This is a genomic window from Streptomyces sp. A1136 (assembly GCF_004795055.1).
Taxonomy (GTDB): Bacteria; Actinomycetota; Actinomycetes; order Streptomycetales; family Streptomycetaceae; genus Streptomyces.
Window position 1 is genome coordinate 56,862 of sequence record NZ_SSBJ01000013.1, and the last position, 55,985, is coordinate 112,846.

The window sequence follows — 55,985 nt, forward strand, 5'->3', positions numbered from 1 at the left end:
AAGGCCGTCAACGGCGTCAACTACAGCGTGTCCTCCGGCGAGACGCTGGCCGTGCTCGGCGAGTCCGGCTCCGGCAAGTCCGTGACCGCGCAGGCGATCATGGGCATCCTCGACTCGCCCCCCGGGCGGGTCTCCAAGGGAGAGATCCTCTTCCACGGCCAGGACATCCTCCAGCTTCCGGAGAGCGAGCGGCGCAAGCTGCGCGGCCCGAAGATGGCGATGATCTTCCAGGACGCGCTGTCGGCGCTGAACCCGGTCTTCTCCGTCGGCAACCAGCTGGGCGAGATGTTCCGCGTCCACCAGGGCATGTCGAAGAAGGACGCCAAGGCCAAGTCCATCGAGCTGATGGAACGGGTGAAGATCCCGGCTGCCCGCAGCCGCGTCAACGACTACCCGCACCAGTTCTCGGGCGGCATGCGCCAGCGCATCATGATCGCCATGGCGCTCGCCCTGGAGCCGGACCTGATCATCGCGGACGAGCCCACCACGGCGCTCGACGTGACGGTCCAGGCCCAGGTCATGGACCTGCTGGCGGACCTGCAGCGCGAGTACAACATGGGTCTGATCCTGATCACCCACGACCTCGGCGTCGTCGCCGACGTGGCGGACAAGATCGCCGTGATGTACGCGGGCCGCATCGTCGAGCAGGCTCCGATCCACGAGCTGTACAAGCGCCCCGCGCACCCGTACACCCGCGGGCTGCTGGACTCGATCCCGCGCCTGGACCAGAAGGGCCAGGAGCTCTACGCGATCAAGGGTCTGCCGCCCAACCTGCTGAAGACCCCCTCCGGCTGCGCCTTCAACCCGCGCTGCCCGAAGGCGCAGGACATCTGCCGCACCGAGGTCCCGGCCCTGCTGCCGGTGACCGAGCGGGACGGCACCGAACTGGTCGGTCGCGGCAGCGCCTGCCACTTCCGGGAGGAGCAGCTCCATGGCTGAGTTGGACAAGAAGGATGACGCCGTGGACGCGACCCCCGGTATCAGCGAGGTCGACGTCGTCGACGCGGCGAGCGAGACGGCGGCCCTGGCCGCCATCGAGGCGCCCGTCGACCGGGGCGAGCCGATCCTCCAGGTGCGCAACCTGGTCAAGCACTTCCCGCTGACCCAGGGCATCCTTTTCAAGAAGCAGATCGGCGCCGTCCGCGCGGTCGACGGGGTCTCCTTCGACCTGCACCAGGGCGAGACCCTCGGCATCGTCGGCGAGTCGGGTTGCGGCAAGTCGACCGTCGCCAAGCTGCTGATGCTGCTGGAGACGGCGACGTCCGGCGAGGTGTTCTACAAGGGCACGGACATCACCAAGCTGTCGGGCAAGGCCCTCAAGGCCGTCCGCCGCAACATCCAGATGGTGTTCCAGGACCCGTACACCTCGCTGAACCCGCGCATGACGGTCGGCGACATCATCGGGGAGCCGTACGAGATCCACCCCGAGGTGGCCCCGAAGGGCGACCGGCGGCGCAAGGTCCAGGAGCTCCTGGACGTCGTGGGTCTGAACCCGGAGTACATCAACCGGTACCCGCACCAGTTCTCCGGCGGCCAGCGCCAGCGCATCGGCATCGCCCGCGGACTGGCGCTCAACCCGGAGATCATCATCTGCGACGAGCCGGTCTCGGCGCTCGACGTGTCGGTGCAGGCGCAGGTCATCAACCTGATGGCGAAGCTGCAGGACGAGTTCAACCTCTCCTACATCTTCATCGCGCACGACCTGTCGATCGTCCGGCACATCTCGGACCGCGTCGGCGTCATGTACCTGGGCAAGATGGCCGAGATCGGCACCGACACCCAGATCTACGACCACCCGACGCATCCGTACACGCAGGCGCTGCTGTCGGCCGTCCCGGTCCCCGACCCGGAGGCCCGCGAGGGTCGCGAGCGGATCATCCTGACCGGTGACGTCCCGTCCCCGGCCAACCCGCCGTCGGGCTGCCGCTTCCGCACCCGCTGCTGGAAGGCCGAGGACAAGTGCGCCACCGAGGAGCCGCTGCTGGCGATCCCGGAGCGCTTCAAGACGGTGAACACCCCGGCCGCGCACGAGTCGGCCTGTCACTTCGCGGAGGAGAAGGCCGTCCTGGCCGTCTGATCCCGCGAGGCGTACCTTCCGCACGGCGCGCCCGGCACCGGATTCCTCCGGCGCCGGGCGCGCCGTGCGTGTAGGGCACCCTCGCCACCGGCTCCGGCAAGCAAGGCGGTTGCGGCCGTGTCGGGCCGCCGCCGAGAGTGTCCGGATGACCGACACGCTGACCGTCCGCCCCGCCGGGCCGGGGGACGCCGCCGACATCTGCGCGCTGCTCAACGCCGTCGACGTGGTCGAGATCGGCAGACCGGAGACGGATCTCGGCAGTGTGGAGGCCGACCTCCACCACCCGGGGACGAACCTCGCCACCGACTCCTGGCTCGCCTTCCTGGGCGGCCGGCTCGTCGCCTACGCGCTGGCCTGGGCCGACTCCGGGCCGGGCAGGGTCGACTGCGACCACTACGTCCTGCCCGGCCATACCGCGGCGGCCCTGCGGTTGCTGGAGCTGACGGAGATCCGGGCCCGCCGGATGGCGGGCCCCCACCGGGACGCCGTCCTGCGGCTCCAGCTCAACGCGCGGCCCACCCTCCACCCGGGGGTCCTCGCCCGGCGCGGCTACCGCACCGTCCGCCACCACCAGGTCATGACCCGCCCGCTGCGCCCCGGTGCGGGAGCCGGCCCCGTCGACCCGGCGCCGCGACCCCCGGCCGGACTCACCCTGCGCCATTGCGGCAAGGACGAGGCCGACCGGCGGCGGGCGCACGCCCTGGTCGAGGAGACCTTCGCGGCGCACTTCGGGCACGTGGAGCGCGCGTACGAGCCCTGGCTGGACCACCTCGGCGCCCGGGACCTCGACTGGGACCTGGCCTGGATCGCCACCCTGCCCGCGCTGGGCGACGTGGCCGTACTCCTCACCCGCGACGACCGCACCGCCATGGGCTGGATCAGCCACATCGGCGTACGCGAGGACGTGCGCGGACGGGGCATCGGCGGGTTCCTGCTGCGCCACGGCTTCGCCGTCTACGCCGGGCTCGGCCGGACCACCGTGGGACTCGGCGTCGACACCGCCAATGAGACCGGCGCGTTGGCGCTCTACCGGGCGCACGGAATGAGGCCCCACTACGCCCTGGACACCTGGGAGCTCCGTTTGCACCCACAGGGGTGACGCGCGCGTATCGCCCGGGTGCAATCGGTCCAACCATGAGTGCGGAAGGTCCCGACCGGGGTGAGATTGGGGCCTACGTGAGTTTTGGGACCTAGGAGGCACTCGATGCGCGGAGCCACCCACGCCAAGTGGACCGCATGTGCGGCGGTCGTCGTCCTCGTGGCGACGGCTTGCGGCGGCGGAAGCGACAGCGGCGGGGGTGGCGGGGAAGCGGGCATCGTCAGTTCCTCCTGGGGTGACCCCCAGAACCCGCTGGAGCCGGCCAACACCAACGAGGTGCAGGGCGGCAAGGTGCTCGACATGCTCTTCCGGGGCCTGAAACGGTACGACCCGAAGACGGGCGAGGCCGTCAACATGCTCGCGGAGAAGATCGACACGACCGACAGCCAGCACTTCACGATCACCTTGAAGGACGGCTGGACGTTCAGCAACGGCGAGCCCGTCACCGCCCAGTCCTTCGTGGACGCGTGGAACTACGCGGCGGACGTGACCCACAAGCAGAACAACGCGCCCTTCTTCGCCGACATCGTCGGATACGCCGACCTGCACCCGGCCTCGGGCGAACCGAAGGCGAAGACGATGTCGGGGCTCGTCGTCAAGGACGCGAAGACCTTCACCGTCGCCTTGAAGGCGAAGTTCTCCACCTGGCCCCAGACCCTCGGCTACCAGGCCTTCTCCCCGCTGCCCAAGGCCTTCTTCACCGACCACGCCGGCTGGCTGAACAAACCCGTCGGCAACGGCCCGTACACGGTGGACTCGTACACCAAGGGCACCGGCATGAAGCTGCGCAAGTGGGACGGCTACCCGGGTACGGACAAGGCCCAGAACGGCGGCGTGGACCTCAAGGTCTACACCGACAACAACACCGCCTACACGGACCTGATCTCCGGCAACCTCGACCTCGTCGACGACGTGCCCGCGCAGCAGCTCAAGAACGTCAAGAACGACCTCGGCGACCGCTACATCAACCAGCCGGCCCTCATCATCCAGACCCTCACCTTCCCCCTGTACGACGCGAACTGGGGCAAGGCGGGGATGGAGAAGGTCCGTCAGGGCATCTCCCGCGCCATCAACCGCGACGAGATCACCAAGCAGATCTTCCGCGAGACCCGCACCCCGGCCAAGGACTGGACCTCCCCGGCCCTCGGCGCCAAGGGCGGCTTCAAGGACATCTGCGGCGAGCTGTGCACCTACGACCCGGCGGCCGCCAAGAAGCTCATCCAGGACGCCGGCGGTATTCCCGGCGGCAAGTTCACGCTGACCTCCAACGTCGACACCGGCTCGCACCGCGAGTGGATGGACGCCGTCTGCAACAGCGTCAACAACGTCATCGGCGAAGGACCGGTCTGCACCGTCAACCCGGTCGGCACCTTCGCGGACTTCCGCAACCAGCAGAGCGCCTACAAGCTGACCGGTCCCTTCCGCTCCGGCTGGCAGGCCGACTACCCGCTGATCCAGAACTTCCTCCAGCCGCTCTACTTCACCGGCGCCTCCTCGAACTACGGCAAGTTCAGCAACCCGGACTTCGACAAGCTCGTGGACGAGGCCAACCAGGAGAGCGACACCGCCGCGGCGATCGGGAAGTTCCAGGACGCCGAGAAGATCCTCGCCGAGCAGATGCCGTCCATCCCGCTCTGGTACCAGAACGGCAGCGCCGGGCACTCGGAGCGGATCTCCGACGTCACGCTCAACCAGTTCAGCGTCCCCGTGTACAACGAGATCAAGGTCAGCTGACCCGCCTTCGGATCGATCCTGGAGCAGTCCATGGGACGTTATGTGATCCGGCGGCTGCTCCAGATGATCCCGGTGTTCATCGGCAGCACGTTCCTGATCTTCTTCATGGTGTACGCGCTCGGCGACCCCGTCGCCGCCCTCTTCGGCGACAAGGCGCCCGACCCGGCCACCGCCGCGCGCATCCGCAAGGACCTCTACCTCGACCAGCCCCTGTGGAAGCAGTACCTCCACTACATGGGGCAGATCTTCCAGGGCGACTTCGGCACCGCCTTCAACGGCCAGAGCGTCACCGATCTGATGGCCACGGCCTTCCCCGTCACCCTGCGGCTGACCGTCGTCGCCATCGTCATCGAGATCGTCGTCGGGATCACACTGGGCGTGGTCAGCGGGCTGCGCCGGGGCAAGTCCGTCGACACCAGCCTGCTGGTGCTCACGCTGATCGTGATCTCCGTGCCCACCTTCGTGACGGGCTACCTCCTCCAGTACCTCTTCGGCGTCGAATGGGGCTGGGTCCGGCCCACCGTCTCCCCGGACGCCCCCTTCGGCGAGTTGATCCTGCCCGGCATCGTCCTCGCGCTCGTCTCCCTCGCCTACGTCACCCGCCTCTCGCGCACCTCCATCGCCGAGAACGTCAAGGCCGACTACGTCCGCACGGCCACCGCCAAGGGCCTGCCGCGCCGGCGCGTCATCACCCGGCACCTGTTGCGCAACTCGCTGATCCCCGTCGTCACCTTCATCGGCACGGACATCGGCGCCCTGATGGGCGGCGCCATCGTCACCGAGCGGATCTTCAACATCCACGGGGTCGGCTACCAGCTCTACCAGGGCATCCTGCGCAACAACTCCCCGACGGTGGTCGGCTTCGTGACGATCCTCGTCATCGTCTTCCTGATGGCCAACCTGATCGTCGACCTGCTCTACGCCGTCCTGGACCCGAGGATCCGTTATGCCTGAGCGCGGCCGGCCCGCCTACGACCCACTGGAACCAGGAGAGGGGGAGGCCATCGCACCCACCGGCCAGGGCGGCCCCATGGACCTCGCGCTGGACGAGGCGGAGAGCCTGGAGAAGACACTGGGCGACGACCCGACAGGCCCGGCCGAGAAGGCCCGTTCCCTGTGGTCCGACGCCTGGCACCAGCTGCGCCGCAACCCCGTCTTCATCGTCTCCTCGCTCCTCATCCTCTTCCTCGTCGTCATCGCGATCTGGCCGCAGCTCATCGCGAGCGGCGACCCGCTGCACTGCGACCTGTCCAAGTCGCAGCAGGGCTCCTCCCCGGGACACCCCTTCGGCTACGACACCCAGGGCTGCGACGTGTACACGCGCACCGTCTACGGGGCCCGTGCCTCCATCACCGTCGGTGTCTGCGCCACCCTCGGCGCCGCCCTGCTCGGTTCGGCGCTCGGCGGGACGGCCGGGTTCTTCGGCGGCTGGGGCGACGCGACGCTCTCCCGGACCGCCGACATCTTCTTCGGTATCCCGGTCGTCCTCGGCGGACTGGTCTTCCTGTCCGTCGTCACCAGCACCACCGTGTGGCCGGTCGTCGGATTCATCGTGCTGCTCGGCTGGCCCCAGATCGCCCGCATCGCGCGCGGATCGGTGATCACCGCCAAGCAGAACGACTACGTCCAGGCCGCCCGGGCCCTCGGCGCCGGCAACACGCGGATGCTGCTGCGACACGTCGCGCCCAACGCCGTGGCACCCGTCATCGTCGTCGCCACCATCGCCCTGGGCACCTACATCGCCCTGGAGGCCACCCTGTCGTTCCTCGGGGTGGGTCTGCGCCCGCCGACCGTCTCCTGGGGCATCGACATCTCCAACGCCGCCTCGCAGATCCGCAACGCCCCCCACATGTTGCTGTACCCGGCCGGAGCGCTCAGCGTGACCGTCCTGGTCTTCATCATGCTCGGCGACGCGGTGCGCGACGCCCTCGATCCCAAGCTGCGCTGAGGAGCCCGTACCCATGCTGCTCGAAGTGCGCGACCTGCACGTGGAGTTCACGACCCGCGACGGGGTGGCCAAGGCGGTCAACGGCGTCGACTACTGCGTGGACTCGGGCGAGACCCTCGCCGTGCTCGGCGAGTCCGGCTCGGGCAAATCGGTGACCGCGCAGGCCGTGATGGGAATCCTCGACGTGCCGCCGGGCCGGATCGCGGGCGGCGAGATCCTGTTCAAGGGCCGGGACCTGCTGAAGATGCGGGAGGAGGAGCGCCGCAGGATCCGCGGGGCCGAGATGGCCATGATCTTCCAGGACGCCCTGTCCTCCCTGAACCCCGTACTGAGCGTCGGCGCCCAGCTCGGTGAGATGTACGAGGTCCACCGCGGCATGTCCCGCAAGGCGGCCAGGGCCAAGGCGGTCGAGCTGATGGACCGGGTGAGGATCCCGGCGGCCAAACAGCGGGTGGGGGACTACCCGCACCAGTTCTCGGGCGGCATGCGCCAACGCATCATGATCGCCATGGCGCTGGCGCTGGAGCCCGCGCTGATCATCGCGGACGAGCCCACCACCGCCCTGGACGTCACCGTCCAGGCTCAGGTCATGGACCTGCTGGCGGAGCTCCGGCGTGAACTGGACATGGGGCTGATCCTGATCACCCACGACCTCGGCGTGGTCGCCGACGTCGCCGACAAGATCGCCGTCATGTACGCCGGCCGGATCGTCGAGGCGGCCCCCGTGCACGAGATCTACGCCGCGCCCGCCCACCCGTACACCCGGGGCCTGTTGGACTCCATCCCGCGCCTGGACCAGAAGGGTCAGGAGCTCTACGCGATCAAGGGGCTCCCGCCCAACCTGCTGCGCATTCCGCCGGGCTGCGCGTTCAACCCGCGCTGCCCGATGGCGCAGCCCGTCTGCCGCACCGACGTGCCCCCGCTGTACGAGGTGACCGAGTCGCCCGTGCCGCGCACCTCGGCCTGTCACTTCTGGAAGGAATGCCTGCATGCCTGAGCCGATCCTGGAGGTGAAGGACCTGGTCAAGCACTACCCGATGACCCAGGGCATCCTCTTCAAGCGGCAGATCGGCGCGGTCAGGGCGGTGGACGGCGTCTCCTTCGACCTCGGGGCCGGCGAGACCCTCGGCATCGTCGGGGAGTCGGGCTGCGGCAAGTCGACCGTCGCCAAGATGCTGGTCAACCTGGAACGCCCGACCGCCGGGACGATCTCGTACAAGGGCGAGGACATCACCAGGCTCTCGGCCCGCGCCCTCAAGGCGGTCCGCCGCAACATCCAGATGGTGTTCCAGGACCCGTACACCTCGCTGAACCCGCGCATGACGGTCGGCGACATCATTGGGGAGCCGTACGAGATCCACCCCGAGGTGGCCCCGAAGGGCGACCGGCGGCGCAAGGTCCGGGAACTCCTCGACGTGGTCGGCTTGAACCCGGAGTACATCAACCGGTACCCGCACCAGTTCTCCGGCGGCCAGCGCCAGCGCATCGGCATCGCCCGCGGGCTGGCCCTGCGGCCGGAGGTCATCGTCGCGGACGAGCCGGTCTCCGCGCTGGACGTGTCGGTGCAGGCGCAGGTCATCAACCTGATGGCGAAGCTGCAGGACGAGTTCAACCTCTCCTATATCTTCATCGCGCACGACCTGTCGATCGTCCGGCACATCTCGGACCGGGTCGGCGTGATGTACCTGGGTCGCATCGTCGAGGTCGGTACCGACACCGAGATCTACGAGCACCCCACCCACCCCTACACCCAGGCGCTGCTTTCGGCCGTGCCCGTGCCCGATCCGCGTGCCCGGGCGCTGCGGGAGCGGATCATCCTGACCGGTGACGTCCCGTCCCCGGCCAACCCGCCGTCGGGCTGCCGCTTCCGCACCCGCTGCTGGAAGGCGCAGGAGCGGTGCGCGGTGGAGGTACCGCCGCTCGCCGTACCGCAGTGGTTCCCGTCCGGGCCGAGGGCGCATCCGTCGGCCTGTCACTTCGCGGCCGAGAAACAGGTGGTGCCGCTCACGGCCCCGCCGCCGAGTCCGCCGCCGGCCGTGCCGCCGACGGGGCTGACGAAGGAGGCGCGGCCCCCGGGGGATGGGTGATTTCCGGCCACCCCGGCGCATGCGTCCGAATATCTTTACGGTCCCCGCAACTCCGTTTACTTCGCGGCAACTTGACCGTATCTGCCCCGAGATATCGGCCGGGCAGGCTGTTCCGTGTGCGGCCGTGCGGGTGCCCACGGCCGGTCGGGTGGGCGTACGACCTCCCCGGCCGGCCTTCCCGTGCCCCTCCACGTGCGCGGCGTGCGCCCCTTGTGCTGCCGGAATTCGATCGATGCGCTGGTACGGATAGTTATGATCCGTAGCGCACGGTGGGTATGACTTCGCCGAGCACGAGTACGCGTACCGATGTCCGCTCGACGTGGAGGTGAAACGCCGTGGCACTCTCGATCTCGGCCGTGGTGCTGCTGGCGATCGTCGTCTTCCTGCTGGTGCGGAAGTCGGGGCTGAAGGCGGGACACGCCTTCGTCTGTGTACTCCTCGGCTTCTACCTGGCGAGTTCGACCATCGCGCCCACCCTCAGCCAACTGACGTCGAACGTGGCGAGCATGATCAGTGGCCTCAAGCTGTAGAGCGGGCCGTCGCGGTGGCGGCCGAGACCCCGGCGTCGTCGGCGCCACCGTGACGAAGCTGCCCGGGGCCGGCTCGTAGGCTGACCCCATGAACGGTCTTCCCGCCCGTCGTCTGCTCCTCGTGCACGCGCACCCGGACGACGAGTCGATCAACAATGGCGTCACCATGGCCAAGTACGCGGCCGAGGGCGCCCACGTCGCGTTGGTGACCTGCACGCTCGGCGAGGAGGGCGAGGTCATCCCGCCCGCCCTCGCCCACCTGGCACCCGATCGGGACGACACGCTCGGCCCGTACCGCGTGGGCGAGCTCGCCGCCGCGATGAAGGAACTGGGGGTCACCGACCACCGCTTCCTCGGCGGCCCCGGTCGCTTCCGGGACTCCGGGATGATGGGCGCGGAGCAGAACCACCGGCCCGGCGCCTTCTGGGCCGCCGATGTCGACGAGGCCGCCGCGCACCTCGTGGAGGTCATCCGGGAGCTCCGGCCGCAGGTGCTGGTCACCTACGACCCCGACGGCGGATACGGCCACCCCGACCACATCCAGGCACACCGGGTCGCCACCCGGGCCGTCGAACTCGCGGCGGAACCCTCGTACCGCCGTGACCTGGGCGAACCGCACGAAGTTCGCAAGGTCTACTGGAACCGGGTGCCGCGATCCGTGGTCGACGAGGGCTTCGCGCGGCTGCGTGCGGCGGGTACGGCCGTGCCCTTCCCGGGAGTCGCGACCGAGCGGGACGTGCCGGGCGTCGTGCCGGACGAGCGGATCACCGCCGAGATCGGCGACGAGGACGGCCGGGACGCCTTCGCGCGGGCCAAGGCCGCCGCGATGCGGGCGCACGCCACGCAGGTCGCCGTGGACGGCCCCTTCTTCGCGCTGTCGAACGACCTGGCCCAGCCCCTCTTCGTCCGCGAGTACTACGAACTCGTCGCCGGGGAGCCGGGCGCCCCGGCGGGCGAGCGGGAGCGCGACCTGTTCGCGGGGGTGTCGGCATGACCGGGACCCTGAACCCCGCGCGTATCGCCGCCCTCCTGGGGCTGCTCGTCGCCGGGGCGGTGACGGGCGCCGCCGGCTGGCTCGTGGTCGACCTCTGGTTCCCCGGCGGACTGCTGCTGGCGCTCCTCGCCCTCCTCGGGGTCTTCCTCGCCGGCCGGCTCGTGACCGGGAACGGCACCGGGGTGGGCGCCGGGGCGGCCGGCTGGTTCCTGGCGTACGTGATGCTCAGCTTGCCGCGCCCCGAAGGGGACTTCCTGCTCGGTTCGTCCGGAATCGGCCTGTACGTCTACCTTTTGGGCGGGGTGGCCGTCGCTGTGATCTGCGCCACGATGAAGGGGGCCCCGGACCGACCGGATTCGGCCGCGCGGCCCCGGCGCTGATGTGCTGTCGGACTCGGCCCCACTCCGATCGGCGACGGGTTGAGGGGGTTTGACGGTCCGTGCGAGGGTGGCCTGCGGGAAGCAAAGAGGAATCCCTGATTCCCGACGGACAGTTGCGCGCGCACGGCGGCCAGTATGGTGGACGGGCCGCCGAGCTGCCCGCGCAAGGTTGACGGGCGGCGGAGCCAACCGGGAGAACCTGCCTTGAGTCGTGAAACTGACAGTTCGTCCCCCGGGCCCCAAGGGCACGGTGGAGCCGCCCGCCCGTCGGGCACGCCGCCGTATGGAACCGGCCGGCATCCGTCCACGACTGTGCCACCCGGACCTGGCGCGGCGACCGCCACGGAGGAGAACCCTGTGACTTCGAAGCCGTCCACGCCCGACTCCGACGGGCCGAAGACCGAGACCACCCTGACGACCCGGATCCGGATCAACATCCCGGGTTCCCGGCCGATCCCGCCCGTCGTCGTGCGCAAGCCGGTGAAGGACGCCGAGGAGTCCGCCGAGTCGGGGCCCGGCGCACCCGAGGAGGCGGCCGGACAGGGCCCCGCGCCGTCCGGCGGTCCGCAGTCCGGGGGCGCCCGACAGGGACCGCCCGCGCCGCTGCCCACGAGGAACCCCGCCGCCTCCCAGGCGGGCCGCGGGCAGTCCCAGGGCGGCTCGGACGAGACGACCGGCAACTGGTTCGCGCCGCGCAAGGCCCCGGCCACCCCGCCGGCGGGTGTGCGGACCGAGCCCGGTCCGCGGCCGGGGGGCGCGAGCTACGGATCGGCTCCGGGCGTCGGCCCGGCCGGCCCCGACTCGTCCCGGGGGCCCGCCGGGCCCGCCCCGACGGGCCCCGGTGCGCCCGCCGGGCCCCGTACCGCCGGTGCGCCCGGCCCGCAGGCTCCCGCGGCCCGTTACGGCGCCGACCGGGGGGTCCCGGCCGGCCCGCCCGCGCCGGGGGGTCCCGGCGCGGGACCGTCCCGGGGCTACCCGGAGTTCGACGGCCCCGAGTACGGCAACGGCCCCTCCACCGAGGCGTTCCCCGCGTACACCGACCCCGCCGGGCCGCCCCCGCCGAACGGGCCCACCGGTGGCCCCGCGCTGGGTACCGCCCCCGTACGCGCCGATGACGCTCCGCGCTGGCCCGGCCCGGAGGCCCCGCCGGTCGGCGGTCCGGGTCCGCGGCCCGGTGGCCCGCGGCCCGGTGGTCCCGGTCCGCTGCCCGGTGACCCGTTCCCCGGTGGTCCGGGTCCGCTGCCGGGTGACCCGTTCCCCGGTGGGCCGTCCGCGGGTGGCCCGCTGCCCGGGCCGGTCGTGCCGACGGCGGCCCCGCAGTCGCCGAAGCAGACCCGGCCGGCCCCCAAGGCGCCCGCCAAGAAGCGCTCGAAGCTCGTCATGCTCGGCGGTGGCCTCATCGCCCTGCTCGGCGTGGCGTACGGCGCCGGGCTGCTCCTGAACCACTCCGACGTACCCAAGGGCACCACCGTCCTCGGCCTGGACATCAGCGGCAGCCGCGACGAGGCCGTCACCAAGCTCCAGGACATCTTCGGCACCCGCGCCGCCGCCCCGCTCCGGTTCACCGTCGGCGGCAAGCAGGTCGAGCTGAAGCCCGACAAGGCCGGGCTGACGCTCGACAGCCAGAGCACCGTCCGCAACGCCGCGGGCAGTGACTACAACCCCGTCAGCGTCATCGGCTCCCTCCTCGGCCGGGAGCGCGCCGCCGAGGCGGTGATGCCCGTGGACGAGGAGAAGCTGCGGGTCGCGCTCCAGGAAATGGCGGGCAGCGCGGGTACGGCGACCGAGGGCACGATCAAGTTCGACACGGGCAAGGCCGTCGCCGTGCCCGGCAAGGCCGGCACCAGCCTGGACGTGGACGGCTCGATCGACCCCGTGATCAAGGCCTTCCGCAACGCGGTCGCCACCGGGAAGCCCACCCCCGTCGAACTGCCCACCGCCAACCGGGAACCGGTCGTCAACGAGGCGGAACTCAACCGTGCGATGAAGGAGTTCGCGGAGCCCGCGATGTCCGGCATCGCCACCGTCAAGGCGGGCAACAAGTCCATCGCGTTCGGCGCCAAGACGCTGCCCAAGATCCTCAGCATGCAGCCCGTCAACGGCCACCTCGTCGAGAAGTACGACCTGGAGGCGCTGAAGGCCGCCTACAGCGACACCTTCGACGGCGTCCTGATCACCCGGGGCACCGGCGCCAAGACCGCCGTCACGCCGCAGGACGTCGCGGGGGCCCTCAACAAGGCCCTGCGCGGCAAGACGGCCACCGAGCGGACCGTGGTCATCGACACCAACGTCGGCTGACCGAGCCGCCGTGGAAGACCGGTGGTCGAGCCCCTGTCGGTCCTCTCCCGCGAGAGGTCCGACAGGGGCTTCGGCGTTGCCCCGACGCGGTGTCACGTCCACCGCATGACAACAGTCATGCGGCAGTCACGACGCGAGACACTGACGCGGACCCCCGGGGGCGGGCGAATCTTGAGCCATGAAGACGACGACCGCGACGCAGACAGCCGCCGCCACAGACTCCGGAGCCGCCACCGGTTCCGGAGCCGCCACCGGTTCCGTGGTGAGCTTCCAGAACGTGACCAAGAGCTACGGCGCCGTCCGTGCGGTCGACGGTCTCTCCCTCGACCTCCACCCGGGCGAAACCGTCGCGCTCCTCGGACCCAACGGCGCCGGGAAGTCCTCCACCCTCGACCTGTTGCTCGGACTGCGCCCCGCCGACTCCGGGTCCGTCCGACTCTTCGGCACGACGCCGCGCGAGGCCATAGCCGCCGGCCGGGTCGGGGCCATGCTCCAGACCGGCGGACTGATGGAGGAGGTGACCGTACGCGAGATAGTCGCCCTCACCTGCGCGCTGCACCCCCGCCCGTACCCGGTGGACGAGGTGCTCAGCCGCGCCGGGATCTCCGACATCGCCGGCCGGCTCGTCAACAAGCTCTCCGGGGGCCAGGAGCAGCGCGTGCGCTTCGCGCTCGCCACCGCTGGGGACAACGAGCTGATCGTGCTGGACGAACCGACGACCGGCATGGACGTCACCTCCCGCCAGGCCTTCTGGGCCACGATGCGGGAGCAGGCCGCCCGCGGCCGGACCGTCCTCTTCGCCACGCACTACCTGGAGGAGGCGGACGCGATAGCCGACCGCGTCCTGGTCCTGAGCAAGGGCCGGCTCCTCGCCGACGGCACCGCCGCCGAGATCAAGGCGAAGGCCGGCGCCCGCCGGATCGCCTTCGACCTCAACGACGAGCAGGTCGACGAGCAGGCGCTGCGCGCCCTCCCGCACCTGACCGCCTACGAGCGGCACGGGGACACCGTGAAGCTCCAGTCGCGGGACGCCGACGCGACCGTGCACGCCGTCTACGCCCTGGGGCTCTACCCCCGGAACCTGGAAGTCGCCGGGCTGGGCCTGGAGCAGGCTTTCATCGCCCTCACCGAGGCCGAGGAGGCCAACGCATCATGACCACCGGAACGCTCAAGCTCGTCAAGCTCGAAATCAGCCGCGCCCTGCGCAACAAGAAGTACCTGTTCTTCACCGTCCTCTATCCGGCCGCGCTCTTCCTGATGCTCGGCGGAACCCTGGACGGCACGACCAAGGTCATGGGTACGGAACTGACCATGCCCGCCTTCTACATGGTCGCCATGGCCTCCTTCGGCGCCCTGACGGCCGTCCTCATGGGCAACAGCGAGCGGATAGCCAAGGAGCGGGAGTCGGGCTGGGTGCGTCAGCTGCGCCTGACCGCCCTGCCGGGCCGCGGCTACGTCCTCGCCAAGACCGCCAGCGCCGGCGTGCTGTCGCTGCCCGCCATCCTCGTCGTCTTCGCGGTGGCCGCCCTCGCCAAGGGCGTCCGGTTCGACGCCTGGCAGTGGCTCGCCCTGACGGGCTCGATCTGGGCCGGCAGCCTCGTCTTCGCCGCCCTCGGCGTCGCCCTCGGCTACCTGGCCACCGGCGACACCGTCCGCCCCATCACCATGCTGTTCTACTTCGGACTCTCCATCCTCGGCGGTCTGTGGATGCCCACGGCGAACTTCCCGCAGTGGCTGCGGAACATCTGCGAGTGGCTGCCGACCCACGCCTACGCGGGCCTCGGCCAGGCGATAGAGCTGGGTGGCGCGCCCCACATGAAGGACGTGGCGATCCTCGCGGTCTACTTCGTACTGTTCACCGGTGCCGCCGCCTGGCTGTACCGCAAGGACTCTCTGAAGGCGTGACGACGCAAGTGACCACCGCGACCAGGACAGTGAACGACAGCCTGACGGGAGTACCCGGCGGGCCGAGGGTGGGCATGCGGCCCGAGACCCGGCGCCACAAGATCGTGAAGTCGATGTGGATCAGCCTGTGGCTGTTCTACCTCAGCGCCCCCGTCACGGACCTGGTCGGCGGCGGACACAGTACGCAGGCCCGCGTGCTCGGCGGTCTGGGCCTCGCGGTCTTCGTCGCCTGGTACCTGGTCCTGGTGTTCCGCACCGCCCGGGACAGCGGGGTGCGCTGGCTGCTGATCTCGATCGCGGCGCTCTCCGCCCAGGCCACCGTCCTCTCCCTGAGCCTGGGCCGCGAATGGCTCGTCCTCTTCGTCTACGTCTCCATCTCCTCCGGCGCCTCGTTGCCGGGGGAGATCTCCCGCTGGACGGTGCCGGGCGCGACCGCGCTGCTGACGGTGACGGCCATGGCGGTGCCGGGCGGGGACGCCTACCTGGCGGGCCTGCTGATCCCGGCGGTGATGGGCGGCTTCGCGATGGTCGGCATCCGCGCGATGATCCGTACCACCGTGGAACTGCGCGAGGCGCGGGCGACGGTGGCGCAGCTCGCGGCCAACGAGGAACGACTGCGGATGGCCCGGGACCTGCACGACCTGCTCGGGCACTCGCTGTCCCTGATCACGCTCAAGAGCGAGCTGGCGGGTCGAATGCTGCCGGACCGCCCGGAACTCGCCGCCCAGCAGGTGGCGGACATCGAGCAGGTCAGCCGGCAGGCGCTGGTCGACGTACGGGAGGCGGTCAGCGGCTACCGGCGCCCGACCCTGCCGGGTGAACTGGCCGGCGCGCGCACGGCCCTGACCGCGGCGGGCGTGGTCGCCGACCTGCCCTCGGAGGTCCCGGAGGACCTTCCGCAGGACATCGAGTCGGCGCTGGCCTGGTCGCTGCGCGAGGCGGTGACGAACGCCGTGCGGCACAGTGGCGCCAAACGCTGCACGGTCACCCTGGCTTCCCGGCAGACCCTGGGCGGCCATGTCGTCGAACTGGTCGTCTTCGACGACGGCGCGGGCGGCGCCGCCCCCCACGGGAACGGCCTCACCGGCCTGACCGAGCGGCTTCAGGCGGTGGGCGGCACCCTGGAGGCCGGCCCGGTGGGCAGGACGGGCTTCCGGTTGCTGGCCCGCGTCCCCCTAGGATCGACCTCATGACGCCACGGCCCATCCGGATCCTCCTCGCCGAGGACCAGTCCATGGTCCGGGAAGCCCTCGCCGCGCTGCTCGGTCTGGAGCCGGACATCGAGGTGCTGGCCCAAGTGGCCCGCGGGGACGAGGTCCTGACGGCGGCCCGCGCCCACGATGTGAATGTGGCGCTGCTCGACATCGAGATGCCGGGCATGACGGGAATCGAGGCGGCCGCGGCCCTGCGGGACGCCCTGCCGGATCTGCGGATCGTCATCCTGACCACCTTCGGCCGACCCGGCTATCTCCGCGGGGCGATGGAGGCGGGGGCGTCGGCGTTCCTCGTGAAGGACGCCCCGGCCGCCCAACTGGCCGAAGCGGTGCGCAAGGTCCTCACGGGGGAGCGCGTCATCGACCCGACGCTGGCGGCGGCTGCCCTGGCCGAGGGGGCGAACCCGCTGACCGACCGGGAACGCGAGGTGCTGCGCGCGGCGGAGTTCGGCGCGACCAACGCCGAACTCGCGACGCGACTGCACCTGTCCCAGGGCACGGTCCGCAACTACCTCTCGACGGCCATCCAAAAACTGGCCGCCCGCAACCGCGCCGAAGCCGTCCGGGTGGCCCGCGAAAAGGGCTGGCTTTAGCACCGTCGGCGTAACCCGCCTCGCCGGCCGATCCGGCGGCGGGTTACGGCCTCGCCGGCCGATCCGGCGGCGGGGGGTCAGTTCAGGAGGGCGCGAGCCGAGAAGGCCTCCGCACGGACACGGGCCGCCGCAGCCGTGTCCACCGCGTCGACCACCTCCGCGTACGCCTCCAGCTCCGCCGCGCCCGTCACGAACTGCCCCCGCTCCACCAGCACCCGCGCCCGCTCGTACCGCAGCGACGCCGGGTGCGAGGGCAGCAGCAGCGACAGGTCCAGCGCCCACAGCGCGACCCCCGACTGTTCCGGCCGGGTGGCGGCCCATGCCCGGATGTTGTTCAGGATGCGCAGCACGATGTCCAGCGTCCGGGCCGGCGTCCGCGGCCCGGACGCCTGCTCCGCCGTACCCGTCCCGAGCGAGGCGCCCCCCGCGAAGGGGTCCACCACGACCCCTTCCGCCGGGTCCCCGAAGCCCACCACGAAGTGCCCCGGCAGCCCCAGCCCGTACACCGGCGCACCCGCGCGCCGGGCCACCTCCAGCCAGACGACGGAAAGCAGGATCGGCAGGCCCCGCCGGCGCCGCAGCACCTCGTGCAGCAGCGAGGAGGAGAGCCGGTCGTAGTCCGCCGGGGTCCCGTGGAAACCGAGCCGGCCGCCCAGCAGCTCCGTCACCGCCGAGGCCCACGCCGCCCCGCCGCGCAGCCCGTACGGCAGCAACCCCGCCAGCCGGTCCAACTCGATCTGCACCCAGTCGATGACCCGCTCGTCCAGCTCCGGATCGGCCTCCGCCGACAGCAGCAGGCACAGCAGCGCCAGGTCCGGCCGTTCAGAGCGGGCCTCGGCCGCGAACCGGGAACGCCCGTCGGGGCTCACGCCCCCGCCCGGAAGTGGTGGTAGGCGTGGTGCGTCACGAAGCCCATCCCGTCGTACATCGCGCGCGCGCCGGGGTTGTCCGTCTCGACCTGGAGCCACGCCGCCGAGGCGCCCTCCTCCAGCGCCCGCCGGGCCAGGGCCGTCATCACGGCCGTCGCGTGTCCCCGGCGGCGCAGGCCGGGATCGACCTCGACCGCCGCGAAACCGGCCCACCGGCCGTCCACCACCATCCGTCCGATCGCCCGTCCGGGCAGCGTCGCGAACCACACCGAGGGACCCGCGACCAGGACCCGCCGGGCGACCTCGGGTTCCTTGACCCGCCCGTACCGCCCGAGCCACTCCTCGTCGGGCGTCCGGGTCAGCCGGACCCCGGCCGCCGCGGCGGCCTCCACGTCCCCGATCGGGGCGAGCGCCGCGATACGGACCTCCGCCGAGACCTCGTTCGCCCAGCCCCGCCGCTCCAGCTCCGCGCACAGTCGTTCCTGGGTGCCGAGCGCGCCGGTCGCGGCCTGCACGTACGCCGGAAGGCGACGTTCGGTGTACCAGGAGGTCACTCGCGCGAGTGCTTCGTCCAGGGATGTCCCCGGGTCGCCCAGGGGCAGCACGGAGTTGGCCCGACGGGTGAATCCGGCGGCCGCCCGCAAGGTCCACTCGCCCAGCGGCTCGCTCTGCAGCGGCTGCCAGGCCCGGGCCGCCACCCGTGCCAGCTCCTCGAAAGACGCCGTGGGCCCCTTGCGTCGGGCCGGCGCCGGAGGGACGATCTTGCCTGCTACCAGCGCCGATTCCGCGATGTGGACGGAAAGCCCGTCCTTGCGTGTGATCGTGAGCACACCCTCGGTCCAGGATGTGAGAACCCCGACCGTGTCCGTGAACGAGGGGCGCCCGCTCAGGTCCGCCTCCACCCGTCGCACAGAAACCCGTTTACCCACGTCAGTGGGGGTAATACGGATCTCCAGCAGTCCACCGGCAGTGATTTCCACAGCTCTGTCCGCCCCTCCTGTTCGGATCGTGCCCGGGAACGGAGATACTAGGCGTGGGCATCGACGACGCCGCGCTCCCGCGCGATATGGACAGCCCTACCGAGGAGGAACGAGAGCGTGACCTACGTCATCGCGGAGCCTTGTGTCGACGTCAAGGACAAGGCATGCATCGAAGAGTGCCCCGTCGACTGCATCTACGAGGGCCAGCGGTCCTTGTACATCCACCCGGACGAATGCGTCGACTGTGGTGCGTGTGAGCCGGTCTGCCCGGTCGAAGCGATCTTCTACGAGGACGACACCCCGGAGGAGTGGAAGGACTACTACAAGGCGAATGTGGAGTTCTTCGACGAGCTCGGTTCGCCCGGTGGCGCCTCCAAGCTCGGCCTGATCGAGCGGGACCACCCCTTCATCGCCGCGCTGCCGCCGATGGGCGAGGGCCACTGACGGCTGTCGCCCCGGCGCAGTGTGCTTCGGTCCCGTCCGGCCCCGTGCCGCACGGGACCGAGCCGTTTCCGAGGCACCGGCCGCCGGCGGAGCCGCGATCGGCAGGACCGCCGGCGGTCAGGACCCGCCGTGATCAGGACCGGTAGCGAGCAGACCGGTAGCGAGCAGGACCAGTGAGCGAGCAGAGAGCAGAGAGCACCGTGGCCGCAGTATCCGCACGTCTTCCCGCCTTCCCCTGGGACAAGCTGGAGCCGTACAAGGCGACGGCGGCCGCCCACGCCGACGGCATCGTCGACCTGTCGGTCGGTACGCCCGTCGACCCGGTTCCGGAGCTGATCCGCGGCGCCCTCGTCGCCGCCGCCGACTCCCCGGGCTATCCGACGGTGTGGGGGACGGTCGCACTGCGCGACGCGATCACGGGCTGGCTGCGCGGACGCCTCGGCGCGAGCGCCGTCGGGCACCGCAACGTCCTGCCGGTGGTCGGCTCCAAGGAGCTGGTGGCCTGGCTGCCGACCCAGCTGGGGCTGGGCGCCGGCGACAAGGTCGCCTACCCGCGGCTCGCCTACCCCACCTACGAGGTCGGCGCCCGGCTGTGCGGCGCCGAGCCGGTGGTCTACGACGACCCGACCGAGCTCGACCCGGCGGGCCTGAGGCTGCTGTGGCTCAACTCCCCCTCCAACCCGACCGGCCGGGTCCTCCCCAAGGAGGAGCTGATCCGGATCGTGGCCTGGGCGCGGGAGCACGGCGTCCTCGTGTTCAGCGACGAGTGCTACCTGGAGCTGGGCTGGGACGCGGAGCCCGTCTCCGTCCTGCACGACGAGGTCTGCGGCGGTTCCTACGAGGGACTCGTCGCCGTTCACTCGCTGTCCAAGCGGTCCAACCTGGCCGGCTACCGGGCGGCGTTCATCGCCGGTGACGCGGACGTGCTCGGCGAGCTGCTGGAGATCCGCAAGCACGGCGGCATGATGACCCCGGCGCCGGTGCAGGCCGCCGTGGTCGCGGCCCTGGGCGACGACGCGCACGTGGAGGAGCAGCGCGAGCGCTACGCCGCCCGCCGCGAGGCGCTGCGCGGGGCGCTGGAGGCGCACGGTTTCCGCATCGAGCACAGCGAGGCCAGCCTGTACCTGTGGGCCACCCGCGACGAGCCCTGCTGGCAGACGGTGGCCCACCTCGCGGAGCTGGGCATCCTGGTCGCGCCGGGCGACTTCTACGGCGAGGCGGGCGCGAACTTCGTCCGCGTCGCCTTCACCGCCACCGACGAGCGGGTCGAAGCCGCGGTCAAGCGGCTCGGCGCGTAGCGCGGATCCGATAGGCAGGCGGCACACACAGAACAGGCGCAGCCCGAGGGGCCGGGAATCGGACTCCCGGCCCCTCGGTGTTCCCGCGGCGGCGGGTCAGTGGCCGAGACCGCCCAGCGGTCCGGCGTTCAGCGGCAGCCCGGAGGTCGGCAGCCCGGAGGTGGGCAGCCCCGAGGTCGGCAGGGCCGAGGTCGGCAGGGCCGAGGTGGGCAGCTCGGACGTGGGCAGCCCGGAGGTCGGCAGGCCGGCCAGCAGCGGGCCGGCCGCCTCGGTCAGCTGGGCGGGGGCGGCCTTCGCCGCGGTGTCCGTGGCGGTGGCGGCGGTGTCGCCGACGGCGGCGACACCGGCGTCGGGGGACGTGAGCGCGCCCAGCTGCGGCACGGACTCCAGGCCCGCGGCGCTGGCCGCGCCGGCCGCACCGACCACGGGAGCTGCCCCGGCTGCGAGGAGCAGCGCGGTACGGGCGATCCGACGGGTCAGGGGGAAGGACATGATGCTCCTAAGCGGTAGCGGCTGAGTACGCCGGTACAACCGCTCCCGGGGCGGGGTAAGTTGCGGACCCGATCGGTAAAGGATCGGTAACGCATCGTTTAATCGGCTTCCGCGACAACCGCACCGGACCCGCGCCCACCAGGTCTTCCGCCCCTTCCGCGCCCCCGGCGCCGCCCTGCCGGTCACCCCCGGGCGAGGGACGTCCCGGACGCCCGAGCGATATCCGGGCCGGGGGGCGGTTCACAGCCGGGATCAGCGGTGCACGAAGATCCGTACCTCGTCCGCCTGCGCGGTGGCGTCCCGCGGCGCACCGGACCGCCCCGACCCTGCCCGCTCGCTCTGCCACGCGCCGCCCGCCGCGCCCGCCGTCCAGCCCCGGGAGGCGTACGAGACCCGGGCGATGCCCAGGTCGTGGGAGTGTGCCACCGCCCAGTACGCCACCACCCGGGCGCGCCGGAACGCCGAGTCGGCCGGTCCCTGCGGCTGCCCGACGGTGACCTCCGCCTCCGGGGCGCCGGCGCCGGCCTTCGCGGGGGCGGGGGCGGCCGGGTTGTCCACCCGGACCTGCTTGCCGAAGATCCGCACCAGCTCCGCCCGCACCTGCTCCGGCCGACCGGGCTCGGTGGGCGCCGGCCCGCCGCACGTCACCGAGCCGCCGCCGGCGAACGCCGCCGTCAGGACGGTCGCGTTCGACTCGTGCTTCGCGTACGCCCCCGGGAAGCCGCTGAGCTGCACCTCCTGCGCGGCGTCGGTCAGCGGCAGCCGCTCCCAGCCCCGTACGTCCAACAGCCGGTCGTAGAAGATGCCCGCCGCGTACACCGGGTCGCGGATCTCCTGCGGCGTTCCCCATCCCTGCGAGGGGCGCTGTTGGAACAGCCCGAGCGAGTCCCGGTCGCCGTGGTCGAGGTTGCGCAGCCCCGACTCCTGCATGGCGGTGGCCAGCGCGATGGTGAGGGCCCGGTCGGGGACGCCCTTGGCGACGCCGACGGCCGCTATCGTCGCCGCGTTCCCGGCCTGCTCCGGCGACATCTCGTACGGCTCGCCCGCACCGCCGCTCTGGCCCCCGGGCGCCTCGGCCGTGCAGTGCGGCGCGCCGCCCCCGCCGTTGGACTGGTACTGGACGACGAGGTAACCGCCGAGCGCGAGCAGAACGAGCAGACCGGCGATCTTGAGCAGCGGTCGGCGACGGCGCGGACTGGAGTGATCGGTGGGGGACACGCGGCCCACCGTACTTGAGCTGCGTGACGGGCTCGCCGGACGCGTCCACCGGCCGGACCGGCAGGGCCTCGTCAGGGCACGGGCGTTAGGGTCGGTCCATGTCCCAATCCGAGCTGGACCTCACCCTGGACGCTGCCGAGCTGACTGCCCGGCTCGTCGACATCCCTTCCGTGAGCGGCGACGAGAAGGTCCTCGCCGACCTCGTGGAACACGCGCTGTGCGGCCTGCCGCACCTGACGGTCGACCGCTTCGGGAACAACGTCGTCGCCCGCACCGACCTCGGCCGTGCCGAGCGCGTCGTGCTCGCCGGCCACCTCGACACGGTCCCGATCGCCGACAACGTGCCCTCCCGCCTGGACGAGAACGACGTCCTGTGGGGCTGCGGCACCACGGACATGAAGTCCGGCGTCGCCGTGCAGCTGCGGATCGCGGCGACCGTGCCCGAGCCCAACCGGGACCTCACCTTCGTCTTCTACGACCAAGAGGAGGTCGCCGCCGACCTCAACGGCCTGGGCAAGGTCGCCGAGGCCCATCCCGACTGGTTGAAGGGCGACTTCGCGGTCCTGCTGGAGCCGTCGAACGCCGAGGTGGAGGGCGGCTGCCAGGGCACCCTGCGCGTCCTGCTCCGCACGGCCGGCGAGCGCGCCCACTCCGCGCGCAGCTGGATGGGCTCCAACGCCATCCACGGCGCCGCCCCGATCCTCGCGAGGCTGGCGGCGTACGAGGCCCGCAAGCCGGTCATCGACGGCCTGGAGTACCACGAGGGCCTCAACGCGGTCCGCATCGAGGGCGGTGTCGCCAACAACGTCATCCCCGACTCCTGCACGGTGACGGTCAACTTCCGCTACGCCCCGGACCGGAGCAAGGAAGAGGCGCTGGCGCACGTGAAGGAGGTCTTCGCGGGTTGCGACATCGCCGAGTTCGTGGTCGACGACTTCTCCGGCGGGGCCCTGCCCGGCCTGTCCCACCCGGCCGCGGCGGCCTTCATGGAGGCGGTCGGCGGGCGCGCCATGCCCAAGTTCGGCTGGACGGACGTGGCCCGCTTCAGTGCGTTGGGCATCCCGGCGGTCAACTACGGCCCGGGCGACGCGCTGCTGGCGCACAAGGTCGACGAGCGGGTCGAGACGAAGGCGATCCTGCACTGCGAGGAGCGACTCCGCGCCTGGCTGACCTCCTGAATTCCGCTCCTCGTCACCTTCGTGCGCCTAACCTGATCGAACGATCAGCAGGAGGGAGCACATCATGGGCAACCACCGCAATTCCGAGGGTTTCGCTCGTCGGCCCGAGGAGCAGCAGCTCGGACCGGTGCTGCGCAGGCGGAGCCAGGTGCAGGCGGGCAGCACGACGGACCAGCGGCTGCTGGACTCCGCCGGGCCCTCCGAGTGGGTGCACACCGATCCCTGGCGGGTCCTGCGCATCCAGTCGGAGTTCATCGAGGGGTTCGGCACGCTGGCCGAGCTGCCCCCGGCGATCAGCGTGTTCGGGTCGGCCCGTACCCCGGAGGGCTCGCCGGAGTACGAGGCCGGCGTACGGATCGGACACGCGCTCGTCGACGCCGGCTTCGCCGTCATCACGGGCGGCGGACCGGGGGCGATGGAAGCCGCCAACAAGGGTGCCCGGGAGGCCAACGGGATCTCGGTCGGGCTGGGCATCGAGCTCCCCTTCGAGCAGGGGCTCAACCAGCACGTCGACCTCGGGTTGAACTTCCGGTACTTCTTCGTCCGCAAGACGATGTTCGTGAAGTACAGCCAGGGGTTCGTGGTGCTGCCCGGCGGCCTCGGCACGCTGGATGAGATGTTCGAGGCCCTGACCCTGGTCCAGACCCGGAAGATCACCCGCTTCCCGATCGTGCTCTTCGGCACGGAGTACTGGGGCGGCCTGATCGACTGGCTCCGGAACACCGTCGTCGCGCAGGGCAAGGCGTCCGAGTACGACCTGTGCCTCTTCCACGTGACGGACGACGTGGAGGAGGCCGTGACGCTGGTCAGCAAGGAGGTCGGCGAGGGCACGAACGAACGCGCCGCCCGGGCCGCCACCGAGGAGGCCGCCCGGGAGACCGGCGACTGATCTCCGGAGGGTCGGACGGGTCAGGCGAGTCCCCGGCGGGCGACCGCCGGGGGCCGGTGGCCCTGGATGGACGCCACCATGTCGAGCACCTGCCGGGTCTCGGCGACCTCGTGCACGCGGTAGACCCGTGCGCCGAGCCAGGCGGAGACGGCCGTGGTGGCGAGGGTGCCGAGCAGGCGTTCCTTCACCGGCTTGTCGAGCGTCTCGCCGACGAAGTCCTTGTTGGACAGCGAGACCAGCACCGGCCAGCCCGTATCCGTCATCTCGCCGAGCCGTCGGGTGGCCTCCAGGGAGTGACGGGTGTTCTTCCCGAAGTCGTGGCCCGGGTCGATCATGATGGCGTCGCGGCGCACCCCGAGCGCGGCGGCCCGCTCGGCCAGGCCCACCGTGACCCGCAGGACGTCCGCCATCACGTCCTCGTACGCGGTGCGGTGCGGCCGGGTACGCGGCTCGACCCCGCCCGCGTGGGTGCAGACCAGCCCGGCGCCGTACCGGGCCGCGACCTCCGCCAGCTTGGGGTCGACCCCGCCCCACGCGTCGTTGAGGACGTCCGCGCCGGCCTCGCACACCGCTTCGCCGACCTCGTGCCGCCAGGTGTCCACGCTGATCACCACGTCCGGGTGGCGGCGGCGGACCTCGGCCACGAAGCCGACCGTACGGCGGGCCTCCTCGGCGGCGTCGACGTGTTCGCCGGGACCCGCCTTGACCCCGCCGATGTCGATGATCGCGGCCCCCTCGGCCACCGCCTGCTCGACCCGGGCGAGCGCGGGCTCGTCGTGGAACGTCGCGCCCTGGTCGTAGAAGGAGTCAGGGGTCCGGTTCACGATGGCCATGATCACCGGCTCGTGGGTGTCGAACTCGCGCCTGCCCAGTCGCAGCATCCTGCTCTTTCCTCCTTCGGCGGCCCTCGCGCCTCGCCTGCGACCTTAACCTGGTGGCCGGAGTCTCTCAGGGGAGTTGATCGTGTTCTGGTTCTTGCTGATCGCGCTGGTCGTGGTCGTGGCCGCGGTCACCCTCGCGGTGGTCGGCGGAGGTTCGCAGGCCGTACTGCCCGAGGCGGAGCCGGACCGGGTGGCCGATTCGCTGCCCGAGACCCGCCCGGTGGTGCGGGCGGACATCGACGCGCTGCGGCTGCCGGTCGCGCCGCGCGGCTACCGGATGGCCGAGGTGGACGACGTACTGGACCGCCTCGGGGCCGAGCTGGCGGAGCGGGACGCGCGCATCGCCGAACTGACCGCCGCCGTCTCCGCCCACGCCCGCGTCGACCTCACCAAAGAGGACCGGTGAGCGGCGCCCCGGCGGTGGCCGGGCCCGACGGGATCCTGCGGTGCCCCTGGGCGCTGTCGACGCCGGAGTACATCGCCTACCACGACACGGAGTGGGGCCGCCCGGTCCACGGGGACGACGCGCTGTACGAGCGGTTGTGTCTGGAGGCGTTCCAGTCGGGGCTGTCCTGGATCACGATCCTGCGGCGGCGCGAGGGTTTTCGGAAGGCGTTCGCGGACTTCGCGATCGAGGCGGTCGCGCGGTTCGACGAGAGCGACGCGCAGCGGTTGATGCTGGACCCGGGCATCATCCGCAACCGGATGAAGATCGAGGCGACGCTGGCGAACGCCAAGGTGCTCGCGCGGTGGGAGCCGGGCGAGCTGGACGCGCTGATCTGGTCGCACGCCCCCGAGCCGGGCAAGGCCCCGCAGACCCTCTCCGACGTCCCGGCGGTCACGACGCAGTCCACGGCGCTCGCCAAGGCGCTCAAGAAGGCCGGCATCCGCTTCGTCGGACCGACGACGGCCTATGCCCTGATGCAGGCCTGCGGCCTGGTCGACGACCACCTCGCGGCCTGCGGCTTCCGCCACCGGGACTGAGTACCGCCGAAAGTCCCGCCCGGGCCGGCCGCCGCCGATCGCCCGGGCGACCGCCGCCGGCAGCCCGGCCCGGGCGGGACTTGGACGAAGGGCCTAAGGGGTGTCCGACGGATCATGGCCGGGTCCGGCCCTGATCCGTCAGACACCCCCTAGCGGCCCAGGTACTTCGGGGGCTGCTTCGCCAAGAACGCCTCGACCGCGATGCCGTGGTCGGCGGAGGCGCCCGCGCGGGTCTGGAGGACGTCCTCGTGGTCCAGGGCCTCCGACAGCGAGTGGGACGCGCCGTACGCGAGGGACTCCTTGAGAGCCGCGTAGGCGACGGTCGGGCCCGAGGCGAGGGTCCGGGCCACCGCCGCGGCCTCTGTGGCCAGCTCGTCCGCCGGGACGACGCGGTTCGCGATGCCGAGCTCGTACGCCTCCCGCGCCGGGACGGAGCGCGGGAACAGCAGGAGGTCGGAGGCGCGCGAGGCGCCGATCAGCCGGGGGAGGGTCCAGGAGACGCCCGAGTCGGCGGTCAGCGCCACCCCGGCGAAAGAGGTGTTGAAGGAGGCCGTGTCGGCGACGACCCGGAAGTCCGCCGCGAGGGCGAAGCCGAAGCCGGCCCCCGCCGCGACCCCGTTCACGCCCGCGACGACCGGCTTCGGCATCTCCGTGAGCGCCCGCACGATCGGGTTGTAGTGGTCCGCGACCGTGCTCATCGTCAGCGACGAGCCGCTCTCCCGGTCGGCCGCGAGGTTCCCGATGTGCTCCTTGAGGTCCTGCCCCACGCAGAAGGCCCGGGTACCGGCGGCGGTGAGCAGGACCGCGCGTACCTCCGGGTCGGAGCCGGCGGCCCGCACCGCGTCGCGCAGGGCGACCTTGGCCTCCGTGTTCATGGCGTTCATCGCGTCGGGCCGGTTGATCGTGATGGTGGCGAGTCCGTCGGTGACTTCGTAGAGCACGCTGTCGGCCATGTCGGGGGTCCCCCTTCGTCGCGGGCTTGGCTACCGGCCGGTACCGGCGGGTGCAAGGGCCAGCATGGCGGACCGGGCGGGCGGCGGGCATGTGATGTGCGTCAAAGAAAGAAGAGCCCGGCCGCCGGGCGCGGCGGCGAAGTATCGCAGGCCGATCCCCGAAATGAGTGGTTTTGGTCAAGCGCGTTGCACAAGCGTTCCCCGCCGATGTTGGTCATCGGGTCCTGACATGCGGGATAATGGCTGGGAAGCAATGTGTTCGATGCCGGGTACTAGGCGCCTGAATGGGGCCGTCGGCGACGATGAGCTGGTTTCAGGAAGGGGAACGAGCATGGCGGCCATGAAGCCGCGGACGGGCGACGGCCCGCTCGAGGTCACCAAGGAGGGGCGAGGCATCGTCATGCGCGTACCGCTCGAGGGCGGCGGTCGACTTGTCGTCGAGCTGACGCCGGACGAGGCGGACGCCCTGGGTGACGCCCTGAAGAAGGTCGTCGGCTGATCCCCCGAGGACGCTGACAGGCACTTCGCCTACGAAACTCCGCACCGCCCCGGCCGCCCCGCGCGGCCGGGGCGGTGTCGTCGTCGCGGGCCCTCGGCCGGGCCGCGCGTCAGCGGCGGACGGCGCACAGCAGGCCGTCGCCCACCGGGAGCAGCGCGGCCTCCAATGCCGGGCTCTCGCGCACGCTCCGCAGCAGCTCGCGGACCCGGAGCACCTCCACGGGCTGGGCGGCGGAATCGACCGTACGGCCGTCGGAGAAGACCCCTTCGAAGCACACCAGACCGCCCGGACGCAGCAACCGCAACGATTCGGCGAGGTAGTCGAGGGACTCGGTGGGGTCGCCGTCACAGAAGACCAGGTCATAGCCGCCGTCGGCGAGCCGCGGCAGCACGTCGAGGGCGCGTCCGGGGATGAAGCGGGCGCGGTTGCCGGCGAAGCCGGCGGCCCGAAATGCCTGGCGGGCGAAGGCCTGCCGGTCGGGCTCCGGGTCGACGGTGGTCAGCACCCCGTCCGGGCGCATCCCGTGCAGGAGGTGGATGCCGGAGACGCCGGTCCCGGTGCCGATCTCCGCCACCGCCTTGGCGTCGGCGGTCGCGGCCAGCAGGCGCAGCGCGGCCCCCGTGCCCGGGGAGACGGAGCGCAGCCCCGCTTCCCTGGACCGGTCGCGGGCCCATCGCAGAGCGTCGTCCTCGGCGACAAACGCGTCGGCGAACGCCCAGCTCGTCTGCCGGTTGCCGCTAATGACCCTCTCCTGTCCCCATAGTTGGCGCAACGGTGACTGTATCCGTTGACGTCGGGAACCCGCAGATGGGACCGGGCGTTGAAAGAGGCAGACGCGGTACGGATGCGGGATAGAGGGGACGGCGGAGGGCAGATCGGCGTTCCGGGTGCCCGAGGACCCATAAGACTCTTGCAAAGTTACTGCAAAAATACTTATCCGGAGCTGACGGGAGGGGTGGCTATGGTAGGGGCTCCACTGGACACCACCAGAGCCGATAGGGGAGGTGCGGCTGCGCCTACGGATCGTGGAAGCGTTTTCCGACGCCTCTTCTGGTCGGCAGGTGAGCCGAAATCCGTGACCGAGACCGCTGACAGCTTCCACTCCGCCGACACCGCGACCACCGCGACCTTTGCCGCCGACGCGGGATCGCAGGCGTGGACGCCTCCCTCCTGGGAGGAGATCGTCAGCACGCACAGCGCGCGGGTCTACCGCCTCGCCTACCGCCTGACGGGCAATCAGCACGACGCCGAGGACCTCACGCAGGAAGTCTTCGTCCGCGTCTTCCGCTCGCTCTCCACCTACACGCCCGGTACGTTCGAGGGCTGGCTCCACCGCATCACCACCAACCTCTTCCTGGACATGGTCCGCCGCAAGCAGCGCATCCGGTTCGACGCCCTCGGCGACGACGCCGCCGAGCGGCTGCCCAGCCGTGAGCCGTCCCCGCAGCAGGTGCTCCACGACACCCACTTCGACGCGGACGTGCAGCAGGCGCTGGACACCCTCGCGCCCGAGTTCCGCGCGGCCGTCGTGCTCTGTGACATCGAGGGTCTGTCGTACGAGGAGATCGCCGCCACGCTCGGCGTGAAGCTCGGCACCGTGCGCAGCCGCATCCACCGGGGCCGCTCACACCTGCGCAGGGCGCTCAGGCACCGGTCGCCGCAGGCCCGCGCGGAGCAGCGCGCGCTGGCCGGGGCGGCGGTGGGCGCTCCCGGTGCCGGGGGAGAGGGCGGAGCCGAGTGAGCGGAACCCGACCGTCCCCCGCCGAACAGCACCTGGGCGACCGGCTCGCCGCCCTCGTCGACGGAGAGCTGAGTCACGACGCCCGCGAGCGGGTGCTCGCGCACCTGGCGACCTGTCCCAGATGCAAGGCCGAAGCCGACGCCCAGCGCCGACTCAAGACCATGTTCGTGGAGAGCGCGCCACCCCCCCTGTCCGCCGGGCTGCTCGCGCGCCTGCAAGGGCTGCCGGGCGGTGATCCCGGGAACCCTCCCCCCGGGTCGCCGGGAGGCGGAGCACCGACGGCGACCTTCGGGTACGTGGCTCCGGCCGCGCCGCGCGAGGGGCTGCGTATCCATGAGGTCGGCCGGGCCCACGAGCCGGGCCGCCCCAGACGCCGGTTCGCGTTCGTCGCGGCCGGGGCGGTCTCGCTCGCCGCGCTCGCCCTGGGCGGGGCCCTGCCGTTGGACTCCGTGGAGCCGGGGGCCTCGCGGGGTGACGCGCCGGCCGCGCGGCCGGGGTCGTACGTACCCCTGACCGACGCGGTGGTCCGCGACCGGCTCCCGAGCCCCGGTGTGCTGCCCACCTTCGCGCCCCGGGGGGTGCTGAGCCCCTCCGCGCCGGTGTCGGGCCGCCCTGCCGTGTCCATGGCCCGCTGACCCCGATCCGCCCGCGCCCGGCTCGCCCGCGCCCCGTGCGCGGGCGCCCACGGGAGACGACCCGCGCGCGAACCTGATTGAATCGGCGCCTAGGCGCCGCCCGGCGGTGCGACAGCTGTGGAAGTCCGCCAGCCGCGGGGGAGCGCCCATGTCCGAAGACCAGCACACCGAACCGGCACCGGCGCCCCGCTGGTGGAGCCGTCCCGACGGTCCGGTGGACGTGCCGGGGCCCCGTACGCCCGAGCCGGAGCCGGCCCCCGCACCGCCGGCAGCGCCCCGTTACGACCCCTGGGCCGCCGCGCCGTTGCAGGTCGTCGACTCGGGCGGGGTGCCCCGCCCCGGGCCGAGTCGGGGGCAGCTCGTGGCCGCCGGCGTCGTCATCGCCCTGCTGGCCGGCGCCATCGGCGGATACGTCGGCGTACTCAGCGAGCGCCGCGGCAACACCCGCCTCGAACTGCCGCAGTCCGCCGTCGACCACAGGGACCGCGCGCCCGGGAGCGTGGCCGGGATCGCCGCCACGGCCCTGCCCGGGGTCGTCACCCTGCACGTCAGCGGCGACAGCGGCGGCAGTACCGGTACCGGCTTCGTCCTCGACGGCGAGGGCCACATCCTCACCAACAACCACGTCGTCGCCGACGCGAAGGACATAACCGTCACCTTCAGCACCGGTGAGAGCGTCACCGCCGAGGTGGTGGGCCGCGACGGCGGCTACGACCTGGCCGTCGTCAAGGTCAGCGGAGTGCGGGGGCTGCGACCGCTGGCCCTCGGGAACTCCGAGAACGTGCGGGTCGGCGACCCGGTGGTGGCCATCGGCGCGCCGTTCGACCTCTCCAACACCGTCACCGCCGGCATCATCAGCGCCACCGGCCGCCCCATCACCGCGGGCGGCGACAAGGGCGATGGCAGCGACATCAGCTACGTCGACGCCCTCCAGACCGACGCCCCCATCAACCCCGGCAACTCCGGCGGCCCGCTCCTGGACTCCCAGGCCCACGTGATCGGCATCAACAGCGCGATCCGGGGCGCGGACAAGGCCCAGGACGGAGGCGAGGGCGCCCGCCAGAGCGGCAGCATCGGCCTCGGCTTCGCCATCCCGGTCAACCAGGGCAAGCGGGTCGCCGAGGAACTGATCCGCACCGGCCACGCCACGCACCCCGTCATCGGCGTCACGCTCGACATGCAGTACACGGGTGACGGAGCGCGGGTCGGCGCCAAGGGCGAGGACGGCAAGCCGTCGGTCGTCGCCGACGGGCCGGGCGCCCGGGCCGGGATCAAGGCGGGCGACGTGATCACGAAGGTGGACGGACAGCGCGTCCACGGCGGGGACGAGCTGATCATCAAGATCCGGGCCCACCGCCCCGGCGACGCGCTGACCCTCACGGTGTTGCGGGAGGGCAAGGAGCGCGCCTTGAACCTGGTCCTCGGCTCCGCCGGCGGATCATGACGTCCGGGACGGCGCCCGGGGAGCGCCCGCGGGGCCGAAAGCGGGATCGGGGACTCCTGGCGTAGGGGCGCGGACGCGGGGCCGGGTACCGTTGTGCAGGCCGGACGTGGAGAGAGCCGAGGAGCGGCAAGGTGTTCAACGACATAGGCGCACTCGAACTGGTCACGATCGTGGTGCTCGCCATCCTCATCTTCGGCCCGGAGAAACTGCCGAAGATGATCCAGGACGTCAGCGGGGTCATCCGCAAGATCCGTTCGTTCTCGGACAGCGCCAAGCAGGACATCCGCTCGGAACTGGGTCCGGAGTTCAAGGACTTCGAGTTCGAGGACCTCAATCCCAAGACCTTCATCCGCAAGCACCTGGCGGAGAACGAGGACCTCAAGGAGATCCGCAGCAGCTTCGACCTCCGCAAGGAGCTGAACGAGGTCACCGACGCAGTCAACAGCAGGGACACGCAGCCCGGGCCGGCCGCCGCGGGCGCCGCCGCCACGCCCGCCGTCGCCACCGGTCCGGATCTCGTGAAGAGGCCCGCCGCCCCCGCCCCCGAACAGCGCACGCCGTTCGACGCCGACGCCACCTAGGCCACTGCCTGCCCGGCGATCGGGGACCGGATGGCTATCCTCTCCATCTGTCCGGACGCAGGGCACCCGAGGATGGGAACCCCCCGCGCAGCGAGGGGAGGGCCGTTCCGGACCCCACGGAACGAGAGGCGCCCAGATGGAGACGACCAGCAGCCGGGTAGGGGCACAGCCCGCGGAAGCCACCGCCGAGGCCCCCGCCGCCGCACCACAGCCGACCCCGGAGCCCGAGCGGCCCCCCGGCCCGGAAGCCCAGGAGAGCGCCTCGCCCGCGCCGACGGCCCGCCGGGCGGTCGACGGGTACCTGCGGGCCGACTTCCCCTGGTACGGGCTGGACGGGGCCTTCACCGGCCCCCGCTGGCTCATGCAGGTCGGCGCCGCCGCGGACGGCACCGTGGAGCACGGTTCGACCGGCCACGGCGACGAGCCCTCCGCCCGCGGTGAGATCGCCACCGGCGAGAAGGAGCGTTTCGCGGTGGTGATCACCGTCGCCAGCAACCCCGTGCGGCGCAGCGGCGACGGCACCGGTGTCCTGGAGGCCACCTCGGTCGCCTCGGCCGCCTGGCTGGCCGGCTCGGGCCTGCTCGCCTACAGCTGGCCCGGCCAGATGGACCACTCCCTGCGCAACGACTGGCTCGACCAGCAGACCGAGGCGGCCTGGGAACTCGCCGACGACCTCGAAGGCGGCGACTGGTCGACGCTGTCGCTGCCGGTCGACGGTGAGCCGACGACCTTCCACTACCGCGAGTCGGAATTCGGGTGGGTGCTCGCCGGCTCCACCCGGGCGGGCGTGCACCTCGGCGCGTACGGGCGCGGGATGAGCGCGTACGGCCTGGGCTTCTCGGCCATCCCCGACCTCGGCACGTACGCGTAGCGACCGAAACGGCCACGACGACGGCTACGGCAACGGCCCGGCGACGGCGGCTCCCGGCGCGGCCGAGACCCCGTGAAAACCGGGAAGGGCACCGCGGAACCCCGCGGTGCCCTCGTCACACCCTCGTGCCGGGAACGCTCAGAACTTGTTGCGGGGCGTGATCCCCAGCGACATGCCCGACAGGCCGCGGGCGCGACCGCCCAGCTTCCCGGCGATCGAACGCAGCGCCGCGCCCGCCGGGGAGTCCGGGTCGGACAGCACGACGGGCTTGCCCTCGTCGCCGCCTTCCCGCAGTCGCACGTCGATCGGGATGTTGCCCAGCACCGGCACGGTCGCGCCTACCGTCTTGGTCAGGCCGTCGGCGACCTTCTGGCCGCCGCCCGAGCCGAACACGTCGACCATCTCGTCGCAGTGCGGGCAGGGCAGGCCCGACATGTTCTCGACGACACCGACGATCTTCTGGTGGGTCTGCACGGCGATCGAGCCCGCCCGCTCGGCGACCTCGGCCGCGGCCTGCTGAGGGGTGGTCACGACCAGGATCTCGGCGTTCGGCACGAGCTGGGCCACGGAGATCGCGATGTCACCCGTGCCCGGCGGCAGGTCGAGCAGCAGCACGTCCAGGTCGCCCCAGAAGACGTCCGCGAGGAACTGCTGGAGTGCCCGGTGCAGCATCGGACCGCGCCAGACGACCGGTGCGTTGCCCGGCGTGAACATGCCGATGGAGATGACCTTCACGCCGTGCGCCGACGGTGGCATGATCATGTTCTCGACCTGGGTGGGACGGCCGTCCACGCCCAGCATGCGCGGCACGCTGTGGCCGTAGATGTCCGCGTCCACGACACCGACCTTGAGGCCGTCGGCCGCCATCGCCGCCGCCAGGTTGACCGTGACGGAGGACTTGCCCACGCCGCCCTTGCCGGAGGCGACCGCGTACACGCGGGTCAGCGAACCCGGCTTGGCGAAGGGCACCTCGCGCTCGGCGGTGCCGCCGCGCAGGGTCGCGGCCAAGTCCTTGCGCTGCTCGTCGCTCATCACGTCGAGGGTGACCGAGACGGAGGTGACACCCTCGACGCGCTCCACGGCCTCGGTGACGTTCTTGGTGATGGTCTCGCGCATGGGGCAGCCCGACACCGTCAGGTAGACCGTGACCGCGACCGCGCCGCCGTCGCCGATCTCCACCGATTTGACCATGCCGAGGTCGGTGATCGGCTTGTGGATCTCGGGGTCGTTCACCGTCGCCAGCGCGTCCAGGATCGCGTCCTGCCCGGGCGCAGCGGCGGAGCTTGTGTCGGTAGCCATGACCCGATGGTACGGCTCGGTGGCACGCCGCCGGTAAGCCCGTCAGCGGTCGTCTTCGTCACGTTCGGGCGCGAGCAGCCGCCGCTCGTCCATCTCCTTGATGAGGTCCTGGAACTCCGAGCGGATCCAGTCGCGCGTGGCGACCTCGCCCAGGCCCATCCGCAGCGAGGCGATCTCCCGGGTCAGGTACTCCGTGTCGGCGATGGAGCGCTCGTTCTGCTTGCGGTCCTGCTCCAGGTTGACCCGGTCCCGGTCGTCCTGCCGGTTCTGCGCCAGCAGGATCAGCGGGGCCGCGTAGGAGGCCTGGAGGGAGAGCATCAGCGTCAGGAAGATGAAGGGGTACTCGTCCCAGCGCAGGTGCGGCGGCGCGAAGACGTTCCACAACACCCAGGCGATGATGACGATCGTCATCCAGACGATGAACCGGCCCGTGCCCAGGAACCGCGCGACGCGCTCGGAGAGCCGCCCGAACGCCTCCGGGTCGTACTCGGGCAGCCATCGCCGCCGCGCCGGACGCGGCTGGTCCAGCCGGACGCGCGAACGCGTCAGGGCGCTCGCCCCGGAGGGCACGCCCGCCTTCGTCCGCTCGACGGAGCGTTCCGTCCGCTCCTGCCGCAGCCGTTCCGCCGCCTCCAGGCGCTCCGAGAGGCTGTCCCGCGCCTGCTCGCGCCGCTCCCGGCGCCGTTCGCGCGCCGCCTCGCCGCGCGGACCGTCGCCGCGCTCCGCGCGCCCGCGCCCCCGCTCAGTGGCCACGCACGGCCTCCTCGGAATGGAAGTCCGTCTCCCGCCAGTCTTCCGGCAGCAGGTGGTCGAGAACGTCGTCCACGGTAACCGCGCCCAGCAGCGAGCCGCTCTCGTCGACGACGGGAACCGCGACCATGTTGTACGCGGCCAGGTAGCTCGTCACCACCGGCAGCGAGGCATCCGGCCGCAGCGGCGGCAGGTCCGTGTCCACGATCGAGCTGACCAGGGTGAACGGCGGATCGCGCAGCAGCCGCTGGAAGTGCACCGTCCCCAGGTACTTGCCCGTCGGCGTCTCGTCCGGCGGCCGGCACACGTACACCTGCGCCGCCAGCGCCGGGGACAGGTCCGACTGCCGGACCCGGGCCAGCGCGTCCGCGACCGTCGCGTCCGGGCGCAGCACGATCGGCTCGGTGGTCATCAGACCGCCCGCGGTGCGCTCCTCGTAGGACAGCAGCCGCCGCACGTCCGCCGCGTCGTCCGGCTTCATGAGCGTCAGCAGCCGCTCCTTGTCGTCCTCCGGCAGCTCGGACAGCAGGTCGGCCGCGTCGTCCGGGTCCATCGCCTCCAGGACGTCGGCCGCCCGCTCCTCCTTGAGCTTGCCGAGGATCTCCACCTGCTCGTCCTCGGGCAGCTCCTCCATGACGTCGGCGAGCCGGTCGTCGTCGAGGGCGCTGGCCACCTCGGCGCGCCGCTTCGGCGTCAGGTGGTGCAGTACGTTCGCCACGTCCGCCGGGCGCATCTGCTCGAAGGTGGCCACCAGGTTCTCGGCGCCCTGGCCCTCTTCCTCCAGCGAGAACCCGGTCACCGCCGACCACTCCACGGTCAGGGTCTCGCCGCGCCGGCGCAGCGCGCCGCCCTTGCCCTTGCGGACGAAGATGCGGTCGATCTCCCAGTCCCGGCGGGCCGGCAGTTGTTGGATGGCCACGTCCAGGACGGTGACCTCCTCGCCGGTCGACACCAGCTTCACGCGGCGGTCCAGCAGCTCGCCGAGGATCAGCCGCTCGGTGGGGCGCTGCTCGAAGCGCCGCATGTTGACGACTCCGGTGGTGATGACCTGCCCGGACTCCACGCCCGTCACCCGGGTCATGGGCAGGAAGATCCGCCGCCGGCTGACCACCTCGACCACCAGCCCCAGCAGCCGCGGCGGCCGCCCGCCGACGCGCAGCATGGCGACGAGGTCGCGCACCCGGCCCACCTGGTCGCCGTTGGGGTCGAAGACGGGCACACCCGACAGATGCGAGACGAAGATCCGCGGGGCGCCAGCAACCATCCGAGCGCCTCCTAGAACGTGAACCGACCGTCGATCAACAGTCCTGCCGAGCCTCAGGCTAGCCCGTGGCCCGGGAAGGCGTCATGGTGGGGCCGTCGGACGGCGTCCGTACGGGGCCGGACGGGCGGCTTCCACACCGGGCGCGGGCCGCGCGGAACGGGCGGGTACGCTGCCTGCTGCCCCAGACGACCGACCGGGAGGCACCCGCACGTGACCGCCTACTTCCCCGCCGCGCGCCTGCGCCGGGCCGCCTTCATCGGCGCGCTGTGCGCGGGTCTCACCGTCACCGTCACGGGTTGCGGCGGCGGCGAGGACCCCGACAAGGGCACCAACGGCGTCGGCAAACTGCCCGCGGACCAGATCGAGGCGAAGGCCAAGGCGGCGGCCGCGGCGGCCTCCTCGGTGCACCTGTCCGGTTCGGTGGTCACCGGCGGCAAGACCTTCACCCTCGACATGCGCCTGAAGGGCGACGGCGGCTCCGGCGAGGTCAAGTCCCAGCAGGACACCTTCCAGGTGCTGCGCATCGGGGAGCAGCTGTACCTGAAGGCGAACGCCGCCTTCTGGGGGAAGTCCGACTCGGCCGGGAAGCTCGGCGACAAGTTCGTGAAGGTGCCCCAGAGCGACCCCACCTACAAGCAGTTCCGCGGCTTCACCGACATGCACGTGCTGCTCGACGGGCTCCTCGGCCTCGACGGCAAGCTCACCAAGGCCGCGTACGGCAAGGTCGGGCACGGGCGCGTCGTGCCGGTCCTCGCGGGCGGCGGCAAGGGCGGCCGGCTCTCCGTGTCGCTGGAGGGGACCCCGTACCCGCTCCTCATGGAACGCGCGGGCGGCGCCGGGCGGGTGCAACTGGGCGACTGGGGGCAAAACTTCCCGCTGAACGCGCCCGCGGAGGACCAGACGGTGGATTACGGCGCCCAGTTGCCCACCACCAAGGACACGAGCGGCGCCACCCCCGGCCCCAGCAAGAGCTCCGGTCAGGGCTCCGACCCCACCGACGGCTGACCGGGCCGCGGCCGGGCCGCCGCCCTGCGCCGGGCCGCGCGGAACGCGACCTAGCGGGCCGCCTTCTTCCGCTTGAGCAGCAGCTTAGGCAGTCCGGCCGGGATCTCCCGGCGCGTGATCGCCGGGCTCGGCAGCGGGGCCGCGGCCAGCGAGCCGCCCGGCAGGGAGTCCCGTACCGCCGCCGGCTCCAGCCGCAGCAGCCGGCACTCGCGCGCCCACCGGTCCGTCATGCGCTCCGCGTCCGGCGCGTTCAGCCGTTTGCCCTTGAGCTCCGCGACCGCGGCCTCCCACGCCTCGCCCCGCGGCGCGAGCTCCCGGACGGTGGCCGTCCAGGCGACCAGCCGGCCGCCCTTGTCCTTGCTGCGCACCGTCACCTCGGCGGTCGCGCCGTCCACGAGCCCCGGGAACGGCTGCTCGCCGGGCCCGTCGCCCACCACGTGCGCGGCGCCGTCCACCCAGGCGTGCCACAGGGCCCGGTCGGCACCGCCGCCGCGGACCCAGATGAGGCCGGACTTCTTGGTGGCCTCCTCGACGAGGGCCAGGTCGAGTGCGCTGAGAGTCATGCGCACAGGGTAGCCAGGCCCCGGGAGCCGGCTACAGCCAGCCGTTGCGGCGCAGGGCCCGGTGGATGGTGAGGCAGGCCCCGGCGATGGTGGCCATCACCAACGGATAGCCGTAGCGCCAGTGCAGTTCCGGCATGTGCTCGAAGTTCATCCCGTACACGCCGCAGATCATCGTCGGCACCGCGATGATCGCCGCCCAGGAGGTGATCTTGCGCATGTCCTCGTTCTGCGCGACCGACGCCTGGGCCAGGCTGGCCTGGAGGATCGAGTTGAGCAGCTCGTCGAAGCCGACGACCTGCTCGTGCACCCGCGCCAGGTGATCGGCCACGTCGCGGAAGTACTTCTGGATGTCGGGGTCCACCAGCCGCATGGGGCGCTCGCTGAGCAGTTCCATCGGCCGCAGCAGCGGGGCCACGGCCCGCTTGAACTCCAGCACCTCACGCTTGAGCTGGTAGATGCGGCCCGCGTCGCCGCCCCGGCCGCCGCCCTTGGCGGGCGCGGCGAAGACCGCGCTCTCCACCTCGTCGATGTCGTCCTGTACGGCCGCGGCGACCGCGATGTAGCCGTCGACGACGTGGTCCGCGAGCGAGTGCAGCACCGCCGAAGGCCCCCGCGCCAACAGTTCGGGGTCGTCCTGGAGGCGGTGGCGCAGGCCCCTGAGGGAGCCCTGGCCGCCGTGGCGGACGGTGATGACGAAGTCGGGGCCGGTGAAGCACATGACCTCGCCCGTCTCCACGACCTCGCTGGTGGACGTCAGTTCGGTGTGCTCGACGTAGTGGATCGTCTTGAAGACGGTGAACAGGGTGTCGTCGTAGCGCTCCAGCTTGGGCCGCTGGTGCGCGTGCACCGCGTCCTCCACGGCGAGCGGGTGCAGCCCGAACGTGGCGGCGATCCCGGCGAACTCGTCCTCGGTCGGCTCGTGCAGACCGATCCAGGCGAAACCACCGTCCTCGCGGACCCGGCGCATCGCCTCACGGGGCGTCAGGCACCCCACTCCGGCCCGCTGATCGCGCCGGCCGTCACGGTAGACGGCGCAGTCCACGACCGCGCTGACGGCCGACGGGTCGCGGGTGGTGTCGTAGCCGGGCTGCGCGGGAGTGGACCGGCGCAGGGCCGGGCGGACGGCGGCACGGAGGTAGGGCAGCATCGACATGGCAGGCTCCTTCGCGCGCACGGCTGCGGGCCGTACGGGTGGGAGGCCCTCCGGGCCGCGCACGGGTGATCGGCCCCGGGCGGACGGAGGGAAACAGGGCGGAGAGGACAACGTTCTGCCGTCGCTCTTCTACCGACCTTCCGAGTGGCCCGAAGGCCACGTGGGGGGAAGATCACAGGGGACGCGAAACGCCCGGCATAGAAGTGGAAGAGCGATTGGTACTGCACGATCGACTTCGATCCATCGCAGCCCCACCTCCTCCGGCCGGTCCCCCGTGAGGGACGTCCTGTCGCCCGGACCCTTGGAACAACGCGTCTGCGTGCGGCCCCGACCAGCTGCCGACACTATCAGCCGACGCATGGTCAGGACCGCGCCTTTACCCGCCGGATACGAGTTCTATGCTCGCTCCATGGCAGAAATTCTCGCCCTTGTGGAGGCCCGGCTGCGCACCGCGTTCGGCGAACCCGACGCCCGCGCCGCCGTCACCTTCCTCGGCACCGACCGCATCGAGGTACTCCGCTTCGCCGAGGGCGACCTCGTGCGGTACGCGACCCTCGGCATGTCCGCGCACCCGATGACCGACCCGACCGCCGTGGTCGCCGACCCGTTGCGCGGGCCGCGCGCCGAGTTGGTGCTGACCGTACGCGCGGGGCTCGCGCCCACCGACAAGGTGCTCCGCCCGCTCGCGGTGCTGGCCGCGTCGCCGATGGTCGAAGGGCTGGTCGTGGCGCCCGGGGCCTCGCTGGACGTGGGCGAACCGCTGTGGGAGGGCGCGCCGTTCAGCTCCGTGCTCGTCGCCGAGCCGGGCGGGCTGGTGGAGGACCTCGACCTGGACGAGCCGCTGGAGCCGGTGCGGTTCCTCCCGCTGCTTCCGATGACGGCGAACGAGGCCGCCTGGAAGCGGGTGCACGGAGCGGCCGCCCTCCAGGAGCGCTGGCTCGCGCGCGGCACGGATCTGCGGGACCCTCTGCGTACGGCCGTCGCACTGGACTGAGCTCCCGTCGCCCGGGGTACGGATGGCATCCGGACGGGTGAGCGTGCCTTGACGGGGCGCCGGGCGGGGAGGAGCGTGCTTCTTATGAGGGGCGAACCGAGTTGCCCGAAGTGCGGTGGCCGGGTGCGAGCGCCCGGTCTTTTCGCCGACTCCTGGCAGTGCGCGGTGCACGGCGCCGTCCATCCCCTACAGCCTGTGATCCCGCCCAGCGTCGAGGGCCTGGGCGTGATAGTGCACCGGGCGCAGGTACCGGTGTGGATGCCGTGGCCCCTGCCGGTGGGGTGGCTGTTCACCGGGGTGGCCGCCGCCGGGGACGACCGCAGCGGGGGGCGCGCCACCGCCGTCGCCTGCTCGGGCCCCGGGCCGCTGGGCGGCATGGGGGAGCTGGTCCTCGTGGCGGAGGAACTCGGCGTCGGCCTCGGAGCGCGGTACGCGGGGATCGACGCGCCCGACCCCGGCCCGTTCATGGACGTCTCGGCGCCGCCGCACGCCAAGGTCGTCGCGGCGGGCCGCCCCACCCCGCTGTGGCACGTCAAGGGAGTCCCGGACGACCGGGCCGTCTTCGCGGGCGAGGCGCGCGGGCTGTGGTTGTGGGCCGTGGTCTGGCCCGAGCAGACGGGGCTGCTCATGTACGACGAACTCGTCCTGACCGACCTGCGCGAGGCGGGCGCCGAGGTCGAACTGGTCCCCTGCGGTGCGCTGAGCCCGCGCATCTTGTCCTCCTGAGGCTGACGCGACCCTCGCGCCGTCCGGCCCCGGCGGGCCTCCCCGGCTTCGGCCCCCCGCGCCGTATTCCGTCCGCCGGACCCAGGCTTCGGCCCCCCCGCGCCGTATTCCGTCCGCCGACCGCCGGGTCGGGGGCCCGGGCGTTGGTGCGGCTCACGACGGGCGGCCGGTCCTCGGACGCCGCACCCGGCCGGGAGCTGCCTGGCGGGCCCGGACACCGGGGCCGCCGGGCGACTGGCACCGGGGCCGGACGATCGGCTGTGCCCGGTCGGGGCCGGGGCCCGGTATCCTGGAGCGTCCCCCTTTGTCCGTCCGTAGAAGCTGGAGCTCGGCAGTGCGCATCGACCTGCACGCCCACTCCACCGCTTCCGACGGCACCGACACCCCCGCCGAGCTGGTTCGCAACGCCGCCGCCGCCGGGCTGGACGTCGTCGCGCTGACCGACCACGACACCGTCGGCGGCTACGCCGAGGCCATCGCGGCCCTGCCGCCGGGGCTCACCCTGGTGACCGGAGCGGAGCTGAGCTGCCGGCTCGACGGGATCGGGGTGCACATGCTCGCCTACCTCTTCGACCCGCGAGAGCCCGAGCTGCACGCCGAGCGGGAACTGGTCCGCGACGACCGCACCCCCCGCGCCCAGACCATGATCGACAAGCTGCGGGCGCTCGGCGTGGACATCACCTGGGAGCAGGTCGCCCGGATCGCCGGGGCGGGTTCCGTGGGCCGGCCGCACATCGCCGCCGCCCTCGTCGAGCTCGGCGTCGTGCCCACCGTCTCCGACGCGTTCACGCCCGACTGGCTCGCCGACGGCGGCCGTGCCCACGCGCAGAAGCACGAGCTCGACCCCTTCGACGCCATCCGTCTGGTGAAGGCGGCCGGCGGGGTCACCGTCTTCGCCCACCCCGCCGCCGTCAAGCGCGGCCGGTGCGTGCCCGAGACCGTCCTGGCCGAACTGGCGGCGGCCGGACTGGACGGCATCGAGGTCGACCACATGGACCACGACACGGCGACGCGCGCCCGGCTGCGGGGCCTGGCGGACGAACTCGGCCTGCTCGCGACCGGGTCCAGCGACTACCACGGCAGCCGCAAGACCTGCCGCCTCGGGGAGTACACGACCGACCCCGAGATCTACGGCGAGATCACGCGCCGCGCCACCGGGGCCTTCCCCGTCCCCGGCGCGGGTGGAAGCCGCCACGAGGGCTGATCCCTCCACCGCCCCACCCTTTTTGCTACACCCCTCTCTCCTGCAAGGCATCACTGTGTTTGATTTCGCCGTCTTCGGATCCCTATTTCTCACGCTTTTCGTGATTATGGACCCCCCAGGGATCACGCCGATCTTCCTGGCCCTGACGTCCGGCCGCGCCACCAAGGTGCAGCGCCGGATGGCCTGGCAGGCCGTCTGCGTGGCCTTCGGTGTCATCGCCGTCTTCGGCGTCTGCGGCCAGCAGATCCTCGACTACCTGCACGTGTCCGTCCCGGCGCTGATGATCGCCGGCGGGCTGCTGCTCCTGCTGATCGCGCTGGACCTGCTCACCGGCAAGACGGACGAGCCCAAGCAGACCAAGGACGTGAACGTCGCCCTCGTGCCCCTCGGCATGCCGCTGCTGGCGGGCCCGGGCGCGATCGTGTCGGTCATCCTCGCCGTGCAGAAGGCCGACGGCTTCGGCGGGCAGCTCTCCGTCTGGTCCGCGATCATCGCCATGCACGTCGTGCTGTGGATCACGATGCGCTACTCCCTGGTGATCATCAGGGTGATCAAGGACGGTGGCGTCGTCCTGGTGACGCGCCTCGCCGGCATGATGCTCTCCGCGATCGCCGTCCAGCAGATCATCAACGGTGTCCTCCAGGTCGTGCGCGCCTGAGGTCCGGGCGACCGACCCCGCACATGCGAATGCCCCGCACCGGTCCGGTGCGGGGCATCGCGCGTCTCGTCGTCGTTCGTCTCGTCTACCGCGGGAAGCGGGTCAGTTGGACGCGGTCTCGGCCGGTCGGATCAGAATGCGCTGGCCGACTGAGGCGGCGTGCTGCACGATCCGGTTGACGGAGGCCGCGTCCACGACGGTGCTGTCCACGGCGCTCCCGTTGACATCGTCCAGGCGCAGAATCTCGAAGCGCACGGCTTCTCCCTTCGTCAGTGTTTCACTTGCACTGGCATAACGAAGTGTAAGCCGCAAACATTCCCTACGCTAAGGAAATTTTTTCCCTCGCTAACGAACCGAGACTTCGGGGCATGCGCCCGAGCCCCAGAAGGCAACCAGCGCATCCGCTGTGACCTGCGGGTTCTCGGCGTTCGGGGAGTGTTCGGCGCCCTCGACGACGACTCGCGCCGCGCGCAACCGCCGTGCCATCTCGTCCATCAACGGGACCGGCCAGGCGTAGTCGACCACGCCCGACAGCACCAGTTTGCGCAGCGGTACCTCCGCCAGCTCCGCCACCCGGTCCGGCTCCGAGATCAGTACCCGCCCCGTGCCGATCAACTGCTCCGGCACCGTGGACAGCCACCGCTCGCGCAGGAAGTCCGCCAGCGCGGGGGAGTCGGGCACGGCGTCCGCCGGGTCCTGGGCCCGCATCGCGGCCCAGACCGCCGGCATGTCGTCCCGGAGCGCCTCCAGCGCCGCGATCAGCAGCTTCGTACGCGCCTGCTGGTCCTCGGCGATCGCGGCCGGACCACTGCTCATCAAGGTGAGGGAGGCGAAGGGCGCGGGGTCGCGCAACACGGCGGCGCGGGAGATCAGGCCGCCCAGGGAGTGGCCGACGAGGTGTACCGGCCCGCCGCCCAGCGCCTCCGCCTGGGCGAGCAGGTCCCGGGCCAGCTCCTCGCAGGTGTAGGCGGACTCGTCGCGCGGGCCCGGGCTCTCGTACTGACCGCGCCCGTCGACCGCGACCGCCCGGTAGCCGGCGGCGGCCAGCGGCTCCAACAGACCGATGAAGTCCTCTTTGCTGCCGGTGAAGCCCGGGACCAGCAGGGCGGTGCCGCGCAGCGGCTCGCCCGCCTCGTGCACGGCGAACTCCCCGCGTGCGGTCCCGAGACGGCGGGCGCGGGCGACGGACGGCAGGGTCAGGCGGGGCGGCTTGCTCATGGGCCCGAGGTTACCGGCCCGTAGCCCGCGGCCCGGCCCCTGGTACGCGAACGGCCCCGTTCCCCTCCGATGAGGGGAACGGGGCCGTCGGAGCGCTTGCGCCCGGGGCGGTTACGCCTCCGGGGTCTGCGCCACGGCCTTGCGGGTCCGCGTGCGCTTCGGCTTGGCCGGAGCCTCCTCCGCAGCGGCGGCGGGCGCCTCCACGGCGGCGGTGGCGGCCTTGCGGGTGCGGGTGCGCTTGGGCTTGGCGGTCTCCTCGGAGACGGCCGCGACCTCGGCGGCCGGCGGGGCGGCCTCCGCGACCTTGCGGGTCCGCGTGCGCTTCGGCTTCACCGGGGCCTCCTCGGCCACCGGAGCGGCCTCGGTCGCCACGGGCTCGGTCGCCACGGGGGCGGCCTCCGCGACCTTGCGGGTACGGGTGCGCCTCGGCTTGGCCGGCGCCTCCTCCGCGACCGCGGCCGGTGCGGGGACCACGGCGGCTTCGGCGACGGCCTCGGCCACCGGGGCGGCGGTCTTGCGGGTCCGGGTGCGGCGGGCCGGGGCCGGCTCCACCGGCGGGGCCATCTGGAAGTCCGGCTCCGCGGCGGACGGCGCCGGCACCCGACGGACCGGGCGGCGCGGCGCCCGGACGGGCTCCACGGCCGGGGCCATCTGGAAGTCCGGCTCCGGCGCTGCGGCCGGTGCCTCGGCGTCCGGGGTCACGGCGGCGGCGGTCACCGACGGCGCGGACGCACGGGTCCGACGCCGACGCGGCTTGCGCGGTTCATCGGCGGCCGGGGCCGCGACGACCGGGTCCGCCACGGTCGGGGCCGCGGCGGCGGGGGCCTCGGCGACCGGGGTCACCGCGGCGGCCGCCGTCTCGGCGACCTCACTGCCACCGCGCGTACGTCGGCGCTGACGCGGGGTCCGCGTACGGGCCGGACGCTCCTCGACCGGCGCCGCGGCGGCCGGGCCGCGACCGCCACGGCCACCACGGCCGCCGGTCTCGCCCAGGTCCTCCAGCTGCTCGGCCTTCAGGCCCTCACGCGTGCGCTCGGCACGCGGCAGGATGCCCTTGGTCCCGGCGGGGATGTTCAGCTCCTCGTACAGGTGCGGCGACGTGGAGTACGTCTCGACCGGCTCGTGGAAGTCCAGCTCCAGCGCCTTGTTGATCAGCTGCCAGCGCGGGATGTCGTCCCAGTCGACCAGGGTGACGGCGATGCCCTTGTTGCCCGCGCGACCGGTACGGCCCACACGGTGCAGGAAGGTCTTCTCGTCCTCGGGCGCCTGGTAGTTGATGACGTGGGTCACACCCTCGACATCGATACCGCGCGCGGCGACGTCGGTGCACACGAGCACGTCGACCTTGCCGTTGCGGAACGCCCGCAGCGCCTGCTCGCGCGCGCCCTGGCCCAGGTCGCCGTGGACGGCGCCCGAGGCGAAGCCGCGCTTCTCCAGCTGCTCGGCGATGTCGGCCGCCGTGCGCTTGGTCCGGCAGAAGATCATGGCCAGGCCGCGGCCCTCGGCCTGGAGGATGCGGGAGACGAGCTCCGGCTTGTCCATGTTGTGCGCACGGAAGACGTGCTGCTTGATGTTGGCGACGGTCACGCCCTCGCCCTCGGGGGAGGTGGCGCGGATGTGCGTCGGCTGCGACATGTACCGGCGGGCCAGGCCGATGACCGCGCCCGGCATGGTCGCCGAGAACAGCATGGTCTGGCGCTTCGGCGGCAGGTAGTTGATGATCTTCTCGACGTCGGGCAGGAAGCCCAGGTCGAGCATCTCGTCGGCCTCGTCCAGGACGAGCGCCTTGACGTGGGACAGGTCCAGCTTGCGCTGACCGGCCAGGTCGAGGAGTCGGCCCGGGGTGCCGACGATGATGTCGACGCCCTTCTTGAGCGCCTCGACCTGCGGCTCGTACGCGCGGCCGCCGTATATGGCGAGGACGCGGACGTTGCGGACCTTGCCCGCGGTCAGCAGGTCGTTGGTGACCTGCGTGCACAGCTCGCGGGTCGGGACGACCACGAGGGCCTGCGGCGCGTCGGTCAGCTGGTCGGGTCGGGCCCGACCCGCCTCGACGTCGGCGGGGACGGTGACCCGCTCCAGCAGCGGAAGGCCGAAACCGAGCGTCTTGCCGGTTCCGGTCTTGGCCTGGCCGATGACGTCCGAGCCGGAGAGGGCTACCGGGAGGGTCATCTCCTGGATCGGGAAGGGGGACACGATGCCGACGGCTTCAAGGGCTTCGGCGGTCTCGGGATAGATACCGAGGTCACGGAACGTAGTCAGGGTGCTGCCTCTTCTGTGAGACGCGGCGCGAGGCGGCGAGGGGGGTCGTACCGTGCCGGGCTTGCAGTACTCGGCCGCCCAGGTTTCGGGCGGGCCGTACAAAGCTGCGCGGGACCACTAGCCTTCGCTCAAGCGCTTCTGCCGCTGAGGGGGCCCCTCGTGCAGGCGGTACGCATGGACGTACGCACCACACAGAGGGCGGTCGGGTGGAGCCGATCGGGCCACCGACCGGGCATCCTCATTCGGATGGCCCGCCGAGTTTCCGGCAGGCGCTTTACCACTGTACCCCGGAATCGCGCAGCCGTGTCGGGTGAATTCACCTGGTAGTCGTGTTTAGGTGGACTGAGCAGGTGGTTCGCGGCCGGTTTCGGCGGGCTATTGTGCGGAGCATGTCGACCGTAGAAAACGCATCGCCCGCCGACGACGGCGCCTCCGGGGAGGCGGCCGGAATCGCCGCCCAGGACTGGGCGACCGCCTCGGCCTCACCGCAGTACCGGGCAGCCGTCGTGGACCTGCTCGGCGCGCTCGCTTACGGAGAACTCGCGGCGTTCGAGCGCCTGGCCGAGGACGCGAAGCTCGCGCCCACTCTTTCCGACAAGGCCGAACTCGCGAAGATGGCCTCCGCCGAGTTCCACCACTTCGAGCGGCTGCGCGACCGGCTGTCGGCGATCGACGCCGAGCCCACCGCCGCGATGGAGCCCTTCGCCAAGGGCGTCGACGACTTCCACCGCCAGACCGCCCCCTCGGACTGGCTGGAGGGCCTGGTCAAGGCCTACGTCGGCGACTCCATCGCGAGCGACTTCTACCGCGAGGTCGCGACCCACCTGGACACCGACACCCGCGCCCTCGTCGTCGGCGTCCTCGACGACACCGGCCACGGCGGCTTCGCCGTCGAGAAGGTGCGCGCCGCGATCGACGCGGACCCGCGCCTCGGTGGCCGGCTCGCGCTGTGGGCCCGCCGGCTGATGGGCGAGGCCCTGTCGCAGGCCCAACGCGTCGTCGCCGAACGCGACGCGCTGTCGACCATGCTGGTCGGCGGCGTCGACGGAATGGCGGCCGGCTTCGACCTCGCGGCGGTCGGCGAGATGTTCACCCGGATCACCAAGGCGCACACCAAGCGGATGGCGGCCCTCGGCCTCGCCGCCTGAGGCCCGCCCGCACGCGGCACGCCGGCCCCGGAGCGGAATCCCGCCCGGGGCCGGCGTGCGTCCGTCCCCTGGATCGCGTCGGTCGGCTCAGCCCCGCGTCGGGAGCGAAAACGGAGGCCGCCTGCCCGGCGGCCCGTTGTGGCCGGAGGGCCGCAGCAGCAGCGACAGCACGACCGCGGACACCATCACGGACCCCAGCAGCGTCGCGGCCAGGCTGTTGTGGCCCGGACCCAGCGACACGTGCGTGAGGTAGGCCCCGAACAGCGCGCCCGCCACCCCGCTGACCAGCACCATTCTGGAAGAAGGCAGCCGGTCCCCGAGCGCGCGCACGGCCGCCCCGGCGAGGGCGAGCCCCAGCAGACCGGAGCCGAGCGCTTCCATCAGCAGCATGAGGTCCCTTCCGATACGTCAGCGGGCTTTTTCGGGGTGCAGCAGTGCGGTCCTACCCGAAGCGGAACAAAGGGAAACGGCCCGGCGGAACAACCGCCGGGCCGTTTCTCTCGCTGTGTCGGGACTCCAGTCGCGCCCCGGTCCGCGCCTCAGAGCGCGCCGAAGCCCACCTTGCGCCCGCTCGGCTCGCCCAGGTCGACGTACGACAGGCGGTCGGACGGCACCAGGACCTTGCGGCCCTTGGCGTCGGTCAGGCTCAGCAGCGGCACCGTGCCGGACAGCGCCTGCGTGACGATGCGCTCCAGCTCCTCGGCGCTCAGGTCGCTCTCCAGCACGATCTCCCGGGGTGCGTGCTGCACGCCGATCTTGACCTCCACGGCTTTGTCCCTCCGACGATCCGGTTCGCGCGATCAGCCGCGCCGTACCCGGTCCACATTAGCCCGGAGAGGGGACGTGATCGGCTCGCGGCGGACACGCTCGCAGCGAACAGTGACCCGCCCCACACGGCGAACGGCGACCCCCCGCGCGGACGGGCCGGCCGGCCTCAGCCCTCGGTGCCGTGCAACGGGAAACCGGCGATGCCGCGCCAGGCGAGCGAGGTCAGCAGACCCACCGCGGTGTCCCGGGCGACCGGGCTCTCGCTCGACAGCCAGTACCGGGCCACCACCTGGGACACGCCGCCCAGACCCACTGCCAGCAGCATCGACTCGTCCTTCGACAGGCCGGTGTCCTCCGCGATGACGTCCGAGATCGCCTCCGCGCACTGGAGCGAGACGCGGTCCACCCGCTCGCGCACCGCAGGCTCGTTCGTCAGGTCCGACTCGAAGACCAGCCGGAAGGCGCCGCCCTCGTCCTCGACGTAGGCGAAGTAGGCGTCCATGGTCGCCTCGACGCGCAGCTTGTTGTCGGTCGTCGACTCCAGCGCCGTGCGCACGGCCATGAGCAGCGCCTCGCAGTGCTGGTCCAGCAGCGCCAGGTAGAGGTCGAGCTTGCCGGGGAAGTGCTGGTAGAGCACCGGCTTGCTGACACCCGCCCGCTCGGCGATGTCGTCCATCGCCGCCGCGTGGTACCCCTGCGCGACGAAGACCTCCTGCGCCGCCCCCAGGAGCTGGTTGCGTCGGGCTCGGCGCGGCAGTCGCGTGCCCCGGGGACGCGCTGCGTCCGTCTGCTCGATGGCTGTCACGCCGCCTCCCACTTTCTCTAAGAACACACTGCGCTCTGCGCCGGGCCGCCATCGTACTTTTCGGTAACCGAATCTGGTGGGTTCAGGCCGAGTTTTCTCGCTGTACGGACCGCTGTCGACCGCCGGAGGCGCTGGTCAGCGGTAGTCGTCCTCGTCCAGCGGGACCACCCGGGCCTGCTCGAAGGCGTCTCCGTCCGTCGCCTCGTCCCGATCCACGCCGGTGGGCCGGTCGTCGTCACGCGGCTGGACATCGGTGTGCTGCTCCGCGGCGTCGGCCTCGGGCGTCTCCGGGTCGGGAAACTCCCGGAGCTCCTCCTGGAAAGTGTCCGGTTCGGCAGGATCGACCGTCATACCGCTCCCCTCGCCTTCGTCGTCTCCCTATGAGCCTAGGAGGATCGCGGTTACGCCGCCAGGTGGTCCTGTGACCGCCGACACAAGGGGCCGGGTGTGATCGTCTCGTAACATTGGGCCCATGTCTTCGACGGAGCTGCCGGGTGTAAAGGCCGCCGCCGAGCTGACCTCCCAGGTGGGGGGAGCCCGGGTGGCCGAAGGCGAGCGGCTGCGCACGGCCCCGCTGTCCGGTCTGGAGCTGAACGTACGTTTTCGGCCATCGGTACGGGACGGACTCCAGCCCGCGCTGTTCGTCCACGGGCTCGGCGGGTCTTCGCAGAACTGGTCGGCGCTCATGCGGCAATTGGCCGGCGACGTGGACTGTGAAGCCCTCGACCTGCCCGGATTCGGCTGGTCACCGCCGCCCACCGACCGGGACTACTCCGTCACGGGCCTGGCCCGCGTCGTCATCCGGTACCTCGACGCCGCCGGGCGCGGGCCGGTTCACCTGTTCGGGAACTCGCTGGGCGGCGCCGTCTCCACCCGGGTCGCGGCCGTCCGCCCCGACCTCGTACGGACCCTGACGCTGGTCTCGCCCGCGCTGCCGGAGCTGCGCGTACAGCGGTCGGCGGTGCCCACCGCCCTGCTGGCACTGCCCGGCGTCGCCGCCCTGTTCGGGCGACTCACCCGGGGCATGAGCGCCGAACAGCGCACCAGAGGGGTGACGGACCTCTGTTACGGAGACCCCTCACGGGTGACGGTGGAGGGCTTCGAGGAGGCCGTCGAGGAGATGGAGCGCCGGATGGCGCTGCCGTACTTCTGGGACGCGATGACCCGTTCCTCACGTGGGATCGTCGACGCCTACACCCTCGGTGGCCAGCACGGACTCTGGCGACAGGCACAGCGCGTGCTCGCGCCGACCCTGTTGATCTACGGAGGTCGGGACCAACTGGTGTCGTACCGGAAGGCCCGCAAGGCCGCCGAGGCGTTCCGGGGTTCGCGACTGCTGAGTCTGCCCGAGGCGGGGCACGTGGCGATGATGGAGTACCCGGAGGCGGTCGCCACCGCCTTCCGGGAACTGCTGCGGGACACCGAAAGCGCGCGCCACACTGCTTCCGGCGGCCATCGCGAGCGGGCCGACCACCACGAGCGGGTGGAGCGCCCCGGGCAGACCGAGCGAACCGGGCAGACCGGGCAGACCGAACAGACGGCAGACACCGAAGACGGCAGAGGCTGAGACGAGTGGGACGACATAGTCGCAAGGACTCCGCCCCCGCCAGGCCCGCGCCGGCGGTGGAGTCCGCGCCGGAAGAGCGGCGTCGTGAGTCCGTCCGGGTTCCGGCGCACGGCGCGCCCTTCGACCCCTTCGGTTCCGCCTCCCACCCGCCCCGCGAGGAGCGGCCGGCCGGGCATCCGCAGCAGCGGGAACCCGGTGGCGCCTGGGGCGCCGGAACGCGGACCGCGGGGGACACGGCGTACGGGGACTGGCGGGGGGTGCCGCGCACCCGTGTGACGGCGCCGCCACCTCCCGTGCGGGACTGCGACACCCCGGCGTTCGGCGTCCCCGTGCTCGGCTTCCCGGTGCCGGCCGCCGAGCCGACCGCCGAGCCCGGCACCGGCACGCACCGCCGGTTCCCGGGACCGCGGGGTCCGCTCGGCACGCCCGAGCCCGATCCCGGGCCGGGGTCGGCGCCCCCGTCCCGACCGCCGTCCCGGACCGACTCCGTTACCCCTGCCCCCGAGGCCGAGGCCGAGGCCGAGGCCGAAGTCGAAGTCGAGTCGGAGTCGGCGGCGGAGACCGAGGCGGGAAGCGGGTCCGGCCGCGGCACGAAGATCCGGACCTACACCGGCATGGCCGCCGCGGCCGTCACCACGGTGCTCGCCGTCGTCGTGGCCGGGCAGATGATCGGACAGAACGACAGCGACGCCACCCCCACCCGGGCCGCCGCGGACAGCGCGAAGGACCGGCCGGGCGACGGACAGTCGTCGGCGTCCCGTTCCGAGGGCCGGGCGACCCCCGAGGTGGCCCAGGCGGAGCCGACGTACGAGCAGAAGATGGCCCAGCAGCTTCCGATCGACGCGAAGCTCACCGGCCCCGGCCTCTTCGACACCGTCCCCGGCGTCGCCAAGGCGCCGGGCAAGGGGAAGCTGCTGCGCTACCGGGTCGACGTGGAACAGGGCCTCGGCATGGACGGGCAGTTGTTCGCGGAGGCCGTGCACCGCACCCTCAACGACCCCCGGAGCTGGGCACACGGCGGCGAGATGACCTTCGAGCGGGTGCCGGGCGGCGAGTCCGACTTCGTGATCACCCTGGCGAGCCCCGGGACCACCGGCGCCTGGTGCGCCAAGTCCGGCCTCGACACCACCGTCGACAACGTCTCCTGCGATTCCGCGGCCACCGAACGCGTGATGATCAACGCCTTCCGCTGGGCCCAGGGCTCCCCGACGTACGGCGCGGACCAGATGTTCGCCTACCGCCAGATGCTCATCAACCACGAGGTCGGACACCGGCTCGGACACGGGCACGTCAACTGTCGGACGCCGGGCGCGCTCGCCCCGATCATGCAGCAGCAGACGAAGTCCCTCGACATCGACAACATCCCCTGCAAGCCCAACCCCTGGGTCTACCCCGGCAATTGACCGCTCCCGCCGGGGCGTCGGTCGCGTAGCGCGCTCGAACGCGACCCGTACGGGAAAGTTACGGCACTTCACCCCTTCCGGTGGCGCGATGGACAACCGTCCGTCGCGCCTTCGGCATATCGGCTTGAGTTCTCCCGCGGCGGGTCGACGGACCGACGGAGACCGCCTGTAAACGGGAGATCGGGGGTGCCACTCGTGCGGATCGGACTGCTCACGGAAGGTGGTTATCCGTATGCGACAGGAGAGGCCGGACTGTGGTGCGACCGGCTCGTGCGCGGGCTGCCGCAGCACTCGTTCGAGCTCTACGCGCTGAGCCGCAGCGCCGAACAGGAACGGCGCGGCAGTGTGCCGCTGCCCGCCAACGTCAGCCGGGTGCGGACCGCCTCCCTGTGGGCCCCCGCCGACGACGGGCGGAGCCACTCCCGGCGTGAGCGCCGCAGGTTCGCCGACTGCTTCGGGGAGTTGGTCCGCGGCATCTGCGCCGGGCAGGCCGAGCCCTTCGCAGCCGGCCTGTACGGACTCGCGGAACTCGCCCGCGAACAGGGCGGGCTGTACGCGGCCCTGCGCTCGGAGACGGCCGTCCGGGTGGTGGAGGCCGGCTGTCGGGCGCCGGGCGCCGGCCGCGGCTTACAGGCGGCCCGGGTACCGGACCTCCTGGAGTTCGTGGACGAACTGGAGCGCGCCCTGCGGCCCTTGTCCCTCGACTGGTACGGGGAACTCGGCGCGACCGACGTCTGTCACGCCGCCGCCGGCGGGACCGCGGCGATCCCCGGACTGCTGGCCAAACGCTTCTTCGGGGTCCCGCTGCTGGTCACCGAGTACGGGGTGCGGCTGCGCGCCCACTACCTGGAGCACTCCCCGGACGAGCGGCCCGCCGTACGCGCCCTGCTGGCCGCCTTCCACATCCGTCTGGCCGCCGAGATCTACGCCCGGGCCGACCTGTTGACCCCCGGAAACGCGCACGCCCGCCGTTGGCAGGAGCGGTGCGGGGCCGCGCGGGAACGGGTGCGCACGGTCTACCCGGGGATGGAGGCGGACCGATTCGCCACCGCCGGGGAGGACGCCGACTGCGGCGACCCGGACACACTCGTATGGGTCGGTCGGGTAGAGCCGGCCAAGGACCTCATCGCCCTGCTGCACGCCTTCGCCGAAGTCCGCAGGGCCGCGCCGCCGACCCGGCTCCGGATCTTCGCGACCTCCGCCGCGCCCGATTACCTCGCCGACTGCCGTTCCCTGGCCGCGCAACTGTTCCCCGACGAGGCCGCCGACGCGGTCACGGTGGGGGAGAACCCCGTCACCTTCGAGGCGATCGGCGGGCCCGAGGCGCCCACGCCGGCCGACGCGTACGCGGCGGGGCGGGTGGTGCTGCTGTCCTCGGTGATCGAGGGGTTCCCCCTCACTCTCGCCGAGGCGATGTTCAGCGGCCGGGCCACCGTCTCCACCGATGTCGGCGCGGTGTGCGAGGTCATCGGCGGGACCGGGCTGGTCGTCCCGCCGCGCAACCCCAAGGCCCTGGCCGACGCCTGTCTGGCCCTGCTGCGCGATCCCGAGCGGGCGCGGCGGCTCGGGGCCGCCGCCCGGGCGCGGGCCCTGGAACTGTTCACCGTCGAGCAGAACGTGGCCGCCTTCCGCGACATCTACCTGCTCCTGCTGGCCCGAGGTCCGGCCCGGCCCGAAGCGGGCATCCCGTTCGCCCAACCGCCGGAGGCGCGGGTACCGGGGCACTGGACCACGCCCACCTGGGCCGCGCCGACCTGGGCCGGGGCACCCGAGGCCGCCCCGGGGGAGCCCGCGCCGCAGTCGGAGTCCGTCTCACCGGGGATCGCGACACCGGAGCCCGCGTCCCTGGCGGGCGCGGTGGCGGGCTCGGTATCGGCCGGTCCCGTACCGGCGGGCTCGGCGGCGGCCACGGAGGCGGCGGCATGACCCTCGACGACACCGGACTGCGCCCCGATCCCGCCGGCCCGCGCCGGCGGGCCTCCGGGGATCCCGTCAAGGCCCTGCTGCACCGCCACCGCGAGCTGTGCGAGCGTGCCGTCGACCCGCTGGAGATCGCCGCCGGGCTCGAAGCGCACGGCATCACCGACCGCACCGCCACGCGCTTCCGCCACCGGGACGTCTTCTCCCTCGCGGAGGAGCTGTACGCCCGCACGCCGCGCGGGGACGGCCCGGCCGTGCCCGCCCCGGCCGGCGCCACCGGTCCCGCCGCCCTGCGCGGCTTCGGCTACGCCCTGCTGCCCGGGGCCGTGGCACTCGGGGCGTCCGCCGCCCGGGTGCCCTGGGCCGGGGCCGTCGCGGTGGTCGTCACCGTCGCCGCGCTGGTGTGGCCCGGGCGGACCGCCGGGGGGCGGTTCCCCGGGCTGTCGCACCTGCTCGCGGCGGCCGCCGTCGGCTGGGCCGTCCACCGCGACGGCCCAGCCCTCGGTGTCGCGCTCGCCCTTGCCGTGGCCCCCGCGCACCTGGCCGCCGGCGCCTTCGCCGCCCGCGCCCGCCGCGGGCTCGCGGGGAGCCGGGCCCTCCAGGACTTCGCGGCCGGGGTGCGACCGCTGCTGGTCGGCACCGTCGCCGCCTTCACCGTGGCCGCGGCCGGGGCCGCCGTGCTCGCCGGAGCACCGCTCGCGCCCGCCGTGCCGCTCGCCGCGCTGCTCTTCCTGACCCGGCTGGTGCTCGCCCACGGCGCACCCCGGGTGCCCGCCGCGGCCGCCCTGGCCGTGGCCCTCGTACCGGTCCCGTCGGCGTCGCTCGCCGCCGCCGCCGGGCTCCTCGTACACGCCGTCGTCGCGCTGTCCCGTGCCTCGGCACACGCGCGTCCCTGAGCCTTCGGAAACCGTCGCCGGAGCGCCGTACCCCTACCACCCCACCCCACCCAGACCCAAGGAGAAACAGGATGACCGGCCAGCCAACCAACCAAGGGGCCGCGCGATGAGGGTGCTGCTGATCGGAGCCAACGGATACCTCGGCCGCTACGTCGCCGACCGGCTGCTCGCCGACCCCGCCGTGCAGCTGACCGCGCTCGGCCGGGGCGACGACGCCGACGTCCGCTTCGACCTCGCGACCGGCAGCCCCGGGGCCCTCACCCGGTTCCTCGACGCCGTCCACCCGGGCGTGATCATCAACTGCGCGGGCGCCACCCGCGGCGGCGCCCGGGAACTGACCCGCCACAACACCGTCGCGGTCGCCACCATCTGCGAGTCCCTGCGCCGCAGCGGCTGCGGCGCCCGGCTCGTCCAGCTCGGCTGCGCGGCCGAGTACGGGCCCAGCCAGCCCGGTTCCTCCACGGCCGAGGACGCCGTCCCGAGACCGGGCGGACCGTACGGCGTCAGCAAGCTCGCCGCGACCGAGCTGGTGCTCGGCTCCGGGTTGGACGCGGTCGTGCTGCGGATCTTCTCGCCCGTCGGCCCCGGCACCCCCGCCGGTTCGCCCCTCGGCCGGCTCGCCGAGGCCATGCGGCGGGCCATGCAGTCCGGCGACGGCGAACTCAAGCTCAGCGGCCTCGGGGTCCAGCGCGACTTCGTGGACGTGCGCGACGTGGCCCGGGCCGTACACGCGGCCTCGCTGTCCGCCGCCCAGGGCGTCGTCAACATCGGCACCGGCCGAGCGGTCCGGCTGCGTGACGCGGCGGCCGTACTGGCCCGGGTCGCGGGATACGGAGGCTCGCTCCACGAACTGGACGTACCGCACGGCGGCGGGCAGCACCCACTCGCCCACGGGCACCCCGGTCGAACGCAGGGCCTGCCCGGCATCGGCGCCCCGCGCTCCGAGGCCACGGCCGAGCAGCTGGCCGCCGCCCCGCAGCCCCCGTACCCCGACGGCTGCGGCGCCTGGCAGCAGGCCGACGTGCGCACCGCCCGCGACCGGCTCGGCTGGCGGCCCCGGATCAATCTGGAGGAGTCCCTGGCCGACATCTGGATGGAGGCGGCGTGTCGCATCTGACCACGCCGACGCCCCCGGCCGCCGCGACCGGGGCGGGCCGGCTGGGCCTCGGCACCCCCGGCTACGGGCACCCGCTGCTCGCTCCGGTGGAGTGGGCCGAGCTGACCCGGCCCGGGACACCGCTGCACTGGGCCGTGCTCAACGTCACCGACGGCCCGGGCGGACGGCCCGACCCGCACTGCGCCGAGGCCGCCGCGCGGCTGCGCGACGCGGGCGGCGACGGCGGCACGGGCCGCCGACTCCTGGGGCGTCTCGCCATGCGGAACGGGTCGCGGTCGTTCGGGGAGCTGATCTCCGACGCCCACCGCTTCCGGGACTGGTACGGGGTCGGCGGCTTCTACCTGGCCGACACCCCGGCGGACCGGACGGACCTGGCGGCGGTGCGCCGCGTCGTGGACACCCTGCGCGGCCTCGGCGACGGCCTGCGCATCGTGCTGGACCACGGCACC

General features: G+C 72.3%; 56 protein-coding genes and 3 pseudogenes (2 of these 59 cut by a window edge). 40 read left to right on the top strand and 19 right to left on the bottom strand.

Annotated elements, in window-relative coordinates; translation table 11 throughout:
• The 16 genes from E6R62_RS14885 to E6R62_RS14965 form a co-directional block, all read left to right on the top strand.
• Positions 1–939, top strand: the 3' portion of a protein-coding gene (locus E6R62_RS14885; protein ID WP_136213891.1) for an ABC transporter ATP-binding protein. Its footprint begins 117 nt before the window's first position; 939 of the gene's 1,056 nt are visible here — the last part of the coding sequence; its start codon lies off the left edge, out of view; the stop codon is at positions 937–939.
• Positions 932–2,077 carry an ABC transporter ATP-binding protein gene (locus E6R62_RS14890; protein WP_136213892.1) on the top strand — a complete coding sequence of 382 codons (1,146 nt, stop codon included), beginning with the start codon at positions 932–934 and terminating at the stop codon, positions 2,075–2,077. Before E6R62_RS14885 ends, E6R62_RS14890 begins: the two co-directional genes overlap by 8 nt.
• Positions 2,078–2,222: 145 nt before the next feature.
• A complete protein-coding gene (locus E6R62_RS14895) occupies positions 2,223–3,176 on the top strand; it encodes an N-acetyltransferase (protein ID WP_136213893.1) in 954 nt (317 codons plus the stop codon).
• A gap of 105 nt (positions 3,177–3,281) precedes the next feature.
• Positions 3,282–4,910, top strand: a complete 1,629-nt coding sequence (locus E6R62_RS14900; protein ID WP_136213894.1) for an ABC transporter substrate-binding protein — start codon at positions 3,282–3,284, stop codon at positions 4,908–4,910.
• Between the two features lie 30 nt (positions 4,911–4,940).
• On the top strand, positions 4,941–5,864 hold the full coding sequence (locus tag E6R62_RS14905; RefSeq protein ID WP_136213895.1) for an ABC transporter permease: 924 nt from the start codon (positions 4,941–4,943) through the stop codon (positions 5,862–5,864).
• Positions 5,857–6,858: an ABC transporter permease gene (locus E6R62_RS14910; protein ID WP_136213896.1), complete on the top strand. Its 1,002-nt coding sequence runs from the start codon at positions 5,857–5,859 to the stop codon at positions 6,856–6,858. Before E6R62_RS14905 ends, E6R62_RS14910 begins: the two co-directional genes overlap by 8 nt.
• Before the next feature lie 13 nt (positions 6,859–6,871).
• Entirely contained in the window at positions 6,872–7,855 is a 984-nt protein-coding gene (locus tag E6R62_RS14915) for an ABC transporter ATP-binding protein (RefSeq protein WP_136213897.1), read from the top strand.
• On the top strand, positions 7,848–8,945 hold the full coding sequence (locus E6R62_RS14920; RefSeq protein WP_136213898.1) for an ABC transporter ATP-binding protein: 1,098 nt from the start codon (positions 7,848–7,850) through the stop codon (positions 8,943–8,945). Before E6R62_RS14915 ends, E6R62_RS14920 begins: the two co-directional genes overlap by 8 nt.
• 335 nt (positions 8,946–9,280) lie before the next feature.
• The gene (locus E6R62_RS14925) at positions 9,281–9,475 is read left to right on the top strand and encodes a hypothetical protein (RefSeq protein ID WP_136213899.1); all 195 of its coding nucleotides are present in this window, start codon (positions 9,281–9,283) and stop codon (positions 9,473–9,475) included.
• 88 nt (positions 9,476–9,563) lie between these two features.
• Positions 9,564–10,469: an N-acetyl-1-D-myo-inositol-2-amino-2-deoxy-alpha-D-glucopyranoside deacetylase gene (gene mshB, locus E6R62_RS14930; RefSeq protein ID WP_136213900.1), complete on the top strand. Its 906-nt coding sequence runs from the start codon at positions 9,564–9,566 to the stop codon at positions 10,467–10,469.
• Positions 10,466–10,849 (top strand): DUF6113 family protein, encoded by a 384-nt coding sequence (locus E6R62_RS14935; protein ID WP_136213901.1) that lies wholly within the window; start codon positions 10,466–10,468, stop codon positions 10,847–10,849. Before mshB ends, E6R62_RS14935 begins: the two co-directional genes overlap by 4 nt.
• 357 nt (positions 10,850–11,206) lie before the next feature.
• Positions 11,207–13,147, top strand: a complete 1,941-nt coding sequence (locus E6R62_RS14945; protein WP_168714053.1) for a hypothetical protein — start codon at positions 11,207–11,209, stop codon at positions 13,145–13,147.
• 178 nt (positions 13,148–13,325) lie between these two features.
• Complete coding sequence (locus E6R62_RS14950; protein WP_136213904.1) at positions 13,326–14,303, top strand: ABC transporter ATP-binding protein; 978 nt, start codon at positions 13,326–13,328, stop codon at positions 14,301–14,303.
• Positions 14,300–15,052 (top strand): ABC transporter permease, encoded by a 753-nt coding sequence (locus E6R62_RS14955; RefSeq protein WP_136213905.1) that lies wholly within the window; start codon positions 14,300–14,302, stop codon positions 15,050–15,052. The genes E6R62_RS14950 and E6R62_RS14955 overlap by 4 nt, the downstream gene beginning before the upstream one ends.
• A gap of 74 nt (positions 15,053–15,126) precedes the next feature.
• Positions 15,127–16,245: a sensor histidine kinase gene (locus E6R62_RS14960; protein ID WP_136213994.1), complete on the top strand. Its 1,119-nt coding sequence runs from the start codon at positions 15,127–15,129 to the stop codon at positions 16,243–16,245.
• A complete protein-coding gene (locus E6R62_RS14965; RefSeq protein ID WP_136213906.1) occupies positions 16,242–16,859 on the top strand; it encodes a response regulator transcription factor in 618 nt (205 codons plus the stop codon). Before E6R62_RS14960 ends, E6R62_RS14965 begins: the two co-directional genes overlap by 4 nt.
• Before the next feature lie 77 nt (positions 16,860–16,936).
• On the opposite strand, the gene E6R62_RS14970 is transcribed toward E6R62_RS14965, so the two are convergent.
• Both E6R62_RS14970 and E6R62_RS14975 read right to left on the bottom strand, forming a co-directional pair.
• Positions 16,937–17,728, bottom strand: a complete 792-nt coding sequence (locus E6R62_RS14970; protein WP_136213907.1) for a transglutaminase-like domain-containing protein — start codon at positions 17,726–17,728, stop codon at positions 16,937–16,939.
• A complete protein-coding gene (locus E6R62_RS14975; protein WP_136213908.1) occupies positions 17,725–18,708 on the bottom strand; it encodes a GNAT family N-acetyltransferase in 984 nt (327 codons plus the stop codon). Before E6R62_RS14975 ends, E6R62_RS14970 begins: the two co-directional genes overlap by 4 nt.
• A gap of 117 nt (positions 18,709–18,825) precedes the next feature.
• Between E6R62_RS14975 and fdxA the strand changes: the two genes are divergently transcribed.
• Both fdxA and dapC read left to right on the top strand, forming a co-directional pair.
• A complete protein-coding gene (gene fdxA / locus E6R62_RS14980) occupies positions 18,826–19,152 on the top strand; it encodes a ferredoxin (RefSeq protein WP_030291119.1) in 327 nt (108 codons plus the stop codon).
• A gap of 200 nt (positions 19,153–19,352) precedes the next feature.
• Positions 19,353–20,450 carry a succinyldiaminopimelate transaminase gene (gene dapC, locus E6R62_RS14985; RefSeq protein WP_136213995.1) on the top strand — a complete coding sequence of 366 codons (1,098 nt, stop codon included), beginning with the start codon at positions 19,353–19,355 and terminating at the stop codon, positions 20,448–20,450.
• Positions 20,451–20,546: 96 nt separating this feature from the next.
• On the opposite strand, the gene E6R62_RS14990 is transcribed toward dapC, so the two are convergent.
• Together E6R62_RS14990 and E6R62_RS14995 are read right to left on the bottom strand one after the other, a co-directional pair.
• A complete protein-coding gene (locus E6R62_RS14990) occupies positions 20,547–20,942 on the bottom strand; it encodes an ATP-binding protein (protein ID WP_136213909.1) in 396 nt (131 codons plus the stop codon).
• A 252-nt stretch (positions 20,943–21,194) separates the two neighbouring features.
• Entirely contained in the window at positions 21,195–22,160 is a 966-nt protein-coding gene (locus tag E6R62_RS14995) for a hypothetical protein (RefSeq protein ID WP_168714057.1), read from the bottom strand.
• Between the two features lie 98 nt (positions 22,161–22,258).
• Here E6R62_RS14995 and dapE point away from each other — a divergent pair, with 98 nt between their 5' ends.
• The gene (gene dapE / locus E6R62_RS15000) at positions 22,259–23,338 is read left to right on the top strand and encodes a succinyl-diaminopimelate desuccinylase (RefSeq protein WP_136213911.1); all 1,080 of its coding nucleotides are present in this window, start codon (positions 22,259–22,261) and stop codon (positions 23,336–23,338) included.
• A 64-nt stretch (positions 23,339–23,402) separates the two neighbouring features.
• A pseudogene (locus tag E6R62_RS15005) lies at positions 23,403–24,161 on the top strand (TIGR00730 family Rossman fold protein); the annotation flags it as partial.
• A gap of 86 nt (positions 24,162–24,247) precedes the next feature.
• Here E6R62_RS15005 and folP read toward each other — a convergent pair.
• Positions 24,248–25,108: a dihydropteroate synthase gene (folP, locus tag E6R62_RS15010; RefSeq protein WP_136213912.1), complete on the bottom strand. Its 861-nt coding sequence runs from the start codon at positions 25,106–25,108 to the stop codon at positions 24,248–24,250.
• A gap of 76 nt (positions 25,109–25,184) precedes the next feature.
• Here folP and E6R62_RS15015 point away from each other — a divergent pair.
• Positions 25,185–25,472, top strand: a pseudogene (locus E6R62_RS15015) (DivIVA domain-containing protein); the annotation flags it as partial.
• A 38-nt stretch (positions 25,473–25,510) separates the two neighbouring features.
• On the top strand, positions 25,511–26,092 hold the full coding sequence (locus E6R62_RS15020) for a DNA-3-methyladenine glycosylase I (RefSeq protein ID WP_136213914.1): 582 nt from the start codon (positions 25,511–25,513) through the stop codon (positions 26,090–26,092).
• A 149-nt stretch (positions 26,093–26,241) separates the two neighbouring features.
• On the opposite strand, the gene E6R62_RS15025 is transcribed toward E6R62_RS15020, so the two are convergent.
• On the bottom strand, positions 26,242–27,045 hold the full coding sequence (locus E6R62_RS15025) for an enoyl-CoA hydratase/isomerase family protein (protein ID WP_136213915.1): 804 nt from the start codon (positions 27,043–27,045) through the stop codon (positions 26,242–26,244).
• A gap of 331 nt (positions 27,046–27,376) precedes the next feature.
• Between E6R62_RS15025 and E6R62_RS15030 the strand changes: the two genes are divergently transcribed.
• Positions 27,377–27,544 carry a DUF3117 domain-containing protein gene (locus E6R62_RS15030; RefSeq protein ID WP_003966491.1) on the top strand — a complete coding sequence of 56 codons (168 nt, stop codon included), beginning with the start codon at positions 27,377–27,379 and terminating at the stop codon, positions 27,542–27,544.
• Between the two features lie 109 nt (positions 27,545–27,653).
• Here the strand turns inward: E6R62_RS15030 and E6R62_RS15035 are convergent, their stop codons facing one another.
• Complete coding sequence (locus tag E6R62_RS15035; RefSeq protein WP_136213916.1) at positions 27,654–28,316, bottom strand: O-methyltransferase; 663 nt, start codon at positions 28,314–28,316, stop codon at positions 27,654–27,656.
• Positions 28,317–28,505: 189 nt separating this feature from the next.
• On the opposite strand from E6R62_RS15035, the gene sigE reads away from it, so the two are divergent.
• From sigE to E6R62_RS15060, 5 genes and pseudogenes are all read left to right on the top strand, one after another.
• The gene (gene sigE / locus E6R62_RS15040) at positions 28,506–29,285 is read left to right on the top strand and encodes an RNA polymerase sigma factor SigE (protein WP_136213917.1); all 780 of its coding nucleotides are present in this window, start codon (positions 28,506–28,508) and stop codon (positions 29,283–29,285) included.
• Positions 29,282–29,731, top strand: a pseudogene (locus tag E6R62_RS15045) (anti-sigma factor); the annotation flags it as partial. The gene sigE and the pseudogene E6R62_RS15045, both read left to right, overlap by 4 nt.
• A 166-nt stretch (positions 29,732–29,897) precedes the next feature.
• Positions 29,898–31,364 (top strand): S1C family serine protease, encoded by a 1,467-nt coding sequence (locus tag E6R62_RS15050; RefSeq protein WP_240801692.1) that lies wholly within the window; start codon positions 29,898–29,900, stop codon positions 31,362–31,364.
• A gap of 131 nt (positions 31,365–31,495) precedes the next feature.
• A complete protein-coding gene (locus E6R62_RS15055) occupies positions 31,496–31,945 on the top strand; it encodes a sec-independent translocase (protein WP_136213920.1) in 450 nt (149 codons plus the stop codon).
• A gap of 136 nt (positions 31,946–32,081) precedes the next feature.
• Positions 32,082–32,816, top strand: coding sequence for a hypothetical protein (locus tag E6R62_RS15060; RefSeq protein WP_136213921.1), 735 nt, complete (start codon positions 32,082–32,084; stop codon positions 32,814–32,816).
• Between the two features lie 138 nt (positions 32,817–32,954).
• On the opposite strand, the gene E6R62_RS15065 is transcribed toward E6R62_RS15060, so the two are convergent.
• From E6R62_RS15065 to E6R62_RS15075, 3 genes are all read right to left on the bottom strand, one after another.
• The gene (locus E6R62_RS15065) at positions 32,955–34,115 is read right to left on the bottom strand and encodes an Mrp/NBP35 family ATP-binding protein (protein ID WP_240801682.1); all 1,161 of its coding nucleotides are present in this window, start codon (positions 34,113–34,115) and stop codon (positions 32,955–32,957) included.
• A gap of 42 nt (positions 34,116–34,157) precedes the next feature.
• On the bottom strand, positions 34,158–34,733 hold the full coding sequence (locus tag E6R62_RS15070; protein WP_136213997.1) for a DUF1003 domain-containing protein: 576 nt from the start codon (positions 34,731–34,733) through the stop codon (positions 34,158–34,160).
• 124 nt (positions 34,734–34,857) lie between these two features.
• Positions 34,858–36,129 (bottom strand): CBS domain-containing protein, encoded by a 1,272-nt coding sequence (locus E6R62_RS15075; RefSeq protein ID WP_136213922.1) that lies wholly within the window; start codon positions 36,127–36,129, stop codon positions 34,858–34,860.
• 210 nt (positions 36,130–36,339) lie between these two features.
• Between E6R62_RS15075 and E6R62_RS15080 the strand changes: the two genes are divergently transcribed.
• Complete coding sequence (locus E6R62_RS15080) at positions 36,340–37,134, top strand: hypothetical protein (protein ID WP_136213923.1); 795 nt, start codon at positions 36,340–36,342, stop codon at positions 37,132–37,134.
• Between the two features lie 50 nt (positions 37,135–37,184).
• Here the strand turns inward: E6R62_RS15080 and E6R62_RS15085 are convergent, their stop codons facing one another.
• The gene (locus E6R62_RS15085) at positions 37,185–37,697 is read right to left on the bottom strand and encodes a hypothetical protein (RefSeq protein WP_136213924.1); all 513 of its coding nucleotides are present in this window, start codon (positions 37,695–37,697) and stop codon (positions 37,185–37,187) included.
• A gap of 31 nt (positions 37,698–37,728) precedes the next feature.
• Positions 37,729–38,850, bottom strand: a complete 1,122-nt coding sequence (locus E6R62_RS15090) for a magnesium and cobalt transport protein CorA (protein ID WP_136213925.1) — start codon at positions 38,848–38,850, stop codon at positions 37,729–37,731.
• A gap of 409 nt (positions 38,851–39,259) precedes the next feature.
• Between E6R62_RS15090 and E6R62_RS15095 the strand changes: the two genes are divergently transcribed.
• The 4 genes from E6R62_RS15095 (at position 39,260) to E6R62_RS15110 (ending at position 42,432) form a co-directional block, all read left to right on the top strand.
• On the top strand, positions 39,260–39,844 hold the full coding sequence (locus E6R62_RS15095) for a suppressor of fused domain protein (protein WP_136213926.1): 585 nt from the start codon (positions 39,260–39,262) through the stop codon (positions 39,842–39,844).
• Between the two features lie 84 nt (positions 39,845–39,928).
• Entirely contained in the window at positions 39,929–40,570 is a 642-nt protein-coding gene (locus E6R62_RS15100; protein ID WP_136213927.1) for a DUF6758 family protein, read from the top strand.
• A gap of 334 nt (positions 40,571–40,904) precedes the next feature.
• Positions 40,905–41,774, top strand: coding sequence for a PHP domain-containing protein (locus tag E6R62_RS15105; RefSeq protein ID WP_136213928.1), 870 nt, complete (start codon positions 40,905–40,907; stop codon positions 41,772–41,774).
• Positions 41,775–41,829: 55 nt separating this feature from the next.
• Positions 41,830–42,432 (top strand): MarC family protein, encoded by a 603-nt coding sequence (locus E6R62_RS15110; RefSeq protein ID WP_136213929.1) that lies wholly within the window; start codon positions 41,830–41,832, stop codon positions 42,430–42,432.
• 102 nt (positions 42,433–42,534) lie between these two features.
• On the opposite strand, the gene E6R62_RS39520 is transcribed toward E6R62_RS15110, so the two are convergent.
• The 3 genes from E6R62_RS39520 to E6R62_RS15120 all read right to left on the bottom strand — a co-directional run bounded on the left by E6R62_RS39520 (position 42,535) and on the right by E6R62_RS15120 (position 45,822).
• Positions 42,535–42,687: a hypothetical protein gene (locus E6R62_RS39520; RefSeq protein WP_168714059.1), complete on the bottom strand. Its 153-nt coding sequence runs from the start codon at positions 42,685–42,687 to the stop codon at positions 42,535–42,537.
• Between the two features lie 90 nt (positions 42,688–42,777).
• On the bottom strand, positions 42,778–43,650 hold the full coding sequence (locus E6R62_RS15115) for an alpha/beta fold hydrolase (protein WP_136213930.1): 873 nt from the start codon (positions 43,648–43,650) through the stop codon (positions 42,778–42,780).
• 111 nt (positions 43,651–43,761) lie between these two features.
• Positions 43,762–45,822: a DEAD/DEAH box helicase gene (locus tag E6R62_RS15120; RefSeq protein ID WP_240801683.1), complete on the bottom strand. Its 2,061-nt coding sequence runs from the start codon at positions 45,820–45,822 to the stop codon at positions 43,762–43,764.
• Positions 45,823–46,301: 479 nt separating this feature from the next.
• Between E6R62_RS15120 and E6R62_RS15125 the strand changes: the two genes are divergently transcribed.
• A complete protein-coding gene (locus tag E6R62_RS15125) occupies positions 46,302–47,060 on the top strand; it encodes a ferritin-like fold-containing protein (RefSeq protein WP_136213932.1) in 759 nt (252 codons plus the stop codon).
• Between the two features lie 87 nt (positions 47,061–47,147).
• Here E6R62_RS15125 and E6R62_RS15130 read toward each other — a convergent pair whose 3' ends face one another.
• From E6R62_RS15130 to E6R62_RS15145, 4 genes are all read right to left on the bottom strand, one after another.
• Complete coding sequence (locus E6R62_RS15130) at positions 47,148–47,450, bottom strand: hypothetical protein (RefSeq protein WP_240801684.1); 303 nt, start codon at positions 47,448–47,450, stop codon at positions 47,148–47,150.
• A 149-nt stretch (positions 47,451–47,599) separates the two neighbouring features.
• Positions 47,600–47,827, bottom strand: a complete 228-nt coding sequence (locus E6R62_RS15135) for a DUF3107 domain-containing protein (RefSeq protein ID WP_136213933.1) — start codon at positions 47,825–47,827, stop codon at positions 47,600–47,602.
• Between the two features lie 167 nt (positions 47,828–47,994).
• The gene (locus tag E6R62_RS15140) at positions 47,995–48,633 is read right to left on the bottom strand and encodes a TetR/AcrR family transcriptional regulator (RefSeq protein WP_136213934.1); all 639 of its coding nucleotides are present in this window, start codon (positions 48,631–48,633) and stop codon (positions 47,995–47,997) included.
• Positions 48,634–48,768: 135 nt separating this feature from the next.
• Positions 48,769–48,984, bottom strand: a complete 216-nt coding sequence (locus E6R62_RS15145; RefSeq protein ID WP_136213935.1) for a hypothetical protein — start codon at positions 48,982–48,984, stop codon at positions 48,769–48,771.
• A 121-nt stretch (positions 48,985–49,105) separates the two neighbouring features.
• Here E6R62_RS15145 and E6R62_RS15150 point away from each other — a divergent pair, with 121 nt between their 5' ends.
• The 6 genes from E6R62_RS15150 to E6R62_RS15175 form a co-directional block, all read left to right on the top strand.
• The gene (locus E6R62_RS15150; RefSeq protein ID WP_136213936.1) at positions 49,106–50,200 is read left to right on the top strand and encodes an alpha/beta fold hydrolase; all 1,095 of its coding nucleotides are present in this window, start codon (positions 49,106–49,108) and stop codon (positions 50,198–50,200) included.
• Between the two features lie 5 nt (positions 50,201–50,205).
• A complete protein-coding gene (locus E6R62_RS40840; protein ID WP_240801685.1) occupies positions 50,206–51,603 on the top strand; it encodes a DUF3152 domain-containing protein in 1,398 nt (465 codons plus the stop codon).
• A 195-nt stretch (positions 51,604–51,798) separates the two neighbouring features.
• A complete protein-coding gene (locus E6R62_RS15160) occupies positions 51,799–53,529 on the top strand; it encodes a DUF3492 domain-containing protein (RefSeq protein WP_136213937.1) in 1,731 nt (576 codons plus the stop codon).
• Entirely contained in the window at positions 53,526–54,419 is an 894-nt protein-coding gene (locus E6R62_RS15165) for a hypothetical protein (protein WP_240801686.1), read from the top strand. The genes E6R62_RS15160 and E6R62_RS15165 overlap by 4 nt, the downstream gene beginning before the upstream one ends.
• Before the next feature lie 106 nt (positions 54,420–54,525).
• On the top strand, positions 54,526–55,536 hold the full coding sequence (locus E6R62_RS15170; RefSeq protein ID WP_136213938.1) for an NAD-dependent epimerase/dehydratase: 1,011 nt from the start codon (positions 54,526–54,528) through the stop codon (positions 55,534–55,536).
• A protein-coding gene (locus E6R62_RS15175; RefSeq protein WP_136213939.1) for a spherulation-specific family 4 protein crosses the window boundary here: on the top strand, positions 55,524–55,985 show its 5' portion. It continues 306 nt past the right edge of the window; the window shows 462 of its 768 coding nt (coding positions 1–462); its start codon is at positions 55,524–55,526; its stop codon lies beyond the right edge, outside the window. Before E6R62_RS15170 ends, E6R62_RS15175 begins: the two co-directional genes overlap by 13 nt.

Bases quoted from the DNA above. Each gene is read 5' to 3' on its own strand.
- E6R62_RS14890 (WP_136213892.1), top strand. From the start codon at position 932: ATGGCTGAGTTGGACAAGAAGGATGACGCCGTGGACGCGACCCCCGGT.
- E6R62_RS14895 (WP_136213893.1), top strand. From the start codon at position 2,223: ATGACCGACACGCTGACCGTCCGCCCCGCCGGGCCGGGGGACGCCGCC.
- E6R62_RS14900 (WP_136213894.1), top strand. From the start codon at position 3,282: ATGCGCGGAGCCACCCACGCCAAGTGGACCGCATGTGCGGCGGTCGTC.
- E6R62_RS14905 (WP_136213895.1), top strand. From the start codon at position 4,941: ATGGGACGTTATGTGATCCGGCGGCTGCTCCAGATGATCCCGGTGTTC.
- E6R62_RS14910 (WP_136213896.1), top strand. From the start codon at position 5,857: ATGCCTGAGCGCGGCCGGCCCGCCTACGACCCACTGGAACCAGGAGAG.
- E6R62_RS14915 (WP_136213897.1), top strand. From the start codon at position 6,872: ATGCTGCTCGAAGTGCGCGACCTGCACGTGGAGTTCACGACCCGCGAC.
- E6R62_RS14920 (WP_136213898.1), top strand. From the start codon at position 7,848: ATGCCTGAGCCGATCCTGGAGGTGAAGGACCTGGTCAAGCACTACCCG.
- mshB (WP_136213900.1), top strand. From the start codon at position 9,564: ATGAACGGTCTTCCCGCCCGTCGTCTGCTCCTCGTGCACGCGCACCCG.
- E6R62_RS14935 (WP_136213901.1), top strand. From the start codon at position 10,466: ATGACCGGGACCCTGAACCCCGCGCGTATCGCCGCCCTCCTGGGGCTG.
- E6R62_RS14950 (WP_136213904.1), top strand. From the start codon at position 13,326: ATGAAGACGACGACCGCGACGCAGACAGCCGCCGCCACAGACTCCGGA.
- E6R62_RS14955 (WP_136213905.1), top strand. From the start codon at position 14,300: ATGACCACCGGAACGCTCAAGCTCGTCAAGCTCGAAATCAGCCGCGCC.
- E6R62_RS14960 (WP_136213994.1), top strand. From the start codon at position 15,127: ATGCGGCCCGAGACCCGGCGCCACAAGATCGTGAAGTCGATGTGGATC.
- E6R62_RS14965 (WP_136213906.1), top strand. From the start codon at position 16,242: ATGACGCCACGGCCCATCCGGATCCTCCTCGCCGAGGACCAGTCCATG.
- E6R62_RS14990 (WP_136213909.1), bottom strand. From the start codon at position 20,942: ATGTCCTTCCCCCTGACCCGTCGGATCGCCCGTACCGCGCTGCTCCTC.
- dapE (WP_136213911.1), top strand. From the start codon at position 22,259: ATGTCCCAATCCGAGCTGGACCTCACCCTGGACGCTGCCGAGCTGACT.
- folP (WP_136213912.1), bottom strand. From the start codon at position 25,108: ATGCTGCGACTGGGCAGGCGCGAGTTCGACACCCACGAGCCGGTGATC.
- E6R62_RS15025 (WP_136213915.1), bottom strand. From the start codon at position 27,045: ATGGCCGACAGCGTGCTCTACGAAGTCACCGACGGACTCGCCACCATC.
- E6R62_RS15030 (WP_003966491.1), top strand. From the start codon at position 27,377: ATGGCGGCCATGAAGCCGCGGACGGGCGACGGCCCGCTCGAGGTCACC.
- sigE (WP_136213917.1), top strand. From the start codon at position 28,506: ATGGTAGGGGCTCCACTGGACACCACCAGAGCCGATAGGGGAGGTGCG.
- E6R62_RS15060 (WP_136213921.1), top strand. From the start codon at position 32,082: ATGGAGACGACCAGCAGCCGGGTAGGGGCACAGCCCGCGGAAGCCACC.
- E6R62_RS15065 (WP_240801682.1), bottom strand. From the start codon at position 34,115: ATGGCTACCGACACAAGCTCCGCCGCTGCGCCCGGGCAGGACGCGATC.
- E6R62_RS15075 (WP_136213922.1), bottom strand. From the start codon at position 36,129: ATGGTTGCTGGCGCCCCGCGGATCTTCGTCTCGCATCTGTCGGGTGTG.
- E6R62_RS15085 (WP_136213924.1), bottom strand. From the start codon at position 37,697: ATGACTCTCAGCGCACTCGACCTGGCCCTCGTCGAGGAGGCCACCAAG.
- E6R62_RS15090 (WP_136213925.1), bottom strand. From the start codon at position 38,850: ATGTCGATGCTGCCCTACCTCCGTGCCGCCGTCCGCCCGGCCCTGCGC.
- E6R62_RS15095 (WP_136213926.1), top strand. From the start codon at position 39,260: ATGGCAGAAATTCTCGCCCTTGTGGAGGCCCGGCTGCGCACCGCGTTC.
- E6R62_RS15100 (WP_136213927.1), top strand. From the start codon at position 39,929: ATGAGGGGCGAACCGAGTTGCCCGAAGTGCGGTGGCCGGGTGCGAGCG.
- E6R62_RS15115 (WP_136213930.1), bottom strand. From the start codon at position 43,650: ATGAGCAAGCCGCCCCGCCTGACCCTGCCGTCCGTCGCCCGCGCCCGC.
- E6R62_RS15120 (WP_240801683.1), bottom strand. From the start codon at position 45,822: ATGACCCTCCCGGTAGCCCTCTCCGGCTCGGACGTCATCGGCCAGGCC.
- E6R62_RS15125 (WP_136213932.1), top strand. From the start codon at position 46,302: ATGTCGACCGTAGAAAACGCATCGCCCGCCGACGACGGCGCCTCCGGG.
- E6R62_RS15130 (WP_240801684.1), bottom strand. From the start codon at position 47,450: ATGCTGCTGATGGAAGCGCTCGGCTCCGGTCTGCTGGGGCTCGCCCTC.
- E6R62_RS15145 (WP_136213935.1), bottom strand. From the start codon at position 48,984: ATGACGGTCGATCCTGCCGAACCGGACACTTTCCAGGAGGAGCTCCGG.
- E6R62_RS15150 (WP_136213936.1), top strand. From the start codon at position 49,106: ATGTCTTCGACGGAGCTGCCGGGTGTAAAGGCCGCCGCCGAGCTGACC.
- E6R62_RS15165 (WP_240801686.1), top strand. From the start codon at position 53,526: ATGACCCTCGACGACACCGGACTGCGCCCCGATCCCGCCGGCCCGCGC.
- E6R62_RS15170 (WP_136213938.1), top strand. From the start codon at position 54,526: ATGAGGGTGCTGCTGATCGGAGCCAACGGATACCTCGGCCGCTACGTC.